Source organism: Gemmobacter lanyuensis (genome assembly GCF_014652355.1).
Taxonomy (GTDB): Bacteria; Pseudomonadota; Alphaproteobacteria; order Rhodobacterales; family Rhodobacteraceae; genus Gemmobacter; species Gemmobacter lanyuensis.
On the sequence record NZ_BMYQ01000003.1, the window covers coordinates 1 to 54,737 of the forward strand.

The window sequence follows — 54,737 nt, forward strand, 5'->3', positions numbered from 1 at the left end:
GCTCTCGCGGCCACCGTCATGTTCTGGCTGTGAAAATCAATGAGTCTGGAGCCTAAGGTCTTTGAAGTTTTTCCAGAGCACAACGAGTGTTGCTGCCTGGAAGTCGGATAGCCAAGGAAAGTCGGATTTTATCGCTTCGATGTTCGCGGCTTCGGAAGTCAGGACAAAGTTAAGGATCCGACGCCCCTCAGCGGCGAATGCCATCCGGTCGTCATTGGTCATCCCCTTCTTGAAGCTGACCTCGGCGACATTGATCCTTCCGGCCTTGATATCTCGGACATTGAGGGCACAGATCGCCACCGACAGGCCAGCTTCGTCGTCGATACAGTAGTTGGCGGTCCGGAACTGGTTTCCGATCAGCTTCTTCACCAGCATCATGTGCGCATAGATGAAGGCATCGCCCCGCACGCGGCAGCCCGAACCCGGCAACTGCAACGGGCCGGCCGTTGCGAGGTCCTCCTTGGAAAACAGTTTGCCCTGAACGCGCAAGAGGGAGTTCTGATATTCCGTCGCCGCCCACAAGCGTGCATGACGCCGCATCGACCGGTTCAGGTCAAAGTCTCCGCAAGACCTCATCATCTCCTCTATCTGCTCGGGCGAGATGGAAGGATCGTAGTCGACGGTCGAGGCCACAACGAACTGCGAAAACTTGTGCACCGTCGCCATATGCAGCAGCGGGATCGTCCCTCTTCGGTTCTTCACCGGCCAGTTGACCAGGATCGTTTGGATATCTGTCGCGAAGTATGGCCGCCGCCCCGCAAAACAGTCCGCCATTCTCGCCTCGCGGTCATGCGTGAAGGCGAGCACCTGCTGATAGAGAAAGTCGATCTTCCCGTGGACTTGTTTCAGGCTGACGTCGTGCATCTCGCAAATGCGGCTGAGCGGCACCTTGTTGACCAGGGATTTCAGGATGCCCGCCGTTTCGTGTGTCTGCTTGTGCCGACGGGTCGGGCTGCCTACGGAGAACGTTTTCTTGCAAGACTTGCACTGAAACCGCTTGTCCCCTTTGGCCGTCTTTCCGAACGCCGCATAGGAGGACGGGCTTAGCGAAAGCGACACGCCCTCATTCTCGCAGCCCTCTGTTCGACAATGTTGCTGGTTTGTTCGCCTATTCAGCGAACGGACCCTGGCGTATTCTTCCACCAGAGCGCGGTTCGATTTGACTGTGTTTGCGGTGCTGCAGGCGGGGCAGATGAACGTCCGGTCTTCGCCAGTGCCAGTTACGGAACCTCGATCCGCGTCGGTTCGGGATTTCCCGCGCCCATCGATTGGGTCCGGATATACCCCGAACAGCCGACAATGCGGGTTCCGGCAGAAGTTAACGGAAAAACCTCCAATGGTTGAAGGAAATCGCCGCCGTTCATCTCTCGACGATTTCGTCGAGGGTTGTGCTGCTGCGGACGGCACCGGCATCGACGCAAACCCTCATCCTGAAAAGGAACCGCCCCGCCAGCATAGCGGCGGGGCGTGAAAGCATCAACATTTATCGCACGGGCTGGCGCCCGCGGCGCCCCTTTTCAATCCTGCCTTGATCAGCCGCGCTGATAGAGGCCTTCATAAATCGGGACGAGCGTTTCGGTTTCAAACAGCGACGAGACGCTGGTGCCGTGCCAGATGTTCAGGATGGCCTGCGCAAACATCGGCGCGGTCGGGACGATGCGGATATTGGGGCAGTTCTTCACTGCCTCGGTCGGTTCGATCGAATCCGTAATGACCAGAGATTTCATCACCGATTTCGACACGCGCTCCACCGCCGGGCCGGACAGCACGCCGTGGGTGATGTAGGAATGAACCTCGGTCGCGCCGTTTTCCATCAGCACTTCGGCGGCTTTGCACAGCGTGCCGGCGGTGTCGCAGATGTCATCGACGATGATGCATTTCTTGCCTTCGACATTGCCGATCACGGTCATGCCGGCGACTTCGCCCGCCTTTTCGCGCCGCTTGTCAACGATCGAGAGCGGGGCGTTGATGCGCTTGGCCAGTTCGCGCGCCCGGGCCACGCCGCCCACGTCGGGCGAGACGATCATCAGATCGTCCATCTTGTCCTTGAAGTGGTGTTCGATATCCAGCGCGAAGATCGGGCTGGCATAGAGGTTGTCAACCGGGATGTCGAAGAAGCCCTGGATCTGGGCCGCGTGCAGATCAAGCGTCAGGACGCGGTCAATGCCCGCCTCGGTCAGCAGGTTGGCCACCAGTTTCGCGCTGATCGGGGTGCGGGCCTTGGCGCGGCGGTCCTGACGGGCATAGCCGAAATAGGGGATCACGGCAGTGATGCGGTCGGCCGAGGAACGGCGCAGGGCATCGGCGATGATCAGCAGTTCCATCAGGTTGTCATTGGCCGGGTTCGAGGTCGGCTGGATGACATACATGTCTTCGCCGCGGACGTTTTCGAACACTTCGACAAAGATTTCCTGATCGTTGAAGCGTTCGACGCGGGCGTCCACCAGACCGACCTGCATGCCGCGATGCATCGACATGCGCCGCGCGATGGAATTGGCCAGCGTGCGGTTTGCATTGCCGGAAATCAGCTTGGGTTCGGTCATGGCAGCCATCTGTTGTCGTCCTGTGATCCGTGGGCCTTGGGATTCGCGCCCCTGACAAGGCGTTGACACCGCTTATCACCCGGCTAGGGTCCACGCAAACCGCCCAACGACAGGAGAGCCATGCGATGGCCCAGATCGACTATTTTTTCGCGACGGTTTCCCCTTTTGTTTACCTCGCGGGCCAAAGGCTCGAGGCGTTGGCGCAGCGCAATGGCGCGACGGTGCATTATGTGCCGGTGGATCCGAGCGCGCTTTTTGCCCGCACCGGGGGGCTGCCGCTGGCCGAACGGCATGACAACCGCAAAACCTTTCGTCTGCAGGAACTGGCGCGGCAATCGCGCAAGCACGGGCTGCCGATCAATCTGCAGCCCGCGTATTGGCCGGTGAACCCCGCGCCCTCGGCCTATGCCATCATTGCGGCGCAGGCGGCGGGGGGCGGTGATCTGGGCGGGCTGGTCCATGGCCTAGCCCGGGCCTGCTGGGCCGAGAACCGCAATATCGCCGAGGATGAGGTCATTCAGGATCTGCTGGCCCGTAACGGCTTTGACCCGCGCGTTGCTGACCGCGGCATGCTGAGCGCCGCCGAAACCTATGCCGTGAACCTCGAGGAAGCCGTGTCGCGCGGTGTCTTTGGCGTCCCCTTCTATGTGGTGGGCGAGGAGCGGTTCTGGGGTCAGGACCATCTGGAGGATCTGGAACTGCATCTGCAGGGCAAGTTGTGAGCGATCTGCCCGAATCCTGCCGGGTGTTCGCCGGGGGGCCGCGTCGGGCCGTTGCACTGCATTGTTCGCTCGCCCATGCCGGTGCCTGGGCCAATCTTGCGGCGGCACTGCGGGGTCTGACGATCACCGCGCCCGACCTGCCGGGCCATGGCCGTGCGGCGCCCTGGACGGGCGCGCGCAGCCTACATGACATGGCCTATGACATCGCGCTTGCGACGCTCCGGGCGCAGGGTGGGGCGGCCGATCTGATCGGGCACAGCTTTGGTGCCACCGTCGCCCTGCGCGTGGCGCTGGACCATCCCGACCTTGTCAGAACCCTGACGTTGATAGAGCCGGTTCTGTTTGCCGCTGCGCGCGGTGATGCCGCCTTTGCCCTCTTCGCGGCTGGCTATGCCGAGGTGGACCGCCATATCGACAGCGCGCCCGCGCTTGCGGCGCAGGCCTTTCATGCCATCTGGGGCGCGGGCGATTTCGCCAGCCTGCCCGAACGTCAGCGCCGCTATATGACGGATCGCATGGGCCTGATCCGCGCGCAGAACGATGTTCTGCTGGAGGATCGGCCGGGGATGCTGGCCCCCGGACGGCTTGAGGGATTTGATCGGCCCACGCTGCTGATCGAAGGGGCGGAAAGCCCGACGATTGTTGCGGCCATCCACGGTGCCCTTGCTGCGCGCCTGCCCAAGGTGCAACGCCATGTCATCGGCGGGGCAGGGCATATGTTGCCCATCACGCATGCTGCCGCGGTGGCGGCTGTCATGGCGTCGCTGGTCAGCTGATCTGGAGGGCGGCGAGGAAGCCGTCCACATCCTCGGGGGTAGTGGACCAGCTGGTGACAAGCCGCGCGGCCTCGTATCCCTCGGGTGCGGGGGCGTCATAGAACCGCGCGCCGGCCGCGCGCAGGCGGGCTGAGGTGCCCGCAGGCCATTGCGCGAACAGGATATTCGCCTGCACCGGATGCCAGAGCGTGACACCGCGTGCCTTCAGCCCTTCGGCCAGCCGCGTGGCCATGGCATTGGCATGTCCCGCCCAGTCGAGCCAGCGGTTCCCCTCGAGCATCGCGCCCATCTGCGCCGCCAGATAGCGCCCCTTGGACAGCAGATGCCCGCTGCGTTTGCGGCGCAGCTCAAATTCCCAAGCGCGGTCGAGGGCGAAAAAGACAACCGCCTCCACCCCCATCAGACCGTTCTTGGTGCCACCAAAGGACAGCACATCCACCCCCGACCGCCAGGTCAGGTCCGCAGGGCTGGCCCCGGTGGCCGCAACCGCATTGGCGAAGCGCGCGCCATCCAGATGCACCGGCACCCCGGCCTCGTGCGCGATGCGGGCCAGGGCTGCGGTTTCGTCGGGGGTATAGACGGTTCCGGCCTCGGTCACATTGGTCAGGGTCAACGCGCCGCGCTGCACACCATGCACCGATCCGCCGGTCATGGCGATGCGGCGGGCCAGCGCCTCGGGCGCCATCTTGCCATGGGCGCCTTCGACCTGAAGCAGCTTTGCCCCGGCGCTGAAAAACTCTGGCGCGCCACATTCGTCTTCCTGCACATGGGCATGGGTATGGCAGAAGACCGCGCCCCAGGGCGGGCAGAGGGTCGCCAGCGCCAGCGCATTGGCGGCCGTGCCGGTGGCCACCAGATGCACCACGGCCTCGGGTGCCTCCAGCACGGCGCGGATGCGATCCTGCACGGCGGCTGTTACGGCATCGGTGCCATAGCCGGGGGTGTAGCCCGTGTTCGCCTCGGACAATGCGGCGAGAACCTCAGGCGGGACGGGCGCGGCATTGTCAGAGGTGAAGAACATCAGGGCGTCTCCTCGATGATATAATCTTCCCAGTCTTCTTCCGGCACCTCGAACTCCGGCACCGTCCAGCCCCGGACCGAAGCCCCGGCTTCATGCACCGACTCGGGGTTGCCAGTGACCAGCGGGTGCCAGTCAGGCAGGGTCTTGCCTTCGTAAAGCCGCCGATAGGCGCAGGTCTGCGGCATCCAATAGGCGATCTTGGGCAGGGTCGCGGGCGTCAGCTGCACACAATCAGGCACGAATTGCTTGCGGATCGGATATTGGGTGCAGCGGCAGCTTTCCCCATCCAGCAACCGGCAGGCAAGGCGGGTGAAGGCAACCTCGCCGGTGTCTTCAAACTCGATCTTGTTGAGACAGCATTTGCCGCAGCCATCACAAAGCGCCTCCCATTCCTCGGGGGTCATCTTGCGAAGGGGGACGGTTTCCCAGAAACGCGGGCGCATCATGCCTCCGCCAACAGGGTGCGCGCACGGGCGCAATCGCCGTCCATCTGGGTGATGAGCGCGTCAAGCCCGGTGAATTTCATCTCCGGGCGCAGATATTCGACCAGCGCGACCGACAGGTGCTGGCCATAGAGATCGCCCTTGAAATCGAAGATGAAGGTTTCAAGGTTCGGGGCGTTTTCTCCGAACATCGGGCGCACGCCAAGACTTGCCGCGCCGCCATAGCTTCCGGCCTGCGGCCCGGTCAGTACATCGACCTTGACGGCATAGACCCCCAGCCGGGGCAAGTGCAGACCCGCGACCGACATGTTCGCAGTCGGGTAGCCCAGCTCGCGCCCACGTTTTTCGCCGTGGATCACCTCGCCCTCGATCCGGTGCAGGTGGCCCAGCATGGTCGCCGCATCGCGCGGGCGACCTTCGGACAGGGCGTTGCGGATCGCGGTCGATGAAATCTCTTTCCCGCCAGCCCGCAGCAAGGGGGCGATGGTGACGCCAAAGCCGTATTTCGCCCCAAGCGCCTGCAGGTCTTCGACCGTGCCCTTGCGCCCCTTGCCAAAGCAGAAATCCGACCCGACGGTGACATGGGTCACGCCCAGACCATCGGCCAGCACCTCGGCCGCGAAGTCTTCGGGCGAAAGCGCCGCCATGGTCGCATTAAACGGCAGCTCATAAAGCCGCTCGACCCCCAGCTTGGCCAGACGGTTCGCGCGTGCCTCGGCATTCATCAGGCGGAAGGGCGGAGCGTCGGGGGAAAAGAACTCGCGCGGGTGGGGTTCAAAGGTCAGAACGCCGGGCAGGCCATGCCCTGCGGCGGCCTCGATCACCGAACGGTGGCCCAGATGCACGCCATCAAAATTGCCCATGGCGACGGATGCGCCACGATCTGTGGGGGCAAGCCCTTGCCAGTGCTGGATAATCTTCATGCGGCCCCGTGGCGGGGGTCATGCCCCCTCGCTTGGAAAGGGGCCTTGGCCCCTTAGTCGAACTTGCGGCTTGGCGCCAGAACCAGCGCCTCGCCCTTCAGCACAACGGTATTACCTACGGCGCAATGGGTTTCAAGGGTAACGCGGCGCTTGGCGTGGTCGATCGCAGTCACCTTGACCTCGGCATAGACGGTATCGCCGGGGCGCACCGGCGCCATGAACTTGAGAGACTGGCCCAGATAGACCGTGCCATGCCCCGGAAGCTGTTCCCCGATCACCGCCGAAATCAGCCCTGCGGTCAGCATCCCATGGGCAATGCGGCCCTGAAAGATGGTGTCCTGGGCGTAAGAGTCATCCAGATGCACGGGGTTGCGGTCGGTCGAAACCTCGGCGAACAGCTCGATATCGCGGTCTGTCACCGTCTTTCGCAGATGCCGCACCATGCCGATTTCGATGTCTTCGATGCAGATCGTGCCGCGGGGCATGTTGTCGAGCATCCTCGAATCCTCCGTTACTGCAGTGCAACATAGCAGATGCCGCACTGCAGCGCAATCGGCGAGGTAATTTTTGGACGCCTGTTCGACAAAAGTCGCAACTTTGTTGCGGGCGCGTTAGGCGAGATGCCCCATCGACCATGTGGGCGCGAGGCCGTTTTCCCCCAGCCAGGCCTCAAGCCGCGCCGGATCGGGCCGGGCGGAATCGCTGCCAAATCTCTCGGCCATGATGCCGCCGGTGATGAACAGCGTGTCGATCCCTTCGTTCTGCGCGCCCAGAACATCGGTCCAGGGGCCGTCGCCGATGCAGAGGATTTCCTCATTCGGGATGCTGCCCACGGTTTCCGTCAGCTTGCGACGCGCCAGATCGTAGATCGGGGGATGGGGCTTGCCGAAATAGAGCGTCTCGCCCCCGGCCTCTTCATAGGCCTGTGCCAGCGCGCCCGCGCAATACATGCGCCGTTCGCCCATATCGACGATGATATCGGGGTTGGCGCACAGCATGGTCAGCCCCCGTGCCTTGCCCAGCAGCAGGGCGGCGCGATAATCCTCCGGCGTTTCGGTCTGATCATCGCGCAGGCCGGTGCAGACGATGCCTTCGGCCTCGGCCATGGGGACGAATTCAAAGGGCGGATGTTTGGCGGCAAGGGCTGCGAGTTCGGGCGGCAGATCGGTGAAGAAGGGCATGTCCTTGTCGGCGCCGATGAAATGCACGCGTCGTCCCACGGCACCCGAGATCAGCGCATATTGCGCCGCATCGCCCGAAGACACCACCAGATCATAACAGTCGCGCGGGGCGCCCAGCCGGGCCAGTTGCGCCTCGACCGAGCCGAAGGGGCGGGGCGCATTGGTCAGCATCACCACGGTGCCGCCCTGCGCGCGGAAGGCCTGCAGGGCGGCGACCGCGGCCGGGAAGGGGGCTTTGCCATTGTGCAGGCAGCCCCAAAGGTCGCAGAAAACCGCGCGGTAATTCTGGGAGATTTCGGAAAGCGAGGCGATCAACGTCGTCATCGGGGGCCCTTTCGCGGTCTGCATCATCGGGGGCAGAGCTAGGGGGTTCCGCAGGGAAAGTGCAAGCGCCGATTGCGGCCGGCAGGCGGAAAGCCCCGCGCACCCGAACCGGAGCGCGCGGGGCTGAGGATCACAGTTTCAGCGCGGGGATGATCTGCTTCTTGCGGCTCATCACGCCCGGCAGGACGACGGTATCGCCTTCGACGGTGCAGCCAAAGCTGGCCTCGGCCAGCGATTTGACCAGATCATTCGGCACGAGAAGGGTTGCTTCCTCGCGGATGATGTCCACCACGAAGAGAAGCACCTGATCGGCGCCGTCTTCCTGGGCGACGGTTTCCATCGCGGCCATGAGGCTGGCCTTGCGGTCCAGCACGACCTTGGGGGCGGTGGTTTCCAGAACGCTCACCCGCAGTTCCTTGCCGGCGACGTTATATTCCTTGCTGTCCATCCGGAGGAGTTCGGCATCCGAGAAGGCCGAAACGTCGGACTTCGCCTCGAACATCGCGGCGGCGAATTCGGGGATCGAAACGCCCAGATCGGCGGCAAGCTTTTCGGCCACGGCGCGGTCATGCGCGGTGGTGGTGGGGCTGCGGAATTCGAGCGTGTCCGACAGGATGCAGGAAAGCATCGCGCCTTTGATGCCGCGCGGGGCCTTGGCCACGTCATCGCCCATCAGGTCGAACATGATGGTCGAGGTGCAGGCGAGCGGGCGGATGGTGATGTCGATCGGGGTCTTGGTCTTGAGGCCGCCGACCAGCATGTGATGGTCGATGATTGCAAGCAGGTTCGCCTCATGGATCGAGGCGGGCAGTTCGGCCGGGTTGTTCGTATCGACCACGACGACCGGTTCGCCCGCGGCGAGATCCTGGATGATCTGCGGCTTGGGCAGGTCCCAGTGCTTGAGGACGAAGGCCGCTTCGGTATTGGGTTCGCCCAGGAGCACGGCCTCGGCCGGGGTGCCTTTCACCTCGGAAAGATACCAGGCCCAGGCGATGGGCGAGCCGGTGGAATCGGTGTCGGGGGATTTGTGGCCGAAAACCTTGATCATGGAAGCATCCGTGGGCTGAATGGGTTCGGCGCCTTATAGGCAAGCTTTTCGGGCTTGTCACGGTGACAGGGGCGCGCGTCCTTTGCGGGACGGGAGGAGGGCTGTCTGCCCTCCTCTTGGCCTGCGGCCAATTCACCTCCCGAGGATATTTTCGGACAGAAAATGGGATCAGGGGCTGAGTTGGGTGATGGTCCAACCGCGTTGTGCGAGGAGGTTCAGCACGCCCTGTTCGCCTGCGAGATGGAGGGCGCCGAAGGCCACGAAGGTTTCGCCTTGGGCGGCGGCCTCTTCGATGACGGGGATCCAGGATTGGTTGCGGCGGGTCATCAGCAGGGTTTCCATCTGGGCGAATTCCGCATTGGCGCGATCGGGCGTGTAGCCGGGGAGCTTTGCGGTGGTCAGACGCAGAAATTCCCAGATGCGGCGGCTTTCGCCGCGGAAATAGGCATCGGCCATGGTGGCAGAGTAATCGGCCACGTGATCCTCCATCAGCAGCGAGGAGCGGAGCATGGCGAGTTGGTCTTCGGCCGACATCGTGTCGAAGATGGTGAAAAGGGTGGTATGGGGTTCGAGGGCGCGGACCGGCAGGCCGCGGTCGGCGGCCATGGCCATGACGCGGTGATCGAGGCCCTTGCCTGCCGCGACGGCGCCCATGTCGCAGGGCGGCACCGCCAGCAGCGAGGCGAGATACCAGGGGCGCATCTTGGCGGCCATGATCGCGGGGATGTTGCGGGCGGCAAGAGCGGCGCTGAGACCCTGCCAATCTTCGGCCGGGAGTTGCTGCATCAGGCTTGGCCCTTCGGTGAGGAAGAGGAGGCCGGGGTTTTCGGCGATGTCGCGGCGAAGGGCCTTTTCCTCTTCCGGGCCGGCCTCGACCAGAAGCTGGGTGGCGCGGGCGAGGAGGGGGGTGAGGGTGCTGATCATCCGGTCGTGCCGGTGGTCGGAGAGGTGATAGGTGCCAAGAAGGGTCAGCCGGTCGGTGCCGCGGGTGGCCTGCCAGAGGTTGCCGCGGGCGAAGGGCTGGCGGTCGGTGGCGGCGGTTAGGCGGGCCGATTCGTCGGGCGAGAGGGCATCGAGGAGGTTTTGCCCGGTGCAACGGGCCTGAGCCGGGCTGGCCAGCAAGGTCAGCAGCGGCAGTAGAAGGGCCAGGAAATGCAGGCGGAAGCGGCGGAAAAGATGTGACATTCGCATGACGGAATCCTTGCACGGAACCCCCTGTGGGGGAAGGCGGAACCGCATCACGCCTGCAACACCGATCCGTGAAAATTTTCGCAACGTGGGCGTTGACAGGCCGCGGAGCCATGCCTAACTGTTGCGCCGTTGGCACTCGATCTCGGTGAGTGCCAATCGAATTCAAACTGGATACCCATGGGAGTGTTACCAGATGGCTTTCAAACCGCTGCATGACCGTGTGCTGGTCCGTCGTGTGCAGAGCGACGAAAAGACCAAGGGCGGGCTGATCATCCCCGACACCGCCAAGGAAAAGCCGGCAGAGGGCGAAGTCGTCTCCTGCGGCGACGGCGCACGCAAGGACTCGGGCGAGCTGATCGCGATGTCGGTCAAGGCTGGCGACCGCGTGCTGTTCGGCAAATGGTCGGGCACCGAAGTCACCCTGAACGGTGAAGAGCTGCTGATCATGAAGGAAAGCGACATCCTCGGCATCATCGGCTGAGGACTGCGGGCGGTGCGCCCGGCGCGCACCCCGCAATCGCGTTTCCCAATCTGAAATTCAAGACACTGGAGCAAGCAAATGGCTGCTAAAGACGTCAAATTCGAGTCCGATGCCCGCGACCGCATGCTGCGCGGCGTGAACATCCTCGCCGATGCCGTGAAAGTGACCCTCGGCCCGAAAGGCCGTAACGTCGTCATCGAAAAGTCGTTCGGTGCCCCGCGCATCACCAAGGACGGTGTTTCGGTCGCCAAGGAAATCGAACTGGCCGACAAGTTCGAGAACATGGGCGCCCAGATGGTGAAGGAAGTTGCTTCCCGCACCAACGACGAAGCCGGTGACGGCACCACCACCGCGACCGTGCTGGCCCAGGCCATCATCAAGGAAGGCCTGAAGGCTGTTGCCGCCGGCATGAACCCGATGGACCTGAAGCGCGGCATCGACCTCGCGACCGCCAAGGTCGTGGAAGCCGTCAAGGCGGCTGCCCGTCCGGTCAAGGACAGCGACGAAGTCGCCCAGGTTGGCACCATTTCGGCCAACGGCGAAGCCCAGATCGGCCGTTTCATCGCTGACGCGATGCAGAAGGTCGGCAACGAGGGTGTCATCACCGTCGAAGAAAACAAGGGCATGGACACCGAAGTCGAAGTCGTCGAAGGCATGCAGTTCGACCGCGGCTACCTGTCGCCCTACTTCGTGACCAACCCCGACAAGATGGTCGCCGAGCTGGAAGACGCGCTGATCCTGCTGCACGAGAAGAAACTCTCGTCGCTGCAGCCGATGGTCCCGCTGCTGGAAGCCGTGATCCAGTCGCAAAAGCCGTTGATCATCGTTGCGGAAGACGTGGAAGGCGAAGCGCTGGCGACCCTCGTGGTCAACAAGCTGCGTGGCGGCCTGAAGATCGCTGCCGTCAAGGCCCCGGGCTTTGGCGACCGTCGCAAGGCCATGCTGCAGGACATCGCGATCCTGACCGGTGGTCAGGTCATCTCGGACGACCTGGGCATGAAGCTCGAGAATGTCACCATCGACATGCTGGGCCGCGCCAAGAAAGTGTCGATCAACAAAGACAACACCACCATCGTTGACGGCGCTGGCGACAAGGCCGAGATCGAAGCCCGTGTGGCCCAGATCCGTGGTCAGATCGAAGAGACCAGCTCGGACTACGACCGCGAGAAGCTGCAAGAGCGCGTGGCCAAACTGGCTGGCGGCGTTGCCGTGATCCGCGTTGGCGGCTCGACCGAGATCGAAGTGAAAGAGCGTAAGGACCGCGTGGATGACGCACTGAACGCCACCCGTGCCGCCGTTCAGGAAGGCATCGTGGTTGGCGGCGGCGTCGCCCTGGTTCAGGCTGGCAAGACCCTTGAGGGTGTGACCGGTCAGAACAGCGACCAGAACGCCGGTATCGCGATCGTTCGCCGCGCGCTGGAAGCACCGCTGCGTCAGATCGCCGAAAACGCCGGTGTCGATGGCGCCGTGGTGGCTGGCAAAGTCCGTGAATCGTCGGATAAGAACTTTGGCTTCAACGCTCAGACCGAAGAATATGGCGACATGTTCACCTTCGGCGTGATCGACCCGGCCAAAGTGACCCGCACCGCGCTGGAAGACGCTGCTTCGGTCGCTTCGCTGCTGATCACCACCGAGGCGATGATCGCCGACAAGCCCGCCGACAAGGGCGCGGCTCCGGCCATGCCCGGCGGCATGGGCGGCGGGATGGACTTCTGATCCACCTCCCGGTCAAAGGGACAGGGAAAGGGCGCCTCCGGGCGCCCTTTTTCATGGCGCGATGGGGCTTGTCTTGGCGCGGGGGTGGGGGCAGGGTGGCGCTGTCCCGATGCGGAGGATCAGATGTCGGATCGCTACGGAAGCATCGCCAAGTCGATTTCCCGGCTTTGCGGGCGTCAATCGACCTTTCTGCTGGCCATCGGGGTCATTGTGGTCTGGGTCGTGACGGGGCCGATCTTCGGCTTCTCCGATACCTGGCAGCTGGTGATCAACACCGGCACCACCATCGTGACCTTCCTGATGGTCTTTCTGATCCAGAACACGCAAAACCGCGACACCGCGGCCATCCAGCTGAAGCTTGATGAGCTGATCCGCGCCACGCAGGGCGCCCATAATGCGCTGCTGGATCTGGAAGAGCTGGAGGAAGGCCGCTTGGAGGCCTTCCGCCTGCGCTATGAACGGCTGGCCGCAGAGGCTCGCCAGAGGCTGGAGCGGGGCGAGCCGGATACCGACACGCCCGACGCCTGACCCCATCACCCCTTGGTGACGATGCGGTTCACATGGCCCATCTTGCGGCCAGGGCGGGCTTCGGCCTTGCCATACATATGCAGGGCCGCGTTCTTTTCGCGGGCGATGGCGGGCACACGCAGCACATCATCCCCGATCAGGTTTTCCATCACCACATCGGCATGGCGCGACCCGTCCCCCAGCGGCCAACCGGCCACGGCGCGGATGTGCTGTTCGAACTGGTCGATGGCGCAGCCGTTTTGCGTCCAGTGGCCGGAATTATGGACGCGCGGCGCGATTTCGTTCACCAGCAGGCCCTGATCGGTCACGAAAAGCTCAACCCCCATGACCCCGACATAGTCCAGCGCATTGAGGATGCGCGCGGCCAGCAGCACCGCATCGGTGCGCTGTGCGAGCGTCAGGCGGGCCGGGATGGTGGTGGTATGCAGGATGCCGTCGCGATGCACATTCTCGCCGGGATCGAAACAGGCGACCGACCCGTCGAGGCCGCGCGCGGCGATGACCGACACTTCATGGCTGAAAGAAATGAAGCCCTCCAGCACTGCCGGGGCGCCGTTCATGGCGGCCAGCGCGTCGGCGGCATCTTCGGGCGCGCGCAGCCGGGCCTGACCCTTGCCGTCGTAGCCCAGACGCGTGGTCTTGAGAATGGCGGGCGTGCCGATCCGCGCAATTGCGGCGTCAAGGTCGGCGGCGGAATTCACCTCGGCCCAGGGGGCGGTCGCAAGGCCCAAATCGTTCAGGAAGGTCTTTTCCGACACGCGGTCCTGGCTGACGGCCAGGGCGCGGCGGTTCGGGCGGATCGGGCGGGCGGCCTCAAGAATATCCAGCGCGGCGGTGGGGATATTCTCGAATTCATAGGTGATGACATCGACCGAGGCGGCAAAGGCGCGCAGGGCCTCGGCGTCGTCATAGCCCGCCGTGGTCAGGCGGTCGGCCACATGGGCGGCCGGCGGATTGGCGGCCGGTTCATAGACATGGGTCCGGAACCCCAGACGCGAGGCCGCGACAGACAGCATCCGGCCCAGCTGACCGCCGCCCAGAATGCCGATGACAGCGCCAGAGGGGAGGGGATCATTCATCTTTCGGCTCCTCGGGGATCGATGCGGAAAGGGCGTCGCGCCAGGCGTCGAGGCGGGCGCCAAGGGCGGCATCCGACACGGCAAGGATACCCGCCGCCATCAGCCCGGCATTGGCCGCACCCGCGGCGCCGATGGCCATGGTCGCCACCGGAAAGCCCTTGGGCATCTGCACGATGGAATAAAGGCTGTCCACGCCAGACAGGGCCTTGGTCTGCACCGGCACGCCGATCACCGGCACGCGGGTCTTCGAGGCCATCATCCCCGGCAGATGCGCGGCACCGCCTGCCCCGGCGATGATCACCTTCAGGCCACGGTCCACGGCGGTCTTGCCATAGGTCCACAGACGGTCGGGGGTGCGATGGGCCGAGACGATCTTGGCCTCATAGGAAATGCCCAGCTCATCCAGGATGGCGGCCGCTTCGCGCATGGTCGCCCAGTCGGACTGGCTGCCCATGATGATTCCGACGTCTACGGACATCTCTTTCCCCTGTCTGGGGCAGGCGCATCTGCCTGCCGGGCCCTTTGTTTTGAAGGGGCTTTAGCGTTTCGGGGACGCAGGGGCAAGCGGATCAGGCGATGATATCGGGGATCAGGCTGTCTTCGATCTTTACGATCTGATCCTTGAGCGCGAGCTTCTGTTTCTTCAGCCGCCGCAGCGTCAGCTGATCGGGGCGCCCCGTCGATTCCAGCGCGTGGATGGCTTCGTCCAGATCCCGATGTTCCCGCCTCAGCACCTCAAGCCGGATGCGGAGCATTTCTTCGAGATTGAGTTCCATCGAAGCGTTCATGGGCATTCCTGGCAGGCGGTGAGGCGTGGCCCTGTTCGAGTCGCACGCGATCTATTGTACAAATATACCGATTTTTCCGTGCTTTGGGAAGGAATCTGCGCTGCATTTGCATCATGGTCCGACCGGGTCTTGGCCCTTGCACCGCGGCGCCGGGCGCCCCATATTCGACTTATGCCGCGATGCCCGACAGGGGTCCGGCGCGAACTGTCGCTTACACAAGGGCAAGTCGATGACCAAGATCAGTTTCGGGGCTCATCCCTATCTGCTCGGGTTCGAACAGCTGGAACGGCTGGTTGAACGCACCGCGAAATCGGGGGACGGCTATCCGCCCTTCAACATCGAGGCGGTGACCGAGAACGCCTATCGCATCACATTGGCCGTCGCCGGTTTCCGCGAAGAAGAACTCGCCATCACGGTTGAGGATCGCCAGCTTGTCATCCGCGGTCGTCAGGCCGAGGACGAGGCGACGCGCGTCTGGCTGCACCGGGGCATTGCAAGCCGCGCCTTCCAGCGCAGCTTTGTTCTGGCCGACGGGGTCGAGGTGGCGGGCGCCCATATGGAACATGGGCTGCTGCACATCGACCTGCGCCGTATCGTGCCCGAGGCCGTCGTCCAGACAATCCCGATCCGGTCGGGGCGCGCCGATACCCCGCCCGCCCCCGTGAAGCGCATCGAGGCGAAATGAGGAGACCCCATCATGGATGTGAAAGTCGATTTCCTGCCTGAAGCCGAAAGCCGCATCGTCTATGTCCGCCCCGTTGCGGTGGCGGACCTTCCCGATGAGCTGCGCGCCCAGGCGGCGGGTGTTGAGACGCTTTATGCCGTGCATCGCCCGGACGGCGAGCGGCTGGCGCTGGTCCGCGACCGCAGCCTTGCCTTTGCCCTCGCCCGCCAGAACGATCTGGCCCCGGTCAGCGCGCACTGAGCGACCAAGCCCAGGATAGGAAAACGGCGCCCCGGTGGGCGCCGTTTTGCATTTCAGGGGGGCGGATCAGTGCTGTTCCGCCAGCCAGCGTTCGGCATCCAGCGCCGCCATGCAGCCCATCCCGGCGCTAGTGATCGCCTGGCGATAGACATGGTCGGTCAGATCGCCCGCCGCGAACACACCGGGGATCGAGGTGCGGGTGGTACCGGCCTCGACCTTCACGTAGCCGCCGTTGTGCAGGTCCAGCTGATCCTTCACCAGTTCGGATGCCGGCGCATGGCCGATGGCCACGAAGAAGCCGTCGCAGGGTACATCGGTCGTCTCGCCGGTCTGCACGTTGCGGGCGCGCACGGCCGTCACCCCCAGCGGGGCCTCGGTGCCCAGCACCTCGGTCACTTCGTGGTTCCAAAGGACCGCGACCTTGGGGTGCTTGAACAGCCGGTCCTGCATGATCTTTTCGGCGCGCAGCGAATCGCGGCGGTGGACCAGCGTCACCTTGGTGGCGAAATTGGTCAGGAACAGCGCCTCTTCCACGGCGGTATTGCCGCCGCCGATCACCACCACCTCTTTGCCGCGATAGAAGAAGCCGTCGCAGGTCGCGCAGGCGGACACGCCAAAGCCCTTGAACTTTTCTTCCGACGGCAGGCCCAGCCATTTCGCCTGCGCCCCGGTGGCCAGGATCACCGCATCGGCCGTGAATGTGATGCCGCTGTCCGCCTTGGCCACAAAGGGCCGCTGCGACAGGTCGAGCGACGAGATATAGTCGTTGATGACCTCGGCCCCCATGGCGCGGGCGTGTTCTTCCATACGGACCATCAGGTCTGGGCCTTGCACATGGGTGTCACCCGGCCAGTTCTCGACCTCGGTCGTGATGGTCAGCTGCCCGCCGGGCTGCAGGCCCTGCACAAGGATCGGCTCCAGCATGGCGCGGGCCGAATAGACGGCAGCCGTATAGCCCGCCGGGCCGGAGCCGATGATCAGAACCTTGGTGTGGCGCGTCTCGCTCATGATCCCCTCATGCAATCTGTCCGCCCCATATAGGCAAGCCGCGGCGGAAGGGCAAACCCCGCGGGTGGCGGCGGAAGGGCGGGGGTGTCACGTTCTGTTGCGCGTTTCAAAACACCGTATTGGGCGAAAGAATATTGCGCCGGGGGGCGTAAAATCCTAATGTCCGCGCAAACACGCCGCCGGGACACCCCCGAGCGGTGCAAGAACAAGGAAAAATGCCCATGGCCGGTTCGAGGCTGGACCCGATCGATCGTCACATTCTGGCCGAGTTGCAGGCAGATGGCCGGATGACGAATGTCGAATTGGCCAAGCGTGTCGGCATCTCGGCGCCGCCCTGTCTGCGCCGTGTCCGCACGCTGGAGGAGGCGGGCTATATTCGTGGCTATCACGCCGACATTGACGCCCGCGAGCTAGGTTTCGAAGTGGCGGTCTTTGCCATGGTGCGGTTGCACAGCCAGGCCGAGTCGGACCTGTCGGCCTTTGAGGCGCGCTGCCGCGATTGGCCGCTTGTCCGCGAATGCCACATGCTGAATGGCGAGATCGACTTTATCCTGAAATGCGTGGCGCCTGATCTTTCGACCTTCCAGACCTTCCTGACCGGGGAGCTTCTGAAGGCCGACAATGTGGCAAGCGTGAAGACGAGCCTGGTGATCCGCTGCGCCAAGGATGAGCCGGGCTTGCCTTTCGACGTGCTGGAAGAGCGGCTGACCCGCAACGCCTGATAGCCCCGTTCGGGTCTGACGCAAAGCCGCCTTCGGGCGGCTTTTTTCATGGGTTCAAGATGCGGGGGCTCAGAATCAGAACAGGCGGCCCCTTGTCGCTGTGCAGAGGTTCACAGCAGGGCCGCCCGTCCAGAGCTTTCACTGAATGCCGGTCGGACAATCCGGCAACAGATGCTGGGGTGCCGCAGGAACTTGCCCTTGGTCTTACCGCGCCATCATCTGGCAGACACCTTGTTGGATGTCTTGTAGCAAAGATGGCAAAACCGGGGCGCGCTGTCAAAGTTAATTCACCTTCGTTCCGCAAACCCGGCGAATTTCCGCAATCTGCGGCACATTGTTTCTGCAACCAAGGCGAAATTCGGGTTTCTTCGACTCAATCTTTCCGGATCTGACATGGCAAAGGCCGCCCCGAAGCCCCGGGGCGGCCTTTGCAAGAGAATCAGCGAAGGTTAGATCAGCGCGCGGCGACGGCCTGCGGCGCAGAAATGGGCTTTGCCGCGGCGGTTTTCACGGCCTCGGGCTTGCGGCGGTTGCCACGGGTCCAAGGCAGGGCAGGCTGCGCGCCTTCCGAAGCGGCGATCACGGATTTCAGCCAGCGGCGTTCCTTTTTCATCTTCCGTTCCTTTGCTGCTCGTGCCCTTGGGCGGGGCGTTAACGATTTCGCCCTTTGTGGCAGGGATTTGCGGCAGGCTTAGGGCGGCGATTGTGGCGGTGCTGCCGTGGATCTGGCCTTTCCGGGCTTTGTGCGGGCCCAAGAAAAACAGGGCTTGCGCGAAACGATACCCCGCATTGGCGGGGACTGTTTCCATCAATTGTGGCGATGCCGTGGCGCCTCCGCGGCGGTTAGAGCCGGATGCAAGAGATCAGGCGCCCGTAATCGGCCTCTTGCCGGTGGGTGGTGCGGCGGTAGGAATAGAATCGATCCGGGTCACGATAGGTGCAATGGTGCGTCCATTCCGCATGACCAACGCCCGCCGCCCGCAACCGCCAGAGCGCATAGGCCGGCAGGTCGAACAGCGCCCGGTCGCCCGTGCCCTGGGCGAAAAAGCGTGCGGCTTCGGGGTCGTCATCGATGAAGCCATAGACGAATTCGGGACCAACCTCATAGGCGGCTTGGCTGATGGTCGGGCCGATCACGGCGGCGATGCGCGACCGCTGGGCGCCCAGCGTCTCCATTGCGTCCAGAACGGCTTCCAGTACCCCGTCGCGGGTGCCACGCCATCCGGCATGTGCCGCACCAATCACCCCGGCTTCGGCATCGGCGAAAAGCACCGGCTGGCAATCGGCGGTCAGCACCCCTAGCACGAGGCCGGGCGTTGCCGTGACCATGCCGTCGGCCTGCGGCGCCGCGCCTTCATGCGGGGCCGTGATGGTGACGACATCGGGCGAATGGATCTGATGGACGGTCACCAGACGTTCCACCGGGGCGCCCATCGCCTCGGCCACGCGGGAGCGGTTGATCGCCACGACCTCGGACAGGTCGGATGACCCGGTGCCGCAGTTCAGCCCGGCGAAAATGCCGGAAGAGGCCCCGCCCTTGCGGGTGAAGAACCCGTGCCGCAGCGGGGCAAGCGCGTCGGCAGTAATGATTTCCATCATGCTGGTCTGGGGCATCACATCTTTCCCGGTCTTCAGGCGGCTGGGTCGAGATCGGGCGGAAAGCCCGGCAGGGGTGGCGTTCCCGGCGCATGGACGCCAAGCGCCTTGAACAGCGTTCCCATTTCGGCGGGGTCGGTCAAGCGGCGGGTCGCGGCGATATGGCTGTCCAGCGCGGCGCCCGTCAGGCGTCGCGCCAGAGCGGTGGCGCGCGCCTCGATCCCCAGCGCAGACAAAAGCGCGCCTTGCGGGGTATAGCCCGCGGGGCAGGGCAGGGCCGCACGGGCCAGCGCCTGAAAATCGACATGGGCCGTGAGATCGGCAAGGCCGGGGTCCTGCATCGGATCGGTAAAGGCATGGTCCCGCAACGCCTGGAACGTATCCCCGCGCGATTGCCAGCCACCATAATCCACAATCACCGCCGCACCGCCGTGACGGGTGATGCGCCCCGAAATCTCGGCCATGATAGGCGCGGCTGCGGGGCAGATTTCGACAATCTCACCCGGCTGGGTATCGGCAAGGCGATGGTCCAGCGCGGCAATCGGCGCCGCGGCCGAGAGGGCGGGGGCAAGGCGGCCCTCCCGTTCCGTCACCACGGTTTCGCGCCAGCCCGCCGCATCGCGGGTGAATTGGCGAATGGGCAGGGCATCGAAGAATTCATTGGCCAGCAGGAACAGCGGCTGTTCCGGCAGATCGGCCACACGGTCCATCCATTGAACCGGATGATTGGCGAGAGTGGCGCGTTGCTGGGCGCGCAGCTGGGGCGAGGCCTCGATCAGCACCACCCGTGCGGCCGCATGCAGGCCCGGCACCCGGGCCGTGGCGCGCAGCACATCCGCCATCAGCGTGCCGCGACCGGGGCCGATCTCGGCCAGTGTGAAGGGGGCCGGGCAGCCCTGATCCATCCAGGCCTGCGCGAGGCAAAGGCCCAGAAGCTCGCCAAACATCTGGCTGATTTCCGGGGCCGTGGTGAAATCGCCCGCCGTGCCAAAGGGCGTGCGGGTGGTGTAATAGCCATGCTCTGGGTGCAGCAGGCATTCGGCCATGTAATCCGCAAGGCTGATCGGCCCCGTCGTGCGGATGCGCCGCAGCAAAAGCGCCTCAAGCCCGGACACGGCGCGCCCGCAGGATGAAGAAGAGGCCCACTAACACCATCGGCAGCGACAGGATCTGCCCTGCCGTCAGGCCATAGCCGCCCGACTGCAGATAAAGCCCCAGCGGATTGTCCGGCGTTACGAATTGTGCATCGGGCTGGCGGACAAATTCCACCGCAAAGCGCGCAAGCCCGTATCCGGCAAAGAAAATCCCCGCGATCAGGCCGGGCTGGTGCAGCGCCGACTTGCGCCGCAGGGCAAGGGTCAGCAGGATCACGCCCAGCAGCAGACCTTCCAGCGCGGCCTCATAGAGTTGGCTGGGGTGGCGCACACAGGGCGCGGCCAGCGTGGCGCAGGCCTGCGCGGCCTCGCCGGGGAAGGCAAAGCCCCAGGGCAGGTCGGTCGGGCGGCCCCAAAGCTCGGCATTGATGAAATTGGCGATGCGCCCGAAGAAAAGGCCGGGCGGCGCGGCCAGCGCCAGCAGATCCGCCATCGGCAGCAGGGGAATACCCTCGCGTCGGCAGAAGATCAGCGCCGCGACCACCACGCCCAGGAACCCACCGTGGAAAGACATGCCGCCTTCCCAGACCCGCAAAATTTCGGCCGGGTTCGCAAGATAATGCGCGGGCTGGTAGAATAGTACAAACCCCAACCGCCCCCCCAGCACCACGCCAAGGATGATCCAGGTCAGCAGCCGGTCCAGCTGTTCGGCGTTCAGCGGCACGCGCTGGGGCCAAAGCCGCTGCATCCTGATCGCGCGCAGCACGATCTGCCAGCCCAGCAAGAGGCCCGCGATATAGGCCAGCGCATACCAGCGCAGCGCGAAGGTGATGCCGAACAGATCGACCGAAAAGATTTCGGGCGAGATGTCGGGGAAGGGGAGATAGTTCATGCGCGGCTCCGTCAGTGGCGGGCGTCGGATGCGGACAGGATGCTTGTCCCGTGGCCCTGCGGCATTGTCAACTGCGCGCCGGGCGGCACCCGCAGCCCCTTGCAGCTTTGGGACGTGGGTCGCATATAAGGCGGGCTAGCACAGGAGTGGCCCATGCAGACCAAAGGCAAGTTCTTTGACGACATCTCGCAGCTCATGACCAATGCGATGGGCGTGGCGCAGGGGGCCAAGACCGAGGCCGAAACCGCGATGAAAAGCCTGATGGACCGCTGGATGGCGGATCGCGATTTCGTCACGCGCGAAGAATTCGATGCCGTCCGTGCCATGGCGCAGAAGGCCCGCGAAGAGAATGACGCCCTGTCCGCCCGTATCGCCGCGCTGGAAGCCAAGCTGAAGTAAGCGCTGCCTTCGGACTTTAGCCCGTTTTCCGGTCGTGCAATCACCGCTAGAACGGGCGCATGACCCAGATCCTGACCCGTTGGAAAAGCTGGTCGCTTGCCACGCAATTCGCGTTGGCGGGCGGCGTTGTCATGTTGCTGGCGATGTTGGTCGTCGGTCAGTGGGTCGCCGCGCGGATCGAGGAATCGGTCGTGCGGAACTGGGCCAATGCCACGGCCCTTTACATGGAAAGCTTCATCTCGCCTTTGAGCCAGAGCCTCGCCGAGGATGGCACGCTGTCGCCCCTTGCCCATCAGGCGCTGGATGAAGTCTTCAACGGTACCACCTTGGGCGAAAGGGTCGTGTCCTACAAGATCTGGAAGCAGGACGGGCTGGTTGTCGATGCTTCGGATCATGCGGTGGTGGGCAAGTATTTTCCGGTGGGGGGGGATTTGGCCCGCGCGTGGAAAGGCGAGGTCGCCGCCGAAATGGCCGCCTCGGACGAGGCCGAAAACGCCCTTGAAACCGCGATGGGCGGGGCGCTTCTGGAAATCTACAGCCCCGTGCGTGAGGTCTGGTCCGGTCGGGTGATTGGCGTGGTCGAATTCTACGAACGGGCCGATACGCTGATGCAGGATATCTCGGATGCCCGGCAACGCAGCTGGCTGACGGTGGCGGCGGTTTTCGGTGCCATCGGGCTTGCGCTTTGGGGGATCGTCGCACGCGGCAGTCGGGTGATTGAAAGCCAGCAGGCACAGCTGCACCGGCAGGTGCTCGCGCTTGAGGAAATGTCGGATCACAACCGCGCGCTGCGTCTGCGGGTGCAGGGAGCGGCAGCGCGTTCGGCTGCGCTGAACGATCAGGTGCTGCGCCAGATCGGCGCCGATTTGCATGACGGCCCGGCACAGCTTCTGGGTTATGCGGCGCTGCGGCTGGACGGGCTGGATGTGCCGCCCGAGGCCGAGCCCCGGCGGATCGAGGTGGAGCGCGCCGTGAAGGATGCGATGCGGGAAATCCGCTCGATCTCGCGCGGGGTGGCGCTGCCCGATATTGCCGCGCGCTGCCCCTGTGACATCATTCATGGTCTGGTCGAGGCGCATCGCGCCCGCACCGGATGCCAGGTCGAGGTCACCTGTTCGCCCGAAGGCTTGCCCAACCTGAATGCCGCCGAAAAGACCTGCATCTACCGCTTCGTGCAAGAGGGGCTGAACAACGGTTGGCGCCATGCCGAAGGTCGGGGGCAGGCGGTCTGTCTGACCCCGCGGGGCGAGCTGCTGGAGCTGACGGTGCGCGACGCCGGGCCGGGGTTCCCCGCCGCCAATACCCCCACCGAAGGTCTGGGCCTGATTGGCCTGCGCGACCGGGTCGAGGCCCTGGGCGGCAGCTTTGAGATGCGTAGCCTGCCCGCGGGCGGGGCTGAACTGAAAATGACATTGCTGCCCGGTCAGGGCTGACCCAAGGAGATCCGTTTTGGACCAGATCAGGATCGTCATCGCCGATGACCACCCGCTTTACCGCGAGGGCGTGGCCCGCACGCTGAGCGAGGATGCAGGCCTTCTGGTGGTGGGGCAGGCGCAGGATGCCCCCGGCGCGGTCGAGCTGACGGAGCGCATGACGCCCGATCTGCTGCTTCTCGACATTTCGATGCCGGGGGGCGGGGGGCTGCAGGCGCTACGGCAGGTCATGGCGCTGCCCAACCCGCCCAAGGTGGCGATGCTGACGGCATCCGAGGAGGATGACGAGGTGATGCAGGCGCTGAAGGCGGGGGCGCTTGGCTATGTCCTGAAAGGCGTCGGATCGCGCGAGCTGGTCGGCATCGTCAAGGATCTGGCGCGGGGGCAAAGCTATGTCTCGCCTTCGCTGGCGGGCCGCTTGCTCGCGGCGATGCGCGGGGGGCAGAAGGCGAAGGCCGCCAATCCGCTGGAAGACCTGTCCAAGCGCGAAGAGGAAATCCTGCGTCTGGTGGCCGAGGGCAAGAGCAACAAGGAAGTGGGTCTGGCGCTGGATTTGCAGGAAAAGACGGTCAAGCATTACATGACCTCGATCCTGCAGAAGCTGCATCTACGCAACCGGGTTGAAGCGGCTGTCTTTGCGCGTGAACACCTGCGCTAAGATCGCATTTCGGGGGGCGATCAGCCCCCCAGAAGCGTGCGAAGCCGGGCCAGGTCACGCTCGGTTACGGCGCGGCGCGTGACCACATTTCCGCGCGGATCGGTCAGGCGGTAGCGTGTGCCTTGCACCTCTTCGCGCCATCCGGCCCGGTCGGTCACGATGATGCGGCTTGGCGTTACGTCCACGATGACCTCAAGCCCCTGACCGTCGAGGTTCTGCAGGCGCCGCCGGTCGCCGTTTGAGGCCGGCCGGCGTTCGATCACACGGCCACGGCGGTCAAGCCGTTCATACTGGCCGCCGGTGATCCGCTCCTGCTGGCCATCGACGTAGATGCGCCGCAGGCCGCTGCGAAGCCCCAGATCGCTGGAATGGCCACCCCGGTCCGACGTGTCGCGGTCGCTGTTATCGCGCCCGTCATCATCGGACCCGCTGCCGCCATCGTTGTCGTCACCGCCGTCATCTCCACCGCCATCGTCGTCATTGCCGCCGCCGCTGTCGTCGCCTTGGTCGTCGTCTTCATCGTCCGACCCGTCATCAGAATCGTTGTCATCCTCTTCGTCATCATCCGAGTCTGAATCCGAATCGTCATCGCCGCCGTCATCGCCCCCCTTGGCCATAGCGGCCCCGACCTGCGAAACGGTCGACAACAGCATTTCTGCCGCCCCGAGGGGCGGCAGCAGCAGCAGCAGAAAGAGGATCAGACGACGGGTCATTCTGGTCAGCGCAGGGCGTTCAGCCGGTCGAGGTCGGCTTGGGTTGCGGGCCGTTCCTCGACGGTGCGGCCGGTTGTGTCTTTGCGTTCGTAAACGCCGGATTCTACTTCTTCGCGGCTGCCGTCGGAATAGGTCACTTCGATCCCGTCCGAGGAAATCTCGATCCGGCTGACGGCGGAGGGGCTGCCCTCGCCACCCGGAATGATCACGATCTCATCGTCGTCGCGGCCGTTGTCGTCACGGCTGTCATCGTCATCAGTCCCGTTGTCATCATTGCCGTCATCCGATCCATGATCATCATGGTCGTCGTCACGGCCATCATCATCGCCATGATCGCCATCGCGATCATCATCGTGGTCGTCGTCGCTGTCATCATCGCGGTCGTCATCGTGATCCTCGCCATCGCTATCGGCCAGCGCGGCGCCGGACGACAGGGCGAAGGACCCGCTTGCGGGATCAAAGCGGACCGACCAGGGCTGCGCGGCCAGAATGGCGGCCAGCGCGATCATCAGCGTCAGGCGGGGGGCGGTCACGGTAAAGCGGGGCTGCATGGTCATCTGGGATCTCCCTTTGGGTTGCCCGCCACTGCGGCGGGGATGGATCTTGGATGCCACATGTTCTTTCCGTGCCCCATGGTGGCCCGACCTCTGCCAAGGCAGATCGGACCGCTGCCCTTCCTACATGCGACGGAAGTCGCCTTGCGTCACCGGACCAAGGTCCGACAAAACGCGATTGGGGCGCCGCGAACGGGCTTGCAGCGCGGCGGACCGGATGCTATCCCCTCGGGCGTAGCGGCGGGTATGGTGTAGTGGTAGCGCCTCAGCCTTCCAAGCTGATGGGGCGGGTTCGATTCCCGCTACCCGCTCCAGATTTTCCACAAATTATTTCAATCCGGCATTGCGGTCTTTCGGGCCCGCGGCCTTTCTTCTGCATCCGTCCGGCGGCAATGCAGAAGGCCGGGGGTTGCCCGCCCGGCCTTCGCCTCTACAGGCGGGGTACTGGGGATACCCGATCTGCAGAATCACTATTCCGTCTAAGGCGCCGTCGGGCGCTTCTGTTCTGCTGAGTTTGCTATGCGCATTCAGCGGAAACAAGCCATGATCTATGACGTGCAAGAATTTGAAAGCAAGTTCTATTCATTGAACAGGCCGGAATCTAAAACAAAAAAGACCACCCGAACGGGTCGGGCGGTCTGATCCGAAAAGCGGGCAGGGGCCCGGATGTCAGAGGTTTTCGGCCTGCGGCATGCCCAGAACGTGGAAACCGCCGTCCACACGCACCACCTCGCCGGTGGTGAAGGCGCCATAATCCGAGCAAAGCCAGACGGCCGTGCCGCCGACCGACTCCAGCGTCGCGTTCGACCGCAGGGGTGCATTGCTTTCGGTGTGGCGATAGGTCGCGCGCGCACCGCCGATCGCCGCACCTGCGAGGGTCTTCATCGGGCCGGGCGAAATGGCGTTCACACGAATTTTCTGCGGACCCAGATCATTGGCCAGATAGCGCGTGGCGCTTTCCAGCGCGGCTTTGGCCACGCCCATCACATTGTAATTCGGCGTCACGCGGTTCGACCCCTGGAAGGTCAGGGTGATCAGGCTGCCCCCATCTGGCATCAGATCGGCGGCGCGGCGGCTGACGTCGATGAAGGAAAAGCACGAGATATCGAGCGAATGTTTGAAGTTCGCGCGGCTCGTGTTGATGAACCGGCCCGTCAGCTCGTTCTTGTCGGAATAGGCGATGGCATGGATCAGAAAGTCCATCTTGCCCCAACGCGCCTGCAGCGCGCCAAAACAGGCATCCAGGCTTTCGTCATTGGTCACATCGACATCGACCAGAAAATCCGACCCGACCGAGGCAGCCAGCGGTTCGACCCGCTTGCCGAAAGCCTCACCCTGGTAGGAAAAGGCCAGCTCGGCGCCTTCATCCGCCAGCGCCTTGGCAATGCCCCAGGCGATCGAGCGTTCATTGGCAACGCCCATCACAAGCCCGCGCTTGCCCTGCATCAGTCCGGCCATATCCGGCTCTCCCTGTTCGTTCGATGGAAAGTCGGGGCGGTTCAGCCCCGGTATTTGCTCATCACCAGCGTGGCGTTGGTGCCGCCAAAGCCGAAGCTGTTGGAGAGAACCGAGTCCATCTCGACACCGTCACGGTAGCTGGTGGCGATTTCCTCGGGCTTCAGTTCCGGGTCAAGCTGGGTGACATTGGCCGAAGCGGTGATGAAGTTGCCCTGCAGCATCAGCAGCGAATAGATCGCCTCATGCACACCGGTGGCGCCAAGGCTGTGGCCGGTCAGCGACTTGGTCGAGGAAATCGGCGGCACGGCGTTTTCGCCAAAGACGCGGCGGATGGCCTTGACCTCGGTCACGTCGCCCGCGGGGGTCGAGGTGCCATGCGCGTTGATATAGCTGATCTTGCGATCTTCCGGCAGGGTCGACAGCGCCAGCCGCATCGACCGTTCGCCACCCTCGCCCGAGGGCGCGACCATGTCATGCCCGTCCGAGGTGGCGCCATAGCCGGTCACTTCGGCATAGATCTTGGCGCCGCGCGCCAGGGCGTGGTTCAGCTCTTCCAGCACGACGACACCGCCGCCGCCCGCGATGACAAAGCCGTCGCGCGTCGCGTCAAAGGCACGCGAGGCGGTGGCGGGCGAGTCATTGTATTTCGACGACATCGCGCCCATCGCATCGAAGAGGCACGACAGCGTCCAGTCCAGTTCCTCACCGCCGCCGGCAAAGACGATGTCCTGCTTGCCCATCTGGATCAGCTCGGTGCCATTGCCGATGCAATGGGCCGAGGTCGAGCAGGCCGAGGTGATCGAATAGTTCACGCCCTTGATCTTGAAGGGGGTGGCAAGGCAGGCCGAGTTGGTCGAGGACATGCAGCGCGTGACCATGAAGGGGCCCATGCGCTTCGGCGCGCCTTTTTCGATCACGGTGTTATGCGCCTGGAAGAAGTTCGAGGTCGAAGGCCCGCCCGACCCCACGATGATGCCGGTGCGTTCGTTGGAGACATCGCTCTCGCTCAGCCCGGAATCGGCAACGGCCTGCTGCATGGCAAGGAAGTTATAGGCTGCGCCGGGGCCCATGAAACGCAGGTCGCGCTTGTCGATATGGTCTTCCAGCACGATCTGCGGCATGCCGTGGACCTGGCTGCGGAACCCGTGTTCGGCATATTCCGGTGCAAAGACGATGCCCGATTTTCCGGCCCGCAGGCTGGCTTCCACCTCGGCAGCGGAATTGCCGATCGGTGAGATGATGCCGATCCCGGTGATGACGACGCGACGCATGGGGGCCTCCCTTCGGAATTTCCCGCCTGTTTAGGGCAGCGGGCCGTTCGGGGCAAGCAGGAAGGGCAATCCGCGCCCCGTGGGCGGGGGGCAGGCGGCTTGGTGCGGTGGGGGTGGAAAGGCCTGTCTGGCAAAAAGGCGCCCGCGTCTGACGGGCGCCTTTCCGGAAGCTGGAGATCGCAAAAGGCGATCAGGCCTCGCTCAGCGCGACCTTCATGTCGGTGACCTGATAGATCACCTCGCCATCGGCCTCGACGATGCCATTGGCCACGCCCATGGTCAGGCGGCGCGTCTGGATCGCCTTGGTGAAATCGACCTTGTAGGTCAGCATCTTGCGGTCGGGGCGGACCATGCCGGTCAGCTTGACCTCGCCCACACCCAGCGCATAGCCGCGCCCCAGCCAGCCGCGCCAGCCGAGGTTGAAGCCCGTCAGCTGCCACAGGCCGTCAAGGCCAAGGCAGCCGGGCATGATCGGATTGCCGGGGAAATGGCAGTCGAAGAACCACAGATCCGGGGTGATGTCGAACTCGGCCACGACGTGGCCCTTGCCGTGCAGGCCGCCGTCGCCCGAAATCTCGGTGATGCGGTCCATCATCAGCATCGGCGGCGCCGGAAGTTGCGCATTGCCGGGGCCGAACAGCTCGCCCCGCGCGCATTTGAGAAGATCTTCCTTGGTGAAGCTCGTCGGATATGCCGCCATCGGCTTTTGGTCCCTCTCACGTGTTTGTTTCCCTCTAGCACCCCCGCTTCGGGCGTGGCAAGGGAGCGCTGCGCCGCGGGCCCGGGCGGGGTTCTGCCGCAGCTCCGGTCTTTGCGTTTGAATCTTTGGCCGCGCGGCCTTAAATTGCTAGGCTGGATGCGAGAGCGGGCAGGACGGATGAACGTGGACGTGCAGGAACAGGTCAGGCTGCGGGTGGCCGATTGGCTGGCGCGCGGGGGATTGCGCCCGACGCGGCAGCGCATGGCGCTGGCAACCCTGCTGGTGGGGGATGGCGAACACCGCCATGTCACCGCCGAAAGCCTTTATGCCCTGTCAGCCAATGGCACCGAGAAGGTAAGCCTTGCGACCGTCTACAACACCCTGCGCGCCTTCTGCGAAGCGGGCCTGATGCAGGAAGTCGTAGTCGATGGCGCCAAAAGCTATTTCGACACCCGCATGGACGACCATCCGCATTTCTACTGGGAAGATACCGCCGTTCTGACCGACGCCCCGGCGGAGGAGCTGAAGATCGCGCATCTGCCCACCGCCCCCGACGGGACCGAGATCGCGCGCGTCGATGTCGTGATCCGTCTGCGCCGGCGCTGAGGCCGGCGCAAAGAGAGGGCAGGGCTTAGAGGCCCGGCAGCGCGCTGAACACCGAACGGGTGCCGAAGGTCGTGCCGTGGTTCGCGCCAAAGCGGAAATCGACGCCCAGCTTCACATAGGGGCCGCTGGTTTCGCTCGCACCCACGGCGCCACCGACCGATCCGATTTCGCCCACCAGACGCGTGCTTTCCCCCAGCGCATAGCCGCCGGTCAGACCCACCTTGGTGGCCGAATTCCCGCCCTGGACCGAGGCATGATCGACCGACAGCCCCATGTCGAGCCCGCTGAACCCCACCGGGGTCGAACCTGCTATGCCCACCAGCGTTGCATCGCCCGCGTCGGAATTGGTGCCCGCGATATAGGCCTCGATCTTGGCATCGCCGATCCGGCGGGCATATTCGACGCCGAGAAAATCCTCGCCCGCGCCGCCCATGTAATCGGCGCCATAGTAAAGACCTGCCGCCGCATCGGGCGAGAAGTTCCAGATCGCATGGGTGGTGATATTGGTGGCCGTCTCGCTCAGCGCGTTCAGGCCCGACACGCCCAGATCGGTTTGCAGGCCAAAGCTGCCAAAGCTGAATTCCACTGCACCTTCAGCGGTCGATTTCGCCATCGACGTGTCATCGACAAAGGTGGAATGGGCGACGGCCGCGCGGCCCCCGACGAATTCGGCATGGGCTGCGGCCGGAAGGGCGGCGGCGACAAAGGCGGCAAGACCCGCGGTGCGGATATTGGTCATGATGGGCTCCTGTCTGTCATCGGCGGGCGCGGGGCCTGCCTGTCTGCTCTGGCCTTATGGTGGCCTTGTCCGAAAGAATACCTGCCTGGCCGCCTTTTGGGTAGGGGTGGGCGCCGCCATGCGCGGCAGCCCGCCGGTCAGAGCGTGCGAAAGCTTTCGGCGCGGATGCCGTGGCGGGCGAGCTTGTCGTAGAACGTCTTGCGGGGCAGCCCCAGCCGCGCCATCGCGGCGCTGGCATTGCCGCGGGAAAGGCGCAGCGCCTCACGCAGAAGATGCGCCTCATAGCGGGCGATCTGTTCGGCCAAGGGGGGGCTGTCGGTCGCCGTGTCTACCGGGGCGGGGGCAAGGCCCAGCAGATGCCGTTCCGCGAATTGCTGCAACTCGCGCACATTGCCGGGCCAGTCATGCGCCTGCAGATGGGCCTTCAGCTCTGGCGTCAGCGGGGGCAGGGGCAGCTTCAGCCGTGCCGCCGCCATCAGCAGGAAATGCTGGAACAGCAATGGCACATCCCCGGCATGGTCCTTCAATGCAGGCAAGGCCAGCGTGACCCCGGCCAGGCGATAGAAAAGATCGTCACGGAAGCGCCCCTGATCGACCGCCAGCCGCAGATCCGACCGGCTGGCCGCAATCACCTGCACCTCAAAGGGGCGGGGCGTTTCGGCGCCAAGGGGCCACAGTTCGCGGCTTTCGATCAGCGCAAGGATACGCGCCTGAAGGGCGGCGGGCAGGGCCTCGACCTCATCCAGAAACAGGGTGCCGCGATGGGCGCGTTCCAAGCGCCCGACACTGCGCGCCTGCCGCAGGGCGGGGCGGGCCTCGGTTCCCAGATAGTCCACCTCGAACCGGTCTTCTGTCAGGGTGGAGCAGGCCACAGGCACAAAGGCGCGGCTGCGGCGGGGACCGCTGCGATGGATCAGCCGGGCCAAGGCCTCTTTCCCCGCGCCGCCCGGTCCGGTGATCAGCACATTCACCCCGGCCTCGGCCAGCCGCGGCGCGGTTTCGCGCAGATGGCTGATCGCAGGGCTGTCGCCAATCCAATGCGGGGCGCCGGGGTCGGCCACGGCCTGCATCCGCCGCAGTTGGCGGTTTTCCAGCACCAGACGTCGCGTCGCCGTCGCGCGGCGCAGGGTAGCCGACAGGTCATCCACCCCCACCGGTTTCGTGAGGAAATCATAGACCCCGGATTTCAGCGCCTGCACCGCCATCGGCACATCGCCATGGCCCGTCAGCAAGATCACGGGCAGATCAGCGTCCATGCGGTGCAGATGGGCGAAAAGGTCCAGCCCATCCATCCCCGGCATCCGCACATCCGTCAGCACCACGCCCGGATAGCTGTCATCCAACCCCGCCAGCGCGGCCTCGGCCCGGTCGAAGGCTTCGACGGTGAAGCCTGCGATCCGCAGGCTTTGCCCCAGGGCTGCACGCAGGTCGGGGTCGTCATCGACCAGCCGCACCAGACCGGGCGGGGGGGCGGGGGTATCGATCATGCCGGGGCCTTGCAAAGCTGAAGATGGAAGGTCGCACCCCGCCCGGCCACGGGGGGATCGGCCCAAAGCCTGGCCCCGAAATCGCGCGCAATGTCATGGGCGATGACCAGCCCCAGCCCCAGCCCGCCGGGCTTGGTGGTCTGGAACGGGGTGAACAGGGCTGCGGCAACCTCGGTCGGCAGTCCCGGGCCGTTGTCAGCGATGGTCAGCGTGGCCGTGGTGGCATCTGTGGCCAGCGAGACGCGGATCTCTGCCTGCGGCTGATCGGCCACGGCCTCATGCGCGTTCTGCAGCAGGTTCACCAACACCTGTTCCAGCCGCACGCCTTCGCCCATGACCCGCAGGTCGGCGGGGATGTCGGGGAGTGTCAGCTGCACGCCATGGGGGCGCAGACGGCTTGCCGTCAGCAGGACCGAGGCCTCGAACGGGTCTTTCAGTGCCACAGCCATCGTGGTGCCGCGCGACTTGCGGGCAAAGCTGCGCAGATCGGCGGTGATATGGCCGATGCGGTCCGTCATCCGCAGGATCGTATCTAGGTTGGCCGCCGTTTCCTGCGGGTGATCCGCCATCAGTGCCTTGCCGTTTTCTGCAAGCAGCCGGATCGTCGCCAGCGGTTGATTGATCTCATGCGCGACACCGGCGGTGATCTGCCCCAGTGCGGCCAGCTTGTTGGCCTGCACCAGATCGGCCTGCAGGCTCCGCAGGCGGGCCTCGGCGGCGGCACGTTCTTGCATCTCGGCCGAGAGCGCGCGGGTGCGTTCCGTCACCGCCTGTTCCAGATCGGCGCGGTAGCGGCGTTCCGCTTCCGCCTGCATCGCGGCCCGCCGCCGCCGTCGCCGCAGGGCCCGCGCGGACAGGGCGACCAGCATCAGGATCAGCGCCGCTGTTGCGGTGGCCAGCGCCGCGATCTGCCGCACGGGCGTCAGCGGAGACTGGATCACCAGCCGCCAGTCGATCCCCGGCAGCGGCGCGCTGGATTCCAGCACATTCGTCCCTGCCGGGGCCATGCGGTCAAAGCGTCGGTCGGGTTCAGAGGTCAGAAGGATCTGGCCCTGCGCGTCAATCACATGGGTCGCTTCGCCCTCACGCGCCCAGGATGCCTCGATCGCGGGGAATTCGACCTTGACCACCACCACCCCGACAGGCTGGCCCGCCAGCACCACGCTGTGCGACAGATAAAGGCCCGGTCTGTGACTGACGGTGCCAAGCGCGAACTGCGTGGCAGTGCCATCGCGCAGGGCGGCGCGAAAATAATCGCGGAAGCTGTAATCCGCCCCCACGAACGATTCCGGCTCATCCCAGTTCGAGGCGGCAATTGCCTTGCCCGCCCGATCCAGCACATAGATCACCGCGCCGCCGCTTTCGGCGCGCAGCCGATCCAGCTTGCGGGACATGGCGGCGGTCAGTTCCGGTGTGGGGCGCTGCAGCCCTTGCAGGATAAGGGCGTCATCCGACAGGATCGCCGTCACGGCGCGCTGCTTGTCCAGTTCGGCCATCAGCGCCATGACCCGCGATTGCGCGCTGATCTGGCGATCTTGTGCCAGCCCGGACTCGGCCGCGCGCCCTGCCAAATGCCAGACCCCGCCCAGACAAAGCGCGACCGCAAGTGCGGCGATTCCGGGGCGAAGGCGGATGGGGGTGTTCATACCTGTATCATAAATCGCACGAATAGATTTGTCATGTGTGGAAAAAGAAACAGATTTGGCGGGCACCCTGATCCTGTGTCGGTTCAGAATCAAAGGATTACCCAGTTTTGCAGCTTTTTTGGTCAGCGTCCCGCTGCTGCGTATGCTTTGCCATCACAAAACTGACATCAGCTTGTTGGAGGAGCAATGATGCATCTGGATCCTGCCGCGCCTGCGCCGGCACAGCCCCGGCCTTTTTACCATCACCTCTATGTCCAGGTCATTGCCGCCATCACGCTGGGCGCAGCCATCGGGCATTTCTACCCTGACCTCGGCGTGGCGCTGAAACCGCTGGGCGACGGGTTCATCAAACTGGTGAAGATGATCATTTCGCCCGTGATCTTCCTGACCATCGTCACGGGTCTGGCGGGGATGGGCAGCCTGCGCGGGGTCGGTTCGGTCGTCTGGAAGTCGATGAGCTATTTCCTGTTCTTTTCCACCTTCGCGCTGGTGGTGGGGCTGATCGTCGCCAATGTCGTGCAGCCGGGTGCGGGCATGAACATTGATCCCGCGACGCTCGACGGGAGCAAGGTCAGCGAATACGCATCCAAGGCGCATGAGACGACGCTGACGGGCTTTGTGCTGGACGTGATCCCGACAACCTTCACGTCCGCCTTTGTCGAGGGGAACATCCTGCAGGTTCTCTTCATTGCCATCCTGTTCGGGATCGGTCTGATCCTTGTGGGCGAAAAGGCCCGCCCGGTTATCACCCTGTTCGAGGCCGCAAGCCATGTGGTGTTCCGCGTGGTGGACATCCTGATGAAGGCGGCACCCATTGGCGCGCTGGGCGCCTTTGCCTTCACCATCGGCAAATACGGGGTGGGTGCGATCATCAACCTCGCGGCGCTGGTGGGCACGTTCTATCTGACCTCGGCGCTGTTCATCATCGTCGTGCTTGGAGCGGTCTGTGCGCTGAACGGCTTTTCCATCTTCCGCCTGATCAGCTATCTCAAGGCGGAAATCCTGCTGGTGCTGGGCACCTCTTCATCGGAATCGGCGCTGCCGAGCCTGATGGAGAAGATGGAAAAGGCCGGTTGCGCGCGGCCGGTGGTGGGGCTGGTGGTTCCGACCGGCTATTCCTTCAACCTTGACGGCACCAATATCTACATGACGCTGGCCGCGCTTTTCATCGCACAGGCCACCAATACCGACCTGTCGCTGCAACAGCAGGTGCTGCTTCTGCTGGTTGCCATGCTGTCGTCCAAGGGTGCGGCGGGGGTGACAGGGGCCGGGTTCATCACGCTGGCTGCGACCCTCTCGGTCGTGCCGACGGTGCCGATTGCGGGCATGGCGATCATTCTGGGGGTGGATCGCTTCATGTCGGAATGCCGCTCGATCACCAATTTCATCGGCAATGCCGTGGCCACGGTGATCGTCAGCCGCTGGGAAGGGGCGCTGGATCGCCGCGCCTTTGATGCCGCGCTGCAGGGTGGGGCGGCAGATCGGCCAGTGGCCCCTCTGGGCGATCTGCACGCCCCGGCCGGCCTGCAACTGGGCGAGGCCAGCGCCGACTGACCAGCCCGTCGTGCCAGTGGAACAGGCCGGGTGATCGCTCACCCGGCCTTTTTCATCTGCGGGTCAGAACCACTGGCCCGGCTCCATCAGCCCCAGATCCATCAGCTGCTGGCTGTGCCAAGTGAATTCCGTCGAATTGTGCCAGCGGAAATTGTGGATGTCATAGCGCGAGCCGGGGTTGGTCTTGAGCGCCTTGGCCGTCCGGAAGGAACAGATGCAGGCCGTCAGGTTGTGGTGCCAGGGGCAGGAATAGGTGTTGTATTCCTCATCCGAAAAGGTGAAATCCGGCCGCAGGCGCAGACCCGCCCGCGATCGGAACAGAGAAATCCGGTCGATCTTGCGCTTGGTCCAGGTCACATGTTCTTCAAACCGCCAGCGCAGCCCGCCAAAGAAATCAAGCTGGCGGTCCTTCGCTTCCCAGTTGCGGTCGGGGTCTTTGCGGGCCAGCGCGTAATAGCCGGACCGGTCCAGATGGGCATTTTCCAGCGAAACGCCGTTCGGGTGCTGTGACAGATCGCCTGCATAAAGGTCGATCACATAGGTCAGCATTGCATCGCGGCGTTCTTCGGTATGGAAGGTCAGCAGATCGCCGATGGTGCGCGTTTCGCAAAACGGGAAGAACAGATATTCCGCATTGAAGCAGTAATAGAGCCAAGTTCCCGCCGGGGCGGCATCATTCACGGCATTCACCGCCTGCGGGATCGCATCATCATCATGGACGTTATAGGTGATGCGGTGGATCAGGGCCTCAAGCGGTTGGGGCAGGGTGATCTCGTCATCGGCAAAGAGCAGCAGGCTGCGAAAGCCTGAGTCAAGGTGATGGCGGATCGCGGTATCCACCTCGACCGTATCCTCGACAAAGATCATGGCGATCGGCCCTTTGGCCAGCACCGTCTGCGCCTTTGCCAGAAATTCCCTCAGCCCCGCATAGCGCATGCACTCACCCGTTCAGTCACCTTGCGCGGCAGAATCCGTGAGGTTGCAAGACATTGCAAGCACCCGCGCGCGCTTCCCGCGCTTTGTTGCGTCTGCGGGTGGTTTTCGGTAGAAGGCGCCAGAATTCAAAGGGGCCGCCCATGACCGAAGACGCGCCGAAAAAGCTGTTCATCAAGACCTACGGCTGCCAGATGAACGTCTATGACAGCGAGCGCATGGCCGAGGCCCTGGGCGCCAAGGGCTATGTCACGACCGAGGTCGCCGAAGAGGCGGACATGGTGCTGCTGAACACCTGCCACATCCGCGAAAAGGCGGCCGAGAAGGTTTATTCCGATCTGGGTCGTCTGCGTCCGCTGAAACAGGCCAAGCCCGATCTGAAGATCGGGGTGGCGGGCTGCGTGGCGCAGGCCGAGGGGGAGGAAATCCTCCGCCGGATGCCGCTGGTCGATCTGGTGGTGGGGCCGCAAAGCTACCACCGCCTGCCCGAGATGGTTGAGGCCAAGGGCAAGGTCATCGACACCGACTTCCCCGAAGAGGACAAGTTCGACCATCTGCCGGAGCGCAAGGCCCTGCGCGGTCCGACCGCCTTCCTGACGGTGCAGGAAGGGTGCGACAAGTTCTGCGCTTTCTGCGTGGTGCCCTATACCCGTGGCGCCGAAGTCAGCCGTCCCGTGCCGCGCCTTCTGGCCGAGGCGCGTGATCTGGTCAGCCGCGGGGTGCGCGAGATCACCTTGCTGGGCCAGAACGTCAACGGCTATCACGGCGAAGGGGAGGGCGGGGCCTGGGGGCTGGGCCGCCTGATCCGCGAAATGGCCGGGATCGAGGGGTTGGAGCGTCTCCGCTATACCACCAGCCACCCCAATGACATGGATGATGACCTGATCGCCGCCCATGGCGAGGTGCCGCAGCTGATGCCCTATCTGCATCTGCCGGTGCAATCGGGCAGTGACCGTATCCTGAAGGCCATGAACCGCAAGCACACGGCGGAAGAATATCTGCGCCTGATTGAGCGGATCCGCGCGGCCCGCCCCGATATCCTGCTGTCTTCAGATTTCATCGTGGCCTTCCCCGGTGAAACCGACCGTGATTTTGAAGATACGATGGATCTGATCCGCGAGGTGCGCTTTGGCGCGGCCTTCAGCTTCAAATACTCCGCCCGTCCCGGCACCCCCGCCGCCGAAAAGCCCGAACTCCCGGCCGAACTGGCCGATGCCCGCCTGCACGCATTGCAGGCGCTGATCACCGAACAGCAGCATGCCGCGCAAAAGGCCATGGTGGGGCGTCAGGTCGGGGTGCTTTATGAAAAGGCCGGGCGTCTGCCGGGGCAGATGGTGGGCAAGTCCGACCATCTTCATGCCGTCCATGTGCAGGACCCGACAGCCAAGGTCGGTGAGCTGGTGCAGGTCCGTATCGTCGAGGCGGGGCCCAATTCGCTGCGCGGCGAAAGGCTGCAGCCGTAAGCAGGACCTCCGCGGGCGGGCGCTGTTTCCCATCTGCGATCAATCTGCATCCATGGTGCGAAATGCGCGGATGGGTCGCAACAATTGGTGGTGCGCCCCATCCAAAAGCATAGATTTTGCTTTACTTCGTGATCTTCTGGCGGCAATTCTCGGTCGATAATATCAAGTCACTTGGGTGAACGAGGGGAGCTGCGCCGTGGAACGTATTTCCAAAGCAGTGCGACTGATGATCGGGGGGCTGGCCATCAGCGCCGGGCTTGCGGGCGCTGCCAGCGCGCAGAACGCCCCGGAAATCGCCGGCAAGATTGATTGGGGCATCTGGGTCGATGATGACGGCTGCATGCACTGGTGGGCGGATGGCGGTCTTGAAGGCTATATGCTGGACCGCGTCGATCCCAAGACGGGCAAGCCGGTCTGTCTCAAGCGCAATACCTGCCTCGTCGAAAATACCGACACGCTTTTCGCAACCGACAGTGCCAAGCTGACCACCGATGGTCGCCGCCGCCTGACCGCCTTCTTCCAGCAGTCGGGGGCGTTTGGTTACGCCGTCTATGGTCATACCGACAGCCGCGCATCGGATGAATACAACATGAACCTGTCGCAACGCCGCGCCAAATCGGTGGCGGATGTCGCCCGATCGACCGGGGCGATGGTGGAACGTGAGATCGGCTATGGGGAACGCCAGCCCGTCGCGCCCAATAACTCGGCGGCCAATATGCAAAAGAACCGTCGCGTCGAAGTTGTCTGCTACCGGTGGTGAGGTGAACCCGATGTCCATTCGTATTCTTCCGGGCTTTGCCCTGCTTGCTGCCACCGCTCTGTCCGGCTGTGTGGACGGGGTGTCGCCCTATGTCCAAAGCCCCAATACCGTGATCGCCACCGCGCAGGACCACGGTCGTGACAATGTGGCGCTGGCACCAGGGGGCGGGGCGATTGCCTATGATCCCGATGGCTGCCAGGGCTGGATCATCGATGACGGCGTCGAGGGCTATTCGGGCCGCCGCTTCGACCCGGTTTCGGGCCTGCCGGTCTGCAACAACCAGTATCCGCCGGGTACCGTGCTGCGGAACTATCAGACGAATGACGCGGGCATCCGGGACTATGTCCCCTATGCCGATCGGTCGGGCGCCGAGCCGTAAGGCACCGCCCGCCACGCAAGGATCAAGGCCGCAGCCCAAGCTGCGGCCTTTGTCATTTCAGCATCTTGTGTCGCGGATGGCGGCTACCCCGAAATCTCGGATGTGGCGGGTGGGATCTGCCTGCAAATTGTGCAACCGCTGAAAAAGACATGCGATGACGCAGCTTTGTCTTGTCTCCGTCGCAATCGAGGCGCAGACTCAGAACAGGACCAGATCCAGCCGCAAAGGAAGATGATTTGGGCATCAGCGCGCTGACCCCCCCGACCCGTGCCGAGGATGTTGTGGAAACGCTTCTGGAATTTCCCGACAATCGGTTGCTGATAGATTTGTGCGGTGAATATGACCGCAATCTCGCACAGGTGGAACACCAGATGGGGGTGCATATCCTCCGACGGGGCAACCGGCTGGCCGTGATCGGCGACAAGGGCACGCGGGAACAGGCGGCAGCAGTGCTGCAATCGCTTTATGCCCGGCTGGAAGCAGGCCGTGGCCTTTCGGCAGGCGATATCGAAGGCGCGATCCGCATGGGGCGCCCGATGCCCGACACCCCCCGCGAAGGTGCCGAACAGATCGAGATGTTTGGCCCCGGTCAGGTGGAACTGCGGACCCGCAAGAAGCCGATCGAACCTCGGACCGAGGCGCAGAAGGCCTATGTTGCCAATCTCTTTGCCAACGAGCTGGGCTTTGGCATCGGCCCTGCCGGGACGGGCAAGACCTATCTCGCCGTGGCCGTGGGCGTGACCATGTTCATCGGCGGAATGGTCGAGAAGATCGTCCTCAGCCGCCCCGCGGTCGAAGCGGGGGAACGTCTGGGCTTTCTCCCCGGTGACATGAAGGAAAAAGTCGATCCCTACATGCAGCCGCTTTATGACGCGCTGAATGATTTCCTGCCGGCCAAGCAGGTGCAGAAGCTGATGGAGGAGAAGCGGATCGAGATCGCGCCGCTCGCCTTCATGCGCGGGCGCACGCTGTCCAATGCCTTCATCGTGCTGGACGAGGCGCAGAATGCCACGACCATGCAGATGAAGATGTTCCTCACCCGTCTGGGCGAGGGGAGCCGCATGGTGATCACCGGTGACCGCACGCAGGTGGACCTGCCGCGGGGCGTCGCCTCGGGTCTGGCCGATGCCGAGCGGATCCTGAAGGGGGTGAAGGGCGTGACCTTCAACTACTTCACCGCCAAGGATGTCGTGCGTCACCCGCTGGTCGCCCGCATCATCGAGGCTTATGATGCGGATGACGCCAAGGGCTGATCCCGGTCAAAAGGCACAGGACGGCCCCGTCCGCGGGGCCGTTTGCTTTTGCGGCGTTGGGGATTTGTGCTTTCTGATCCGCCGCGCTAGAAGGGCCACATGAACGGAAACGTCGATATCGTCCTTGAGGATGACCGCTGGCAGGCCTTCGGGCTTGAGGAAACCGCCCTGCGGGTGGCCGGTGCGGTGCTGACCCATCTGGGTTTGGACCCTGCGCTGTTCCTAACCGTCGTCATGGGCTGTGATGACGCCCGCATCGCCGAACTGAACGGCGAATTTCGTGACAAAGCCAAGCCCACCAATGTGTTGAGCTGGCCGTCCGAAGAACGTGCGTCGGAATATGCGGGTGAGGCGCCCGCCTTGCCCGATCCTGGAACCACGGATGACCCGGCCGAGTTGGGCGATATCGCCATCGCTTGGGAAACCTGCCTGCGCGAGGCGGAAGAGCAGGGCAAAAGCCAGGCCGACCATGTGACGCATCTTCTTGTTCATGGATTGTTGCATTTGCTGGGCTATGATCACGTCGAGGACGAGGACGCCGAGCTTATGGAAGAGACCGAGCGGCAGATTCTTGCAACGCTCGGGATTGCCGACCCATACTGGGTGGCAGACGCGCAACTTGGGTAGAAGGACAGATGGGCAGTAGTTACGAAGGATCGACGGCAGCGCCGCAGGCGGCTGCCGAGGGTGGTGCCGCCGACGAGGGAGAGTCTTCTTCCGATGCCGGACAAAAGGGGTTCTTTGGCCGGTTGCTTTCGGCCTTTGTGCCTGCCGATCCGGCCCCGGAACATGCGCCCGTGCCGCAGGCCCAGCACCCCGCGCCCCAACTGCCCGGCGTGGCCAATCTGCGAAAGCTGCGTGTCGATGACGTGGCGATCCCCAAGGTCGATATCGTGGCCGTGCCGCTCGACATCGGCAAGGATGAACTGGTCGAGGTTTTTCGCGCCCAAGGGTTTTCCCGGCTTCCCGTCTATAAAGGCACGCTGGACCATCCGCAGGGGTTGATCCTGCTCAAGGATCTGGCCTTGCAGCATGGCTTCGGTGCCGGCGGACGGTTCAGCCTGAAGAAGCTGCTCCGTCCGATCCTCTATGCACCGCCATCAATGCCCCTGCACGTGCTGCTTCAGAAGATGCAGAAAGACCGCGTGCATATGGCGCTGGTCATTGATGAATATGGTGGGGTCGATGGGCTGGTCACCATCGAGGATCTGATCGAAACCGTCATTGGTGAGATCGAGGATGAACACGACGAAGAGGAAGGCACCCTCTGGAAGCTGGAAAGGCCCGGCGTCTGGCTGATGCAATCCACTGCGCCGCTCGATGAGGTCGAGGCTGAAATCGGCCTGCGTCTTCGCACCGGTGAAGATGACGAGGAAATTGATACGCTCGGCGGTCTGGTCTTCCTGCGTACCGGCCGTGTCCCCGTGCGGGGTGAGATCGTCAGCCACGAAAGCGGTGTCGAGTTCGAGGTCGTCGATGCCGATCCCCGGCGGATCAAGCGGTTGCGGCTGCGTTTGCCCACCGATCCCGCAACGCCCGAGACGTGATGCGTTTTCTCAGGGATTTGCTGCCGGGCCTGCTGGTCGGGGCGCTCGCGGCCGCGGGGCAGGCGCCTTTGGGCGCCTGGTTCGTCGCGCTGCCGGCGCTGTCTTTCCTGATGCACAGGGTCGCCCGGGGCGCCTCGGCCCGGCAGGCCTGGGCAACAGGCACGGGCTATTTCGCGGCTTACCTGAGCTGGATCGTCTCGCCCTTCTTGGTCGAGCCCGAGGTTTACGGCTGGATGGCGCCCTTCGCGCTGGTGCTGATGGCGGGGGGCCTTGCGCTTTTCTGGCTGGCGGCGGGTTGGGCCGCGGCGCGCATGGCCTTGCCCGGTCCGCGGCGCGCGCTGGCCTTCGCGTTGACCCTGACTGCGGCCGAGGCGCTGCGCGGGGTTGTCCTGACCGGATTTCCCTGGGCCTTGCCCGGCCATATGTGGATCGACACGCCCCTCATGCAGGCGGCCGCCTATGTCGGCGCCAATGGGCTCACGTTGTTGACCCTGATCGCCGCAGCCGCCCCGGTGGCCTTTGGCACGGGTGGGGCCGTCGGGGCGATGGTGCTGCTGGCGGCGCTGGCGGCCGGCGGGCTGTGGCGCCTCGCCTCGCCCGCGCCGGACGGGGCAGGGCTGACGCTGCGTCTCGTCCAACCCAATGCAGAGCAACATCTGAAATGGGATCCCGATCAGGCAGAGCGGCTTTACCGGTTGCAACTTGATTATACAGCCGCTCTGCCGCGCCCCGATCTGGTCATCTGGCCCGAAACCTCTTTGCCCTATCTCTACGATCCGCAGGGCGAAGCCGCGGGCGGCGTGGCTTTTGCGGCGAAGGGCACCCCGGTTGCCATGGGCGTCCAGCGGCTGGAAGGGGCGGCCGCATTCAACAGCCTTGTCGTTCTCGGCCCCGAAGGGACCGAAGCGGCACGCTATGACAAGGCCCATCTCGTGCCTTTCGGCGAATACGTGCCCTTCGGCGATCTGGCTTACCGCGTGTTCGGCCTGCGCGCTTTTGCCGCCCGCACGGGTTATGGCTATGCGGCGGGGCCTGGGCCAAGGGTGCTCAACCTGGGTCGTCTGGGCAAGGTCCTGCCGTTGATCTGTTACGAGGCGGTCTTTCCCCGTTTCGTCAACAGCGTGGGCGATCGCCCCGACTGGATGCTTCAGATTACAAATGATGCCTGGTTCGGCACCCTGAATGGCCCGTTCCAGCATGCGGCACTGGCGCGCCTGCGTGCCGTGGAACAGGGAATCCCGCTGGTCCGGGTCGCGAATACCGGTGTCACGCAGGTGGTGGATGCGCGGGGGCGGGTGACCGCGTCGATTGAATTCGGCGTGACGGCCTATCTCGACGTGGACCTGCCCGGAAAACGCCCCCCCACCCCCTACAATCGCTATGGGGAATGGCCGTTTCTGTTGTTGCTGGCGGGGCTCTTCGGTCTGGTCTTCTCGCGTCGATCCGCAACGCTTGCTTGACGCGCCGCAGGTGCGGGCGTAACCGGGGTCATCGAACCGTCACAACGGCTTCCTGGCGTGGCGGGGATACATCAACGGAGCACTTCCCCATGAGCAGACTTGACTATGTTTTCACCTCGGAATCCGTCTCTGAGGGGCACCCGGACAAGGTGTGTGACCGCATTTCCGACGCAGTTCTTGATGCCTTCCTGACGGAAGAACCCAACGCCCGCGTCGCCTGCGAAACCTTTGCCACCACCAATCGCGTCGTCGTTGGCGGGGAAGTGGGCCTGAGCGACAAGAAAAAGCTGAAAGAGATGCTGGCCGGCGTCGAGCAGATCGTCCGCGATTGCGTGAAGGACATCGGCTACGAGCAGGACGAGTTCCACTGGAACACGCTCAAGGTGAAGAATTACCTGCACAAGCAATCCGCCCATATCGCCCAGGGTGTGGACAAGGACGGGGCCGGCGACCAAGGCATCATGTTCGGCTATGCCTGCCGCGAAACGCCCGAGCTGATGCCCGCGCCGATCCAATACGCCCATGCGATCCTGCGCCGCCTTGCCGAAGCGCGCAAATCGGGCAAGGAACCGACCCTGCGCCCGGATGCGAAATCCCAGCTGTCGCTGCGCTATGAAGGTGGCAAACCCGTTGAGGTGACCTCGATCGTGCTTTCGACCCAGCATGAAAGCGAAAGCCAGACCTCGGATGACATCCGCGCCATTGTGGAACCCTACATCCGCGACGTCCTGCCTTCGGGCTGGATCACGGAAAAGACCGAATGGTGGGTGAACCCGACGGGCACTTTCGTGATCGGTGGGCCGGATGGCGATGCGGGTCTCACCGGCCGCAAGATCATCGTGGACACCTATGGCGGCGCGGCGCCCCACGGCGGCGGTGCCTTCTCGGGCAAGGACCCGACCAAGGTGGACCGCTCGGCCGCCTATGCCGCGCGCTATCTGGCCAAGAACGTGGTCGCCGCAGGCCTTGCCGACCGCTGCACGCTGCAAGTGAGCTATGCCATCGGGGTGGCCAAACCGCTGTCGATTTATGTCGACACCCATGGCACTGGCCAGGTTGATGCGGCTGCCATTGAACGCGCCGTTGCTCAGTGCATGGACCTCACCCCGCGCGGCATCCGCGAACATCTTGCATTGAACCGCCCGATCTACGCCCGCACTGCAGCCTATGGCCACTTCGGTCGTGCCCCCGAGGCGGACGGTGGTTTCAGCTGGGAAAAGACCGACCTTGTCGAGGCGCTCAAGAAAGCAGTCTGATTTGTCATAAACGTGGGGCGCGGGGGCCGACCCTCCCGCCCGACGCCTCGCCACGAAATGCAAATGGCCCGGATCGTAAGACCCGGGCCTTTTCTTTGCGGTGCCGCCGGGGGCTGTCTGCCCCCGGACCCCCGCGGATATTTTGGGACAGAAAATGAGGACGGGCTTGTTGTCCATTTTCTGTCTTTAAATATCCCCGCCGGAGGCAACCTGAGGTGGCGGGCGTAGCCCGGCGCCGAGGGGAAAGACTTGCGCCGCAGGCGCTCCGCCCTGTTCGGGTTATTCTCCGCGGGGGAAGCGTTTGAACTCTTCCAGGACGTTCAGGTCCATATGGTTGCGCATGTAGCGTTCCGAAGCGGCGCGGAGGGGTTGGTAATCCCACGGGAAGTAGTTGCCGTTCCGGAGTGCCTCATAGACCACCCAGCGGCGGGCCTGGCTTTCGCGCACTTCGGCGTCGAACCGGGCGAGATCCCAGCGGGCATCGGCCATCGCCCGGAAATGCGCGAGGGTTTCGGCATGGGCGGGGTCGGTGGCAAGGTTCACCTGTTCTTCCACATCCGTTTCAAGGTCAAAGAGCTGCTCCGGGTCGGCGGGGCAGCGGATATATTTGAAGCGTTTGTCGCGCAGGGCCACCATGGGGGTGATGGTGCCTTCTGCCGCGTATTCCATGGCGACGGGGCTGGTGCGGTCAAAGCCCTTCGCGAGTGGCACCAGGCTTTCGCCATCGGTCCAGGGCATGACCTCATCCATCGAGATGCCAGCCAGGTCGCAGAGCGTGGGGGTCACGTCGATGGTGCAGACCGGGGTGTCGATACGGCCCGGGGTCAAGCCGGGGGCGGCGACCATCAGGGGCACGCGGGCCGAGCCTTCGAAGAAGTTCATCTTGAACCACAGGCCGCGACGGCCCAGCATCTCGCCATGGTCGGAGACGAAGAAGATGATGGCGTCTTGCCGGGTGGCCTCAAGCGCGGCGAGGATTTCGCCGATCTTGTCGTCGACGTAGGAAATATTGGCGAAATAGCCTTGGCGTGCGCGGCGGATGTGATCGGGGGTGACCTCAAGGCTGCGCCAGTCGCAGGCGTCCATCAGACGTTGGGAGTGGGGGTCCATATCCTCATAGGCGACGCTTTCCGGCGGTTCGAGATGGGCGCAGTCGTTGTAGAGATCCCAATATTTCCGGCGCGCGACGAAGGGGTCATGCGGGTGGGTGAAGCTGGCGCAAAGCGCCCAGGGGCGGGGATCGGCGCCGCGCGACAGATCATAGATCTTCTGGACCGACTGGAAGCAGACGTCGTCGTCATATTCCAGCTGGTTCGTGATTTCGGCGACGCCCGCGCCGGTGACCGAGCCGAGGTTGTGATACCACCAGTCGATGCGTTCGCCGGGTTTGCGGTAATCCGGGGTCCATCCGAAATCGGCGGGGTAGATATCGGTTGTCAGGCGCTGTTCAAAGCCGTGCAGCTGATCAGGTCCGACGAAATGCATCTTGCCCGACAGGGCAGTTTGATAGCCCGCGCGGCGCAGGTGGTGGGCAAAGGTCGGCACGTCCGAGCAGAATTCGGATGCGTTGTCGTAAACGCGGGTGCGGCGGGGCAGCTGGCCGGACATGAAGCTTGCCCGCGCCGGGGCGCAGAGCGGCGAGGCCGTGTAACTATTGGCAAAGCGCACCGACCGTTCGGCCAGTTTCTTCAAGTTTGGCGCATGCAGCCAGTCGGCCGGGCCGTCCGGAAACAGCGTGCCGGTCAGCTGATCGACCATGAGAATGAGGATATTGGGACGCTTTTCCATCGACGGGCCTTCCAGAGTCTTCCTGCGCCATTAAAAGCGCATATGTTTGTCCTCGGGAAGATGGGGATTTTCGATGAAAGCCATAAAGGTTCTTTATGCAGGTTGATCCGGGCGCCCTGCGAGTGGTCGAGGCGGTGGCCCGCCATGGCACGCTGACACGGGCCGGGGCCGCCATGGGGATGAGCCAGCCTGCCATCAGCTATCAGCTGCGCCGGATCGAAGAGCGGCTGGGGACGGCGCTTTTTGAACGCGGGTCGGGGGGCTGCCGTCCCACCGCGGCGGGCGAGGTTCTGCTGCGCGCACTGCTGCCGGCGCTGGCGCAGATCGACGCGGCGCTGGCGGAGGTCGCGGCGCTGTCGCGGGCCACGGGGCTGCGCATCCTGACGGATTTCGGCTTTGCGGGGCTGTGGCTCATGCCGCGGCTTGCCGGGTTCCGCAATGCCCACCCCGAAATCGACGTGCAGATCACTGCCGCGCAGGAAATGGCTATGGCGCGGCCGGGTGAGGTGGCGATCCGATTCGCCCGCGCCGGGGATCTTGGCGCCGAGGCTTGGCTTTTGATGCCGGAGCGGGTGATGCCGGTCTGCACCCCCGCCTATCTGGCGGCACATGGTCCCATTGCCGACCCGGCGGATCTTGCGCGCAGGACGCTGCTGCATCTGGATGCCCCGCCCGAGGCGCGCTGGTTCACCTGGGCCAGCTGGTTTGCCACCCAAGGCGTGGTGCGGCCGCGCCGTTCGGGCGAATTGGGGCTGAACACCTATGACTTCGTGGTGCAGGCGGCCTTGGCCGGGCAGGGGGTGGCGCTGGGGTGGATGCCGCTGATTGCGCCGCATCTGGCCTCGGGCGCATTGGTGCCGGTGGGGCCGGAAATCATCCGCCCCGATACCGGCTACTGGATCGAGGCGCCGGGGGCTGTGACACCTGCCTTGCAGGCCCTGTCCGACTGGTTACGCAGAGAAGCATCCTGATTGCGTCAATTCGTGTCGTGGAAGCGCAAGCGGACGGGGGGCAAGGCAATACCCTGAGCCTGGTTTGCAATGAGGCTGTCATGATCCCGACCCGAACGACCTTCCCCCATCCGATCACCGAGTTCGAAGACATGGGCATCGTGATGCCCGATGGCACGCGGTTGTCGGCGCGCGTCTGGATGCCGCAGGACGCCCCGACCCGTCCGGTGCCTGCCGTGCTGGAATATATCCCCTACCGCAAGCGCGACGGCACCTTGCCGCGGGATGAGCTGATGCACCCCTATGTCGCGGGCCATGGCTATGCCTGCGTACGGGTTGATATCCGCGGCAATGGTGACAGCGAAGGTCTGATGACCGACGAATACAGCCAGCAGGAAATGGACGATGCCGTCGCGGTGATCGACTGGCTGTCGCAACAGCCCTGGTGCAGCGGCGCCGTGGGGATGATGGGCAAAAGCTGGGGGGGCTTCAACTGCCTGCAGGCCGCCTTCAACCAGCCGCCCGCGCTGAAGGCGGTGATTTCGGTCTGTTCCACCAGCGACCGTTTTGCCGATGACATCCACTTCAAGGGTGGCTGCCTGCTGGGCGAAAATCTGGGATGGGGGGCGGTGATGCTGTCCTTCAGTTCGCGCCCTGCGGACCCTGTGTTGCGGCCCGATTGGCGGCAGGACTGGCTGAACCGCCTTGAAAACCAGCCTTTCCTCGCGCCGCAATGGGCCAGCCACCAAAGCCGCGATGCCTATTGGAAGCATGGCTCGATCTGCGAGGATTGGTCGCGCATGACCATTCCGGTGCTGAACATCGGGGGCTGGGCGGATAATTACATGAACACGCTGGGCAATGTGATGACCCACCACCCCGGCGTGGCGCAGGGGATCATGGGGCCATGGGTCCACCAATACCCCCACAGCGCCGTCCCCGGACCGCAGATCGGTTTCCTGCAAGAGGCGATCCGCTGGTGGGATTGCTGGCTGAAGGGCATCGACAACGGGGTGGCGCAGGGGCCGCGCTATCGGGCCTATATGCTCCATTCCGAACCGCCTTCGCCCGCGCCCAGCTTCCGCAAGGGGCATTGGGTGGCCGAGGAAAGCTGGCCCTCGCGCCGCGTCACGACCGAGACGCTGACGCTTGCGCCGGGCAGGCTCGGCGGGGTCGCAGAGGCCATGGCCATCCCGGTCTGCACGCCGCAGCACCATGGCCTGCACGCGGGCGAGTATTTCCCCATGGGGCTGAGCGCAGAGCTGCCGGGCGACCAGCGCCCCGATGACGCGCTGGCCGTGTGCTTTGATGGCGAACCGGGTGCGGGGATGGACCTTTTGGGGCAGGCGGTGCTGCGGCTGCGGCTAACCAGCGACCAGCCCTTTGCCCACCTGATCGCGCGGCTTTGCGACGTGGCGCCCGATGGGTCATCCGTTCGAATCTGCCACGGGATGCTGAACCTGCGCCACCGCGACAGCATGGAAAACCCCAGCCCCGTCCCGGTCGGCTCGCCGTTCGAGGTGACCTTGACGCTGGACCAGATGGGGTATCGGCTGGCCCCGGGGCACAAGCTGCGGCTGGCGCTGGCCACGACCTACTGGCCCTTCACCTGGCCCTCGGCCCGGCCGGCCACGCTGACGGTGCTGGAAGGTAGCCTCGATCTGCCGCGCCATCACGGCAGCACCGGCGACGAATGGACTCCGCCGCCCGCCGAAACCGCCCCCGCCTGGCGCCATCGGGTGGTGCGCCCCGGCCATTCGACCCGTCGCATCGCGCAGGATCTGATCACCGGCCATTGGGAACTGATCGTCGAAGAGGACACCGGCGACAATGAGAACCTGACCCATGGCCTGATCAGCGGCGAGACAGTGCGCGAGATCTGGCGCATCCATCCGGCCGATCCGCTGTCGGCGCGTGTCGATGTGACCTACGAACAGCGCCTGTCCCGCGGCGACTGGAAGGTGCGGACGCTGGCGGTCTCGCACCTCGAATCAACGGCCGCCGAATTGCGCCATTCGGCGCGTCTCGAAGCATGGGAAGGTGAGACTCGGGCCTTTACGCGCGAGTTTTTCGGCAACACCAAGCGCGACCAGGTGTAAGGAAAAAGCGACCTTAACCCCGGAAAAATAATCATTTACGCGTGGGCCAACTTCGGCCCATGCTGACAAAAAACAACGAACACTGTCAGGGAGACTGAAATGAAAGACGATCTCGCCAAGTTGGTGGCGCTTGTCGACAACGGCGGACTGAACCGCCGGGCCTTTCTTGGACGCACCGCTGCCTTCGGTCTGGCGGCGGCTTTGGGGACCACGGTCATGCCCGGTCTGGCCCGCGCTGAAGAGCCCAAAAAGGGCGGCGTGCTGAAGGTCGGTCTCGGCGGCGGTGAAAGCACCGATGCGCTGGACCCGGGTCTGGCCGATGGTCCCGCTTCGTTCAACGTGAACCGCCAGTGGGGCGATACCATCATCAACGTGGGCCCCACCAAAGAGCTGGAGCCGCGTCTGGCCGAAAGCTTTGAGAGCAACGAAGATTCCTCGGTCTGGACCTTCAAGATCCGCAAGGGCGTGAAGTTCCACGACGGTTCCGAGATGACGGTCGAGGACGTGGTCGCCACTTTCAAGCGCCATTCGGATGAGAACGCCAAGTCCGGCGCCTATGGCATCATGCAGGGCATCAAGGACATCAAGGCCGATGGCGACAATGTCGTTTTCACGCTCAGCTCGGGCAATGCCGACCTGCCGTATCTGCTGGCCGACTATCACCTGGTCGTGCAGCCGAAGGGTGGCGTGGACAACCCCAACGCCGGCATCGGCACCGGCCCCTACAAGATCGTCACCGCCGAGCCGGGCGTCCGCTATGTCTTTGAAAAGAATGCGGATGACTGGGATACCACGCGCGGCCACTATGACCGGGTCGAATTCGTCATCATCAATGATACCACCGCCCGCACCGCCGCCCTGCAATCGGGCCAGGTGCATATGATCAATCGGGTTGATCCGAAGGTCGCAAAACTGCTGTCGCGTGCCCCGGGCGTGCAGGTCAAAAACGTCTCGGGTCCCGGCCACTACGTCTTCATCATGCATTGCGACAAGGCGCCCTTCGACAACAAGGACCTGCGGCTCGCGCTCAAATACGCGATCAACCGGCAAGAGATGGTGGACAAGATCCTCGATGGCTACGGGTCGGTCGGTAATGATATTCCGATCAACAAATCCTATCCGTTCTTCGACGAAACCCTGCCGCAGCGCGAATTCGATCTGGCCAAGGCGGCCGAACATTACAAGGCCAGCGGCCATGACGGCAGCCCGATCGAGCTGATCGTGGCCGACGGCGCCTTCCCCGGCGCGGTCGATGCGGCAGCCCTGTTCCAGGCCAGCGCCAAGCAGGCGGGCATCCCGCTGGAAATCAAGCGCGTGCCGGATGATGGGTATTGGTCGGATGTCTGGAACGTCAAACCCTTCTGCGCAAGCTATTGGGGCGGGCGTCCGGTGCAGGACCAGATGTATTCGACTGCCTATCTGTCGACCGCGGACTGGAACGACACCAAGTTCTTCAACAAGGAATTTGACGCGCTGATCGAAGCCGCGCGCGCCGAAACCGATGAGGGCAAGCGCAAGGAGATCTACTCCAAATGCGCGCATATCCTCTGGGAAGAAGGCGGCGTGATCTGCCCGATGTTCAACGACTTCATCGACGGGGTCAGCGATACGGTCGCGGGCTGGATCGAGGATCCGAACCTCGATCAGATGAACGGCTTTGCGTCGGCCAAGACCTGGTTCGCCTGATCCATGGCGCATCCGGTGATGAAAATGGTTGCCCAGCGCGTTGCGCTGGGCCTCCTCCTGCTTCTGGCGGCGTCTGTGCTGATCTTTGTCGGCACGCAGATCCTGCCGGGAGATGTGGCGCAATCCATTCTGGGCCAGTCGGCCACCCCTGAAACCCTTGCCAACCTGCGCGCCGAGCTGGGCCTGAATGAGCCCGCGCTCTCACGCTATTTCACCTGGCTGGGCGGGATCCTGCACGGTGATCTGGGCACAGCCCTTTCCAATGGCGAGCCGATTGGCCCCGCCTTGGGCAAGCGTTTGGCCAATACGTTGTTCCTGGCGGGGGCTGCCGCGGTGATCGCGGTGCCGCTGGCGGTGCTGCTGGGCCTTGTTTCGGTGCGCTATCGCAACCGCTGGCCCGACAAGGTGATTTCCGCCGTCACGCTGGCCACCATTTCGGTGCCTGAATTCCTGCTGGGCTATATCGTCGTCTTTTACCTTGCGGTGGAATGGCGGCTGCTGCCCTCGCTTTCGACGGTTTATGACGGCATGGCGCTGTCCGAACGTCTTTACGCCGTCGGCCTGCCGGTCATCGTGCTGGTGCTGGCCGTGCTGGGCCACATGATGCGGATGACCCGTGCGGCCATCCTGAACGTGATGCAATCGGCCTATATCGAAACGGCCGAGCTGAAGGGCCTGCGCCCCTTCGCCATCATCGCCAAACACGCCTTTCCGAACGCCATCGCCCCCGTTGTGAACGTGGTGATGATCAACCTTGCCTATCTCGTGGTGGGCGTGGTCGTGGTCGAGGTGGTCTTCGTCTACCCCGGCATGGGGCAATATCTGGTGGACCATGTTGCCAAACGTGACGTGCCCGTGGTGCAGGCCTGCGGTCTGGTCTTTGCGGGCGTCTATATCGGTCTGAACCTTGTGGCAGATATCGTATCCATCCTGGCCAATCCCCGTCTGAGGCATCCGAAATGACCCGGCTTCCTGTTTCTGCTCTGGTCGGGTTGTCTTTCACCTCGGCCTATTTCCTCGCGGCGCTGTTCGCACCGCTGATCGCCCCCTATGGCATGGCCGAAATCGTCGGCGACAGCTGGGAGCCGTCCTCGGCCCAGTTTTGGCTGGGTACCGACAGTATCGGGCGCGATCTGATGTCGCGCATGATCTGGGGCGGGCGGACGACCATCTTTGTTGCGGCCTGTGCCACGCTTCTGTCCTTTGGCCTTGGGTCGATCCTTGGCTTCTTTGCTGCGGTCCGCGGGGGCTGGGTGGATCAGGTACTGTCACGGCTGGTCGATCTGATGATGTCGATCCCCTCGCTCATTTCCGCGCTGGTGATCTTGTCGGTGATGCCGGTGACGCTGCCGGTGCTGATCCTGGTGATGGGGGTGCTGGACAGTACCCGGGTTTTCCGCTTGGCGCGTGCCGTCGCGGTGGATATTGCCGTGATGGATTATGTTGAGGCTGCGCGGTTGCGCGGGGAAAAACAGGCCTGGATCATCTTCCGCGAAATTCTGCCCAATGCCCTGTCACCGTTGGTGGCGGAAATGGGGCTGCGCTTCATCTTTGCGGTGCTGTTCATTTCCACTCTGTCTTTCCTTGGGCTGGGTGTGCAGCCGCCGATGGCTGACTGGGGCGGTATCGTGAAGGAAAACAAGGAGGGCATCGTCTACGGCATCCCTGCCGCACTGATCCCTGCCTTTGCCATCGCGACGCTGGCGATTTCGGTGAACCTTGTTGCCGACTGGGTGCTGAACCGCACTTCCAGCCTGAAAGGAGGCCGTGGTGCCTGATCCGCAACACCCTTTGCTCGATATCCGCAATCTGGTGATCGAGGCGACGAGCTATCCGCCCGGCGAACCGCCCAAGACTGTAACCCTGGTGCATGGCGTGTCGCTGACGCTGGAAAAGGGCAAGGTTCTGGGCCTGATCGGCGAAAGTGGCGCCGGGAAATCGACCATCGGGCTGTCGTCCATGGCCTATGGGCGCGGTGGCGTCCGCATCACTGGCGGTGAGGTCATCCTGAACGGGCGTGACATCCTGAAGGGGGGCGCCGCCGGCTTGCGGGCGCTGCGCGGGCGCGAGGTGACCTATGTCGCCCAATCCGCCGCCGCGGCCTTCAACCCCGCCAAACCCTTGATGGAGCAGGTGATCGAGACGACCCTGTCCCACGGCCTCATGTCACGGGCCGAGGCCGAGGTGCGGGCGGTGGACCTGTTCCGTCAGCTGGGCCTGCCCAACCCCGAAACGATCGGGCGGCGCTTTCCGCATCAGGTTTCGGGCGGGCAGCTGCAGCGGGTGATGACGGCGATGGCGCTCTGCCCCAAACCTGATCTGGTGATCTTTGACGAACCGACCACCGCGCTGGATGTGACCACGCAGATCGACGTTCTGGCGGCGATCAAGCGCGCGATCCATGAAACCGGGGTGGCGGCGCTTTACATCACCCATGATCTTGCCGTGGTGGCGCAGGTGGCCGATGATATCATGGTGCTGCGCCATGGCCGGACCGTGGAATATGGCAGCGTGCAGCAGGTGATCGAGGCCCCGCGCGAGGCCTATACCCAGGCGCTGGTGTCGGTGCGGTCGATCGACCATGTTGAAAAGCCCGAGGCGCCGCCGCTTCTGTCGATCCAGAATGTGACGGCGCGCTACAAGGGCACGAATTTCGACGTGCTGAAGAACGTCTCGGTCGATCTGCCCGCCGGGCAGACGCTGGCCGTGGTGGGAGAGAGCGGTTCGGGGAAATCGACGCTGGCGCGGGTGATCACCGGGCTTTTGCCGCTGGGGCAGGGGCGGATCAGCTTTGACGGGCGGGTGCTGTCGCCCGATCTGGCGGGGCGCGCGCCCGAGGATCTGCGCCAGTTGCAGATGATCTATCAGATGGCCGATGTGGCGATGAACCCGCGTCAGACGGTGGGGACCATCATCGGGCGGCCGCTGGAATTCTACTTCGGGCTGCGGGGTGAGGCGAAGCGGCAGCGCGTGCAGGAATTGCTCGACCAGATCGAAATGGGGGCGGGCTTTGCCGACCGCTATCCGGCAGAGCTTTCGGGTGGGCAGAAGCAACGCGTCTGCATCGCGCGGGCGCTGGCGGCGAAGCCCAAGCTGATCATCTGCGATGAGGTGACCAGCGCGCTCGACCCGCTGGTGGCGGATGGCATCCTGAAGCTTTTGCTGGATCTGCAGGCGCGGGAAGGGGTGGCCTATCTTTTCATCACCCATGACCTTGCCACGGTGAAGGCGATTGCCGACCGGATTGCCGTGATGTTCAAGGGGCAGGTGCAGCGCTATGGCACCAAGACCGATGTTCTGGCACCGCCCTATGATGAGTACACGGATCTGCTGCTGTCGTCGGTGCCCGAGATGAAGTTGGGCTGGCTGGAGCAGGTGCTTGCCCATCGGCGGATGGAGGGCGCGGGGAACTGAGCCCCGCGCGGGATGGTGGGCGGCCGGGGCTCTGCCCCGGACCCCGGGATATTTTTGCCAAGATGAAAGGGATCAGCCTTGGCCTGTGAGGGGCAGAAGGCGGTCCAGCAGACGGTCGAAGGCAGCGCGGGCGCGTGGGACTGAGTGGCGCGCGCGCAGCCAACCATGGACCAGCCCTTCATCAAGCAGCCATTCGGCGCGGCCCCCGGCCGCGGTGATGTGTCGGGCATAGTCGCGCCCGTCATCGGCCAGCGGGTCGCATTCGGCGCTGGCGACGACGACGGGGGGCAAGCCGGTGAAATCGGTATCGTCCAGCACATTGGCCGTAGGATCAGGGGTGGCGGGTTCGCGGCCGCCGTGGCGCGCTTGCGCATACCAGACCACATCGGCGCGGCTGAGCATGGGGGCATTGGCATGAGTCAGGTAGCTGCCCTGATCGCGATTGCCACCAAGGCCGGGGTAGATGAGCAGAAGGCCCCGCAGATCGGCCTGCCCGCGCAGGGCATGGGCCACCGAGGCGGCCAGCGACCCGCCCGCGGAATCGCCCGCAAGGAGGAGCGGCCCCTGCACCGATGCAGCCACCGCGCGCGCATCCTCAAAGGCGGCGGGGTGCAGATGTTCCGGCACCAGCCGGTAATCGGCGCTGATCACCCTGCTGCGTGTCGAGGCGGCGATTTCGGCGCAGACATCATCGTGGCTGTCGAGCCCGCCGACGACAAAGCCGCCGCCGTGGAAGTAGACGATGGTCACCGGGCCGGGGGCCTCGGGCGTATAGAGACGGCAAGGGACCCCGGCGACGGTATCATCCCGGCAATCGAGGCCCGCGGGGCGGGGCGCGCGGAAGGCCGCACACATGCGATCATAGACTGCGCGCTGTTCTGCGACCGAGAGGTCCACGGCGTCGGGCGGGTAGTAGCTGTCGGTCCGGCGGATGAAGGCCCAGGTCGCGGCATCGATTTGGGGATAGGCGGGGTCTGTCATGGGCGGGGCTCTCTCTGGCGCGGTTTTTTTGAGGCTGCCATGCGGGCGCACGAAAAGATGGCCTGATTTGTCAACCTTTGCGCTCAATTCTGCCAAAAAGCATCCGTATCGCTGTGTCGAGGGAAACTCTTAGCCTGTGGGGACATCATGCAGATCTTCCGACCCGATAGCGAAGATGCCAACCTGGTGGCCTGGGGGGTGCGTGTCCTGATGATTTCGGACCCGAAGACGCCGGGGACGGAAGTCGCCATGCGCCGGATTGCGGGTTTTGGCGGGATCATCGACCATCACGATGAATTCTACACCGGGCTGCAGGTCGCGCTGGATGATCCGGCGGGCTATCAGCTGTTTGTCATGCTCTGCGATGATCTGGGCGGGCTGGCGGCGGGGCAGCGGGCGCATGGGTTGCTGCGCGGGTCGGGCTGTATGGTGCCGGTGATTCTGGTGTCGTCTGAATGTGGCACGCAGATCTTTCCCGAAGATCGGCAGGCGGCTGTCGTGCTGCGTTCGCCGCTGTCGGCGGTGTCGCTGCGCGTAGGTTTCGAACAT

At 64.1% G+C, this 54,737-nt stretch carries 56 protein-coding genes, 1 tRNA gene and 1 riboswitch (1 of these 58 running past the window's edge); of the genes, 29 read left to right on the plus strand and 28 right to left on the minus strand.

What is annotated here, in order from left to right:
* Positions 1–36: 36 nt before the first annotated feature.
* Both IE101_RS07015 and IE101_RS07020 read right to left on the minus strand, forming a co-directional pair.
* Positions 37–1,059 (minus strand): hypothetical protein, encoded by a 1,023-nt coding sequence (locus tag IE101_RS07015; RefSeq protein WP_189633122.1) that lies wholly within the window; start codon positions 1,057–1,059, stop codon positions 37–39.
* A 473-nt stretch (positions 1,060–1,532) separates the two neighbouring features.
* Positions 1,533–2,552, minus strand: coding sequence for a ribose-phosphate pyrophosphokinase (locus IE101_RS07020; protein ID WP_189633123.1), 1,020 nt, complete (start codon positions 2,550–2,552; stop codon positions 1,533–1,535).
* A 116-nt stretch (positions 2,553–2,668) separates the two neighbouring features.
* On the opposite strand from IE101_RS07020, the gene IE101_RS07025 reads away from it, so the two are divergent.
* Positions 2,669–3,265 (plus strand): 2-hydroxychromene-2-carboxylate isomerase, encoded by a 597-nt coding sequence (locus IE101_RS07025; RefSeq protein ID WP_189633124.1) that lies wholly within the window; start codon positions 2,669–2,671, stop codon positions 3,263–3,265.
* A complete protein-coding gene (locus IE101_RS07030; RefSeq protein ID WP_189633125.1) occupies positions 3,262–4,041 on the plus strand; it encodes an alpha/beta fold hydrolase in 780 nt (259 codons plus the stop codon). The genes IE101_RS07025 and IE101_RS07030 overlap by 4 nt, the downstream gene beginning before the upstream one ends.
* Here the strand turns inward: IE101_RS07030 and IE101_RS07035 are convergent.
* The 7 genes from IE101_RS07035 to IE101_RS07065 all read right to left on the minus strand — a co-directional run bounded on the left by IE101_RS07035 (position 4,034) and on the right by IE101_RS07065 (position 10,166).
* On the minus strand, positions 4,034–5,062 hold the full coding sequence (locus IE101_RS07035; RefSeq protein ID WP_189633126.1) for a threonine aldolase family protein: 1,029 nt from the start codon (positions 5,060–5,062) through the stop codon (positions 4,034–4,036). The two genes, IE101_RS07030 and IE101_RS07035, sit on opposite strands and share 8 nt — an antisense overlap.
* Positions 5,062–5,505, minus strand: coding sequence for a YcgN family cysteine cluster protein (locus IE101_RS07040; RefSeq protein WP_229804053.1), 444 nt, complete (start codon positions 5,503–5,505; stop codon positions 5,062–5,064). The genes IE101_RS07035 and IE101_RS07040 overlap by 1 nt, the downstream gene beginning before the upstream one ends.
* Positions 5,505–6,428, minus strand: a complete 924-nt coding sequence (locus IE101_RS07045; RefSeq protein ID WP_189633128.1) for a bifunctional riboflavin kinase/FAD synthetase — start codon at positions 6,426–6,428, stop codon at positions 5,505–5,507. The genes IE101_RS07040 and IE101_RS07045 overlap by 1 nt, the downstream gene beginning before the upstream one ends.
* Positions 6,429–6,481: 53 nt before the next feature.
* Positions 6,482–6,925 carry a MaoC family dehydratase gene (locus IE101_RS07050; protein WP_189633129.1) on the minus strand — a complete coding sequence of 148 codons (444 nt, stop codon included), beginning with the start codon at positions 6,923–6,925 and terminating at the stop codon, positions 6,482–6,484.
* Positions 6,926–7,039: 114 nt separating this feature from the next.
* Positions 7,040–7,933, minus strand: a complete 894-nt coding sequence (locus IE101_RS07055; RefSeq protein WP_189633130.1) for a TIGR01459 family HAD-type hydrolase — start codon at positions 7,931–7,933, stop codon at positions 7,040–7,042.
* Between the two features lie 130 nt (positions 7,934–8,063).
* A complete protein-coding gene (locus IE101_RS07060; protein WP_189633131.1) occupies positions 8,064–8,981 on the minus strand; it encodes a manganese-dependent inorganic pyrophosphatase in 918 nt (305 codons plus the stop codon).
* A 168-nt stretch (positions 8,982–9,149) separates the two neighbouring features.
* Complete coding sequence (locus tag IE101_RS07065) at positions 9,150–10,166, minus strand: TraB/GumN family protein (RefSeq protein ID WP_189633132.1); 1,017 nt, start codon at positions 10,164–10,166, stop codon at positions 9,150–9,152.
* A 199-nt stretch (positions 10,167–10,365) separates the two neighbouring features.
* Here IE101_RS07065 and IE101_RS07070 point away from each other — a divergent pair, with 199 nt between their 5' ends.
* The 3 genes from IE101_RS07070 (at position 10,366) to IE101_RS07080 (ending at position 12,897) form a co-directional block, all read left to right on the plus strand.
* Entirely contained in the window at positions 10,366–10,653 is a 288-nt protein-coding gene (locus tag IE101_RS07070; protein WP_189633133.1) for a co-chaperone GroES, read from the plus strand.
* Positions 10,654–10,731: 78 nt separating this feature from the next.
* Positions 10,732–12,369, plus strand: coding sequence for a chaperonin GroEL (gene groL / locus IE101_RS07075; protein ID WP_189633134.1), 1,638 nt, complete (start codon positions 10,732–10,734; stop codon positions 12,367–12,369).
* Positions 12,370–12,492: 123 nt separating this feature from the next.
* Complete coding sequence (locus IE101_RS07080; protein WP_189633135.1) at positions 12,493–12,897, plus strand: low affinity iron permease family protein; 405 nt, start codon at positions 12,493–12,495, stop codon at positions 12,895–12,897.
* Between the two features lie 5 nt (positions 12,898–12,902).
* Here IE101_RS07080 and IE101_RS07085 read toward each other — a convergent pair whose 3' ends face one another.
* From IE101_RS07085 to IE101_RS07095, 3 genes are all read right to left on the minus strand, one after another.
* Entirely contained in the window at positions 12,903–13,976 is a 1,074-nt protein-coding gene (locus IE101_RS07085; RefSeq protein ID WP_189633136.1) for a 5-(carboxyamino)imidazole ribonucleotide synthase, read from the minus strand.
* Positions 13,969–14,454: a 5-(carboxyamino)imidazole ribonucleotide mutase gene (gene purE / locus IE101_RS07090; protein WP_189633137.1), complete on the minus strand. Its 486-nt coding sequence runs from the start codon at positions 14,452–14,454 to the stop codon at positions 13,969–13,971. Before purE ends, IE101_RS07085 begins: the two co-directional genes overlap by 8 nt.
* Positions 14,455–14,545: 91 nt before the next feature.
* On the minus strand, positions 14,546–14,764 hold the full coding sequence (locus IE101_RS07095; RefSeq protein WP_189633138.1) for a YdcH family protein: 219 nt from the start codon (positions 14,762–14,764) through the stop codon (positions 14,546–14,548).
* A gap of 229 nt (positions 14,765–14,993) precedes the next feature.
* Between IE101_RS07095 and IE101_RS07100 the strand changes: the two genes are divergently transcribed.
* Positions 14,994–15,449, plus strand: coding sequence for an Hsp20 family protein (locus tag IE101_RS07100; protein ID WP_189633139.1), 456 nt, complete (start codon positions 14,994–14,996; stop codon positions 15,447–15,449).
* 12 nt (positions 15,450–15,461) lie between these two features.
* Entirely contained in the window at positions 15,462–15,689 is a 228-nt protein-coding gene (locus tag IE101_RS07105) for a DUF1150 family protein (protein ID WP_189633140.1), read from the plus strand.
* 66 nt (positions 15,690–15,755) lie between these two features.
* Here the strand turns inward: IE101_RS07105 and trxB are convergent, their stop codons facing one another.
* Positions 15,756–16,697: a thioredoxin-disulfide reductase gene (gene trxB, locus IE101_RS07110; protein ID WP_189633141.1), complete on the minus strand. Its 942-nt coding sequence runs from the start codon at positions 16,695–16,697 to the stop codon at positions 15,756–15,758.
* 221 nt (positions 16,698–16,918) lie between these two features.
* Between trxB and IE101_RS07115 the strand changes: the two genes are divergently transcribed.
* A complete protein-coding gene (locus IE101_RS07115; protein ID WP_189633142.1) occupies positions 16,919–17,419 on the plus strand; it encodes an Lrp/AsnC family transcriptional regulator in 501 nt (166 codons plus the stop codon).
* A gap of 454 nt (positions 17,420–17,873) precedes the next feature.
* On the opposite strand, the gene IE101_RS07120 is transcribed toward IE101_RS07115, so the two are convergent.
* From IE101_RS07120 to lgt, 4 genes are all read right to left on the minus strand, one after another.
* Complete coding sequence (locus tag IE101_RS07120) at positions 17,874–18,032, minus strand: hypothetical protein (protein ID WP_189633143.1); 159 nt, start codon at positions 18,030–18,032, stop codon at positions 17,874–17,876.
* 230 nt (positions 18,033–18,262) lie between these two features.
* The gene (gene pgeF, locus IE101_RS07125) at positions 18,263–19,018 is read right to left on the minus strand and encodes a peptidoglycan editing factor PgeF (protein WP_189633366.1); all 756 of its coding nucleotides are present in this window, start codon (positions 19,016–19,018) and stop codon (positions 18,263–18,265) included.
* 32 nt (positions 19,019–19,050) lie between these two features.
* Complete coding sequence (locus IE101_RS07130; RefSeq protein WP_189633144.1) at positions 19,051–20,130, minus strand: class I SAM-dependent methyltransferase; 1,080 nt, start codon at positions 20,128–20,130, stop codon at positions 19,051–19,053.
* On the minus strand, positions 20,117–21,001 hold the full coding sequence (gene lgt, locus IE101_RS07135; RefSeq protein ID WP_189633145.1) for a prolipoprotein diacylglyceryl transferase: 885 nt from the start codon (positions 20,999–21,001) through the stop codon (positions 20,117–20,119). The genes IE101_RS07130 and lgt overlap by 14 nt, the downstream gene beginning before the upstream one ends.
* 153 nt (positions 21,002–21,154) lie before the next feature.
* Between lgt and IE101_RS07140 the strand changes: the two genes are divergently transcribed.
* From IE101_RS07140 to IE101_RS07150, 3 genes are read left to right on the plus strand one after another with little or no spacing between them, the layout of a single operon-like run.
* The gene (locus IE101_RS07140; RefSeq protein ID WP_189633146.1) at positions 21,155–21,400 is read left to right on the plus strand and encodes an accessory factor UbiK family protein; all 246 of its coding nucleotides are present in this window, start codon (positions 21,155–21,157) and stop codon (positions 21,398–21,400) included.
* 59 nt (positions 21,401–21,459) lie between these two features.
* The gene (locus tag IE101_RS07145) at positions 21,460–22,833 is read left to right on the plus strand and encodes a sensor histidine kinase (RefSeq protein WP_189633147.1); all 1,374 of its coding nucleotides are present in this window, start codon (positions 21,460–21,462) and stop codon (positions 22,831–22,833) included.
* A 16-nt stretch (positions 22,834–22,849) separates the two neighbouring features.
* A complete protein-coding gene (locus tag IE101_RS07150; protein WP_189633148.1) occupies positions 22,850–23,491 on the plus strand; it encodes a response regulator in 642 nt (213 codons plus the stop codon).
* Between the two features lie 20 nt (positions 23,492–23,511).
* On the opposite strand, the gene IE101_RS07155 is transcribed toward IE101_RS07150, so the two are convergent.
* Positions 23,512–24,204: a hypothetical protein gene (locus IE101_RS07155; RefSeq protein ID WP_189633149.1), complete on the minus strand. Its 693-nt coding sequence runs from the start codon at positions 24,202–24,204 to the stop codon at positions 23,512–23,514.
* A gap of 5 nt (positions 24,205–24,209) precedes the next feature.
* A complete protein-coding gene (locus IE101_RS07160; protein ID WP_189633150.1) occupies positions 24,210–24,761 on the minus strand; it encodes a hypothetical protein in 552 nt (183 codons plus the stop codon).
* Between the two features lie 237 nt (positions 24,762–24,998).
* Between IE101_RS07160 and IE101_RS07165 the strand changes: the two genes are divergently transcribed.
* Positions 24,999–25,072 (plus strand) — tRNA-Gly (locus IE101_RS07165).
* 355 nt (positions 25,073–25,427) lie between these two features.
* Here the strand turns inward: IE101_RS07165 and IE101_RS07170 are convergent.
* From IE101_RS07170 to fabA, 3 genes are all read right to left on the minus strand, one after another.
* Positions 25,428–26,216: an enoyl-ACP reductase FabI gene (locus IE101_RS07170; protein ID WP_189633151.1), complete on the minus strand. Its 789-nt coding sequence runs from the start codon at positions 26,214–26,216 to the stop codon at positions 25,428–25,430.
* A gap of 41 nt (positions 26,217–26,257) precedes the next feature.
* Positions 26,258–27,487, minus strand: coding sequence for a beta-ketoacyl-ACP synthase I (gene fabB / locus IE101_RS07175; RefSeq protein WP_189633152.1), 1,230 nt, complete (start codon positions 27,485–27,487; stop codon positions 26,258–26,260).
* Positions 27,488–27,677: 190 nt separating this feature from the next.
* Complete coding sequence (fabA, locus tag IE101_RS07180) at positions 27,678–28,187, minus strand: bifunctional 3-hydroxydecanoyl-ACP dehydratase/trans-2-decenoyl-ACP isomerase (RefSeq protein WP_189633153.1); 510 nt, start codon at positions 28,185–28,187, stop codon at positions 27,678–27,680.
* Positions 28,188–28,364: 177 nt separating this feature from the next.
* On the opposite strand from fabA, the gene irrA reads away from it, so the two are divergent.
* Positions 28,365–28,793 (plus strand): iron response transcriptional regulator IrrA, encoded by a 429-nt coding sequence (gene irrA / locus IE101_RS07185; protein ID WP_189633154.1) that lies wholly within the window; start codon positions 28,365–28,367, stop codon positions 28,791–28,793.
* A 25-nt stretch (positions 28,794–28,818) separates the two neighbouring features.
* On the opposite strand, the gene IE101_RS07190 is transcribed toward irrA, so the two are convergent.
* The 3 genes from IE101_RS07190 to IE101_RS07200 form a co-directional block, all read right to left on the minus strand.
* Positions 28,819–29,532 (minus strand): hypothetical protein, encoded by a 714-nt coding sequence (locus tag IE101_RS07190; RefSeq protein WP_189633155.1) that lies wholly within the window; start codon positions 29,530–29,532, stop codon positions 28,819–28,821.
* Between the two features lie 137 nt (positions 29,533–29,669).
* A complete protein-coding gene (locus IE101_RS07195; protein ID WP_189633156.1) occupies positions 29,670–31,019 on the minus strand; it encodes a sigma-54-dependent transcriptional regulator in 1,350 nt (449 codons plus the stop codon).
* Positions 31,016–32,665: a sensor histidine kinase gene (locus IE101_RS07200; RefSeq protein ID WP_189633157.1), complete on the minus strand. Its 1,650-nt coding sequence runs from the start codon at positions 32,663–32,665 to the stop codon at positions 31,016–31,018. Before IE101_RS07200 ends, IE101_RS07195 begins: the two co-directional genes overlap by 4 nt.
* 186 nt (positions 32,666–32,851) lie before the next feature.
* Between IE101_RS07200 and IE101_RS07205 the strand changes: the two genes are divergently transcribed.
* Positions 32,852–34,219, plus strand: coding sequence for a dicarboxylate/amino acid:cation symporter (locus IE101_RS07205; protein ID WP_229804054.1), 1,368 nt, complete (start codon positions 32,852–32,854; stop codon positions 34,217–34,219).
* A gap of 63 nt (positions 34,220–34,282) precedes the next feature.
* On the opposite strand, the gene IE101_RS07210 is transcribed toward IE101_RS07205, so the two are convergent.
* Positions 34,283–35,155: a hypothetical protein gene (locus IE101_RS07210; RefSeq protein WP_189633158.1), complete on the minus strand. Its 873-nt coding sequence runs from the start codon at positions 35,153–35,155 to the stop codon at positions 34,283–34,285.
* Between the two features lie 140 nt (positions 35,156–35,295).
* Here IE101_RS07210 and miaB point away from each other — a divergent pair, with 140 nt between their 5' ends.
* From miaB to metK, 8 genes are all read left to right on the plus strand, one after another.
* A complete protein-coding gene (gene miaB / locus IE101_RS07215; RefSeq protein ID WP_189633159.1) occupies positions 35,296–36,615 on the plus strand; it encodes a tRNA (N6-isopentenyl adenosine(37)-C2)-methylthiotransferase MiaB in 1,320 nt (439 codons plus the stop codon).
* A gap of 196 nt (positions 36,616–36,811) precedes the next feature.
* Positions 36,812–37,375, plus strand: a complete 564-nt coding sequence (locus tag IE101_RS07220; protein ID WP_308429865.1) for an OmpA family protein — start codon at positions 36,812–36,814, stop codon at positions 37,373–37,375.
* 10 nt (positions 37,376–37,385) lie between these two features.
* Positions 37,386–37,754 carry a hypothetical protein gene (locus IE101_RS07225; protein ID WP_189633160.1) on the plus strand — a complete coding sequence of 123 codons (369 nt, stop codon included), beginning with the start codon at positions 37,386–37,388 and terminating at the stop codon, positions 37,752–37,754.
* A gap of 236 nt (positions 37,755–37,990) precedes the next feature.
* Positions 37,991–39,007: a PhoH family protein gene (locus tag IE101_RS07230; protein WP_189633161.1), complete on the plus strand. Its 1,017-nt coding sequence runs from the start codon at positions 37,991–37,993 to the stop codon at positions 39,005–39,007.
* A gap of 99 nt (positions 39,008–39,106) precedes the next feature.
* Positions 39,107–39,634, plus strand: coding sequence for an rRNA maturation RNase YbeY (ybeY, locus tag IE101_RS07235; protein ID WP_189633162.1), 528 nt, complete (start codon positions 39,107–39,109; stop codon positions 39,632–39,634).
* 8 nt (positions 39,635–39,642) lie between these two features.
* Positions 39,643–40,554: a transporter associated domain-containing protein gene (locus tag IE101_RS07240; protein WP_189633163.1), complete on the plus strand. Its 912-nt coding sequence runs from the start codon at positions 39,643–39,645 to the stop codon at positions 40,552–40,554.
* Complete coding sequence (gene lnt / locus IE101_RS07245; protein WP_189633164.1) at positions 40,554–42,014, plus strand: apolipoprotein N-acyltransferase; 1,461 nt, start codon at positions 40,554–40,556, stop codon at positions 42,012–42,014. Before IE101_RS07240 ends, lnt begins: the two co-directional genes overlap by 1 nt.
* Positions 42,015–42,047: 33 nt before the next feature.
* A riboswitch (SAM-SAH riboswitch) is annotated at positions 42,048–42,096 on the plus strand.
* A 7-nt stretch (positions 42,097–42,103) separates the two neighbouring features.
* Positions 42,104–43,270, plus strand: coding sequence for a methionine adenosyltransferase (gene metK / locus IE101_RS07250; RefSeq protein ID WP_189633165.1), 1,167 nt, complete (start codon positions 42,104–42,106; stop codon positions 43,268–43,270).
* A 279-nt stretch (positions 43,271–43,549) separates the two neighbouring features.
* Here metK and betC read toward each other — a convergent pair whose 3' ends face one another.
* On the minus strand, positions 43,550–45,058 hold the full coding sequence (gene betC / locus IE101_RS07255) for a choline-sulfatase (protein WP_189633166.1): 1,509 nt from the start codon (positions 45,056–45,058) through the stop codon (positions 43,550–43,552).
* A gap of 95 nt (positions 45,059–45,153) precedes the next feature.
* Here betC and IE101_RS07260 point away from each other — a divergent pair, with 95 nt between their 5' ends.
* The 6 genes from IE101_RS07260 (at position 45,154) to IE101_RS07285 (ending at position 53,207) form a co-directional block, all read left to right on the plus strand.
* Positions 45,154–46,029: a LysR substrate-binding domain-containing protein gene (locus IE101_RS07260; RefSeq protein ID WP_189633167.1), complete on the plus strand. Its 876-nt coding sequence runs from the start codon at positions 45,154–45,156 to the stop codon at positions 46,027–46,029.
* An 80-nt stretch (positions 46,030–46,109) separates the two neighbouring features.
* Positions 46,110–48,107, plus strand: coding sequence for a CocE/NonD family hydrolase (locus IE101_RS07265; protein ID WP_229804055.1), 1,998 nt, complete (start codon positions 46,110–46,112; stop codon positions 48,105–48,107).
* A gap of 99 nt (positions 48,108–48,206) precedes the next feature.
* Complete coding sequence (locus IE101_RS07270) at positions 48,207–49,793, plus strand: ABC transporter substrate-binding protein (RefSeq protein WP_189633168.1); 1,587 nt, start codon at positions 48,207–48,209, stop codon at positions 49,791–49,793.
* Between the two features lie 3 nt (positions 49,794–49,796).
* Entirely contained in the window at positions 49,797–50,756 is a 960-nt protein-coding gene (locus IE101_RS07275; protein WP_189633169.1) for an ABC transporter permease, read from the plus strand.
* On the plus strand, positions 50,753–51,571 hold the full coding sequence (locus IE101_RS07280) for an ABC transporter permease (RefSeq protein ID WP_189633170.1): 819 nt from the start codon (positions 50,753–50,755) through the stop codon (positions 51,569–51,571). The genes IE101_RS07275 and IE101_RS07280 overlap by 4 nt, the downstream gene beginning before the upstream one ends.
* A complete protein-coding gene (locus IE101_RS07285) occupies positions 51,564–53,207 on the plus strand; it encodes an ABC transporter ATP-binding protein (protein ID WP_229804056.1) in 1,644 nt (547 codons plus the stop codon). Before IE101_RS07280 ends, IE101_RS07285 begins: the two co-directional genes overlap by 8 nt.
* 72 nt (positions 53,208–53,279) lie before the next feature.
* On the opposite strand, the gene IE101_RS07290 is transcribed toward IE101_RS07285, so the two are convergent.
* On the minus strand, positions 53,280–54,188 hold the full coding sequence (locus IE101_RS07290) for an alpha/beta hydrolase (protein WP_189633172.1): 909 nt from the start codon (positions 54,186–54,188) through the stop codon (positions 53,280–53,282).
* Positions 54,189–54,335: 147 nt separating this feature from the next.
* Here IE101_RS07290 and IE101_RS07295 point away from each other — a divergent pair, with 147 nt between their 5' ends.
* Positions 54,336–54,737 carry the 5' portion of a PLP-dependent aminotransferase family protein gene (locus IE101_RS07295; RefSeq protein ID WP_189633173.1) on the plus strand. Its footprint extends 36 nt past the window's final position, so 402 of the gene's 438 nt are visible here — the first part of the coding sequence; the start codon lies at positions 54,336–54,338; its stop codon lies beyond the right edge, outside the window.

Bases quoted from the DNA above. Each gene is read 5' to 3' on its own strand.
- IE101_RS07020 (WP_189633123.1), bottom strand. From the start codon at position 2,552: ATGGCTGCCATGACCGAACCCAAGCTGATTTCCGGCAATGCAAACCGC.
- IE101_RS07025 (WP_189633124.1), top strand. From the start codon at position 2,669: ATGGCCCAGATCGACTATTTTTTCGCGACGGTTTCCCCTTTTGTTTAC.
- IE101_RS07035 (WP_189633126.1), bottom strand. From the start codon at position 5,062: ATGTTCTTCACCTCTGACAATGCCGCGCCCGTCCCGCCTGAGGTTCTC.
- IE101_RS07040 (WP_229804053.1), bottom strand. From the start codon at position 5,505: ATGCGCCCGCGTTTCTGGGAAACCGTCCCCCTTCGCAAGATGACCCCC.
- IE101_RS07045 (WP_189633128.1), bottom strand. From the start codon at position 6,428: ATGAAGATTATCCAGCACTGGCAAGGGCTTGCCCCCACAGATCGTGGC.
- IE101_RS07050 (WP_189633129.1), bottom strand. From the start codon at position 6,925: ATGCTCGACAACATGCCCCGCGGCACGATCTGCATCGAAGACATCGAA.
- IE101_RS07055 (WP_189633130.1), bottom strand. From the start codon at position 7,933: ATGACGACGTTGATCGCCTCGCTTTCCGAAATCTCCCAGAATTACCGC.
- IE101_RS07060 (WP_189633131.1), bottom strand. From the start codon at position 8,981: ATGATCAAGGTTTTCGGCCACAAATCCCCCGACACCGATTCCACCGGC.
- IE101_RS07065 (WP_189633132.1), bottom strand. From the start codon at position 10,166: ATGTCACATCTTTTCCGCCGCTTCCGCCTGCATTTCCTGGCCCTTCTA.
- IE101_RS07070 (WP_189633133.1), top strand. From the start codon at position 10,366: ATGGCTTTCAAACCGCTGCATGACCGTGTGCTGGTCCGTCGTGTGCAG.
- groL (WP_189633134.1), top strand. From the start codon at position 10,732: ATGGCTGCTAAAGACGTCAAATTCGAGTCCGATGCCCGCGACCGCATG.
- IE101_RS07080 (WP_189633135.1), top strand. From the start codon at position 12,493: ATGTCGGATCGCTACGGAAGCATCGCCAAGTCGATTTCCCGGCTTTGC.
- IE101_RS07085 (WP_189633136.1), bottom strand. From the start codon at position 13,976: ATGAATGATCCCCTCCCCTCTGGCGCTGTCATCGGCATTCTGGGCGGC.
- purE (WP_189633137.1), bottom strand. From the start codon at position 14,454: ATGTCCGTAGACGTCGGAATCATCATGGGCAGCCAGTCCGACTGGGCG.
- IE101_RS07095 (WP_189633138.1), bottom strand. From the start codon at position 14,764: ATGAACGCTTCGATGGAACTCAATCTCGAAGAAATGCTCCGCATCCGG.
- IE101_RS07100 (WP_189633139.1), top strand. From the start codon at position 14,994: ATGACCAAGATCAGTTTCGGGGCTCATCCCTATCTGCTCGGGTTCGAA.
- IE101_RS07105 (WP_189633140.1), top strand. From the start codon at position 15,462: ATGGATGTGAAAGTCGATTTCCTGCCTGAAGCCGAAAGCCGCATCGTC.
- trxB (WP_189633141.1), bottom strand. From the start codon at position 16,697: ATGAGCGAGACGCGCCACACCAAGGTTCTGATCATCGGCTCCGGCCCG.
- IE101_RS07115 (WP_189633142.1), top strand. From the start codon at position 16,919: ATGGCCGGTTCGAGGCTGGACCCGATCGATCGTCACATTCTGGCCGAG.
- IE101_RS07120 (WP_189633143.1), bottom strand. From the start codon at position 18,032: ATGAAAAAGGAACGCCGCTGGCTGAAATCCGTGATCGCCGCTTCGGAA.
- pgeF (WP_189633366.1), bottom strand. From the start codon at position 19,018: ATGATGGAAATCATTACTGCCGACGCGCTTGCCCCGCTGCGGCACGGG.
- lgt (WP_189633145.1), bottom strand. From the start codon at position 21,001: ATGAACTATCTCCCCTTCCCCGACATCTCGCCCGAAATCTTTTCGGTC.
- IE101_RS07140 (WP_189633146.1), top strand. From the start codon at position 21,155: ATGCAGACCAAAGGCAAGTTCTTTGACGACATCTCGCAGCTCATGACC.
- IE101_RS07145 (WP_189633147.1), top strand. From the start codon at position 21,460: ATGACCCAGATCCTGACCCGTTGGAAAAGCTGGTCGCTTGCCACGCAA.
- IE101_RS07155 (WP_189633149.1), bottom strand. From the start codon at position 24,204: ATGACCCGTCGTCTGATCCTCTTTCTGCTGCTGCTGCTGCCGCCCCTC.
- IE101_RS07160 (WP_189633150.1), bottom strand. From the start codon at position 24,761: ATGACCATGCAGCCCCGCTTTACCGTGACCGCCCCCCGCCTGACGCTG.
- IE101_RS07170 (WP_189633151.1), bottom strand. From the start codon at position 26,216: ATGGCCGGACTGATGCAGGGCAAGCGCGGGCTTGTGATGGGCGTTGCC.
- fabB (WP_189633152.1), bottom strand. From the start codon at position 27,487: ATGCGTCGCGTCGTCATCACCGGGATCGGCATCATCTCACCGATCGGC.
- fabA (WP_189633153.1), bottom strand. From the start codon at position 28,187: ATGGCGGCATATCCGACGAGCTTCACCAAGGAAGATCTTCTCAAATGC.
- irrA (WP_189633154.1), top strand. From the start codon at position 28,365: ATGAACGTGGACGTGCAGGAACAGGTCAGGCTGCGGGTGGCCGATTGG.
- IE101_RS07190 (WP_189633155.1), bottom strand. From the start codon at position 29,532: ATGACCAATATCCGCACCGCGGGTCTTGCCGCCTTTGTCGCCGCCGCC.
- IE101_RS07195 (WP_189633156.1), bottom strand. From the start codon at position 31,019: ATGATCGATACCCCCGCCCCCCCGCCCGGTCTGGTGCGGCTGGTCGAT.
- IE101_RS07200 (WP_189633157.1), bottom strand. From the start codon at position 32,665: ATGAACACCCCCATCCGCCTTCGCCCCGGAATCGCCGCACTTGCGGTC.
- IE101_RS07205 (WP_229804054.1), top strand. From the start codon at position 32,852: ATGATGCATCTGGATCCTGCCGCGCCTGCGCCGGCACAGCCCCGGCCT.
- IE101_RS07210 (WP_189633158.1), bottom strand. From the start codon at position 35,155: ATGCGCTATGCGGGGCTGAGGGAATTTCTGGCAAAGGCGCAGACGGTG.
- miaB (WP_189633159.1), top strand. From the start codon at position 35,296: ATGACCGAAGACGCGCCGAAAAAGCTGTTCATCAAGACCTACGGCTGC.
- IE101_RS07225 (WP_189633160.1), top strand. From the start codon at position 37,386: ATGTCCATTCGTATTCTTCCGGGCTTTGCCCTGCTTGCTGCCACCGCT.
- ybeY (WP_189633162.1), top strand. From the start codon at position 39,107: ATGAACGGAAACGTCGATATCGTCCTTGAGGATGACCGCTGGCAGGCC.
- IE101_RS07240 (WP_189633163.1), top strand. From the start codon at position 39,643: ATGGGCAGTAGTTACGAAGGATCGACGGCAGCGCCGCAGGCGGCTGCC.
- lnt (WP_189633164.1), top strand. From the start codon at position 40,554: ATGCGTTTTCTCAGGGATTTGCTGCCGGGCCTGCTGGTCGGGGCGCTC.
- metK (WP_189633165.1), top strand. From the start codon at position 42,104: ATGAGCAGACTTGACTATGTTTTCACCTCGGAATCCGTCTCTGAGGGG.
- betC (WP_189633166.1), bottom strand. From the start codon at position 45,058: ATGGAAAAGCGTCCCAATATCCTCATTCTCATGGTCGATCAGCTGACC.
- IE101_RS07260 (WP_189633167.1), top strand. From the start codon at position 45,154: ATGCAGGTTGATCCGGGCGCCCTGCGAGTGGTCGAGGCGGTGGCCCGC.
- IE101_RS07265 (WP_229804055.1), top strand. From the start codon at position 46,110: ATGATCCCGACCCGAACGACCTTCCCCCATCCGATCACCGAGTTCGAA.
- IE101_RS07270 (WP_189633168.1), top strand. From the start codon at position 48,207: ATGAAAGACGATCTCGCCAAGTTGGTGGCGCTTGTCGACAACGGCGGA.
- IE101_RS07275 (WP_189633169.1), top strand. From the start codon at position 49,797: ATGGCGCATCCGGTGATGAAAATGGTTGCCCAGCGCGTTGCGCTGGGC.
- IE101_RS07280 (WP_189633170.1), top strand. From the start codon at position 50,753: ATGACCCGGCTTCCTGTTTCTGCTCTGGTCGGGTTGTCTTTCACCTCG.
- IE101_RS07290 (WP_189633172.1), bottom strand. From the start codon at position 54,188: ATGACAGACCCCGCCTATCCCCAAATCGATGCCGCGACCTGGGCCTTC.